50 protein-coding genes and 1 tRNA gene (2 of these 51 only partly in view) are annotated in these 57,671 nt (G+C 63.4%); 11 read left to right on the forward strand and 40 right to left on the reverse strand.

What is annotated here, in order from left to right; all coding sequences use genetic code 11:
- On the reverse strand, positions 1–764 hold the 5' portion of the coding sequence (locus CEW83_RS20160) for a lytic transglycosylase domain-containing protein (protein ID WP_108950958.1). The gene continues 1,156 nt to the left of window position 1, outside the view; only the first 764 of its 1,920 coding nucleotides appear in the window; its start codon is at positions 762–764; the stop codon falls past the left edge of the window.
- A 40-nt stretch (positions 765–804) separates the two neighbouring features.
- On the opposite strand from CEW83_RS20160, the gene CEW83_RS20165 reads away from it, so the two are divergent.
- Positions 805–1,404: a 5-formyltetrahydrofolate cyclo-ligase gene (locus CEW83_RS20165; protein ID WP_234418928.1), complete on the forward strand. Its 600-nt coding sequence runs from the start codon at positions 805–807 to the stop codon at positions 1,402–1,404.
- 27 nt (positions 1,405–1,431) lie between these two features.
- Here CEW83_RS20165 and CEW83_RS20170 read toward each other — a convergent pair whose 3' ends face one another.
- From CEW83_RS20170 to thiL, 13 genes are all read right to left on the reverse strand, one after another.
- A complete protein-coding gene (locus tag CEW83_RS20170) occupies positions 1,432–3,696 on the reverse strand; it encodes a diguanylate cyclase (RefSeq protein ID WP_159099517.1) in 2,265 nt (754 codons plus the stop codon).
- Positions 3,697–3,709: 13 nt separating this feature from the next.
- Positions 3,710–4,531 (reverse strand): substrate-binding periplasmic protein, encoded by an 822-nt coding sequence (locus CEW83_RS20175; protein WP_234418929.1) that lies wholly within the window; start codon positions 4,529–4,531, stop codon positions 3,710–3,712.
- A 208-nt stretch (positions 4,532–4,739) separates the two neighbouring features.
- Entirely contained in the window at positions 4,740–6,260 is a 1,521-nt protein-coding gene (gene ilvA, locus CEW83_RS20180) for a threonine ammonia-lyase, biosynthetic (protein WP_108950961.1), read from the reverse strand.
- A 113-nt stretch (positions 6,261–6,373) separates the two neighbouring features.
- Positions 6,374–7,336, reverse strand: coding sequence for an HPr(Ser) kinase/phosphatase (gene hprK, locus CEW83_RS20185; RefSeq protein WP_108950962.1), 963 nt, complete (start codon positions 7,334–7,336; stop codon positions 6,374–6,376).
- Positions 7,305–7,790 (reverse strand): PTS IIA-like nitrogen regulatory protein PtsN, encoded by a 486-nt coding sequence (ptsN, locus tag CEW83_RS20190; protein ID WP_108950963.1) that lies wholly within the window; start codon positions 7,788–7,790, stop codon positions 7,305–7,307. Before ptsN ends, hprK begins: the two co-directional genes overlap by 32 nt.
- A 133-nt stretch (positions 7,791–7,923) precedes the next feature.
- Positions 7,924–8,247 carry a ribosome hibernation-promoting factor, HPF/YfiA family gene (gene hpf, locus CEW83_RS20195; protein WP_108950964.1) on the reverse strand — a complete coding sequence of 108 codons (324 nt, stop codon included), beginning with the start codon at positions 8,245–8,247 and terminating at the stop codon, positions 7,924–7,926.
- 17 nt (positions 8,248–8,264) lie between these two features.
- Entirely contained in the window at positions 8,265–9,719 is a 1,455-nt protein-coding gene (locus CEW83_RS20200) for an RNA polymerase factor sigma-54 (protein ID WP_108950965.1), read from the reverse strand.
- 24 nt (positions 9,720–9,743) lie between these two features.
- The gene (gene lptB / locus CEW83_RS20205) at positions 9,744–10,466 is read right to left on the reverse strand and encodes an LPS export ABC transporter ATP-binding protein (protein WP_108950966.1); all 723 of its coding nucleotides are present in this window, start codon (positions 10,464–10,466) and stop codon (positions 9,744–9,746) included.
- Positions 10,453–10,902 carry a recombination regulator RecX gene (gene recX / locus CEW83_RS20210; RefSeq protein ID WP_108950967.1) on the reverse strand — a complete coding sequence of 150 codons (450 nt, stop codon included), beginning with the start codon at positions 10,900–10,902 and terminating at the stop codon, positions 10,453–10,455. The genes lptB and recX overlap by 14 nt, the downstream gene beginning before the upstream one ends.
- Positions 10,903–10,931: 29 nt before the next feature.
- Complete coding sequence (recA, locus tag CEW83_RS20215) at positions 10,932–11,969, reverse strand: recombinase RecA (protein ID WP_108950968.1); 1,038 nt, start codon at positions 11,967–11,969, stop codon at positions 10,932–10,934.
- A 28-nt stretch (positions 11,970–11,997) separates the two neighbouring features.
- Entirely contained in the window at positions 11,998–12,516 is a 519-nt protein-coding gene (locus CEW83_RS20220) for a CinA family protein (RefSeq protein ID WP_108950969.1), read from the reverse strand.
- A gap of 4 nt (positions 12,517–12,520) precedes the next feature.
- Entirely contained in the window at positions 12,521–13,012 is a 492-nt protein-coding gene (locus tag CEW83_RS20225) for a phosphatidylglycerophosphatase A (protein ID WP_234418930.1), read from the reverse strand.
- Positions 13,005–13,964, reverse strand: a complete 960-nt coding sequence (gene thiL, locus CEW83_RS20230) for a thiamine-phosphate kinase (protein ID WP_108950970.1) — start codon at positions 13,962–13,964, stop codon at positions 13,005–13,007. Before thiL ends, CEW83_RS20225 begins: the two co-directional genes overlap by 8 nt.
- Positions 13,965–14,126: 162 nt before the next feature.
- Between thiL and CEW83_RS20235 the strand changes: the two genes are divergently transcribed.
- The gene (locus CEW83_RS20235; protein WP_108950971.1) at positions 14,127–17,372 is read left to right on the forward strand and encodes an EAL domain-containing protein; all 3,246 of its coding nucleotides are present in this window, start codon (positions 14,127–14,129) and stop codon (positions 17,370–17,372) included.
- Positions 17,373–17,503: 131 nt separating this feature from the next.
- Here the strand turns inward: CEW83_RS20235 and CEW83_RS20240 are convergent, their stop codons facing one another.
- From CEW83_RS20240 to rpsU, 5 genes are all read right to left on the reverse strand, one after another.
- Positions 17,504–17,818, reverse strand: a complete 315-nt coding sequence (locus CEW83_RS20240) for a DUF5710 domain-containing protein (protein ID WP_108950972.1) — start codon at positions 17,816–17,818, stop codon at positions 17,504–17,506.
- 232 nt (positions 17,819–18,050) lie between these two features.
- Positions 18,051–18,129: transfer RNA gene (locus tag CEW83_RS20245), tRNA-Ile, on the reverse strand.
- Between the two features lie 37 nt (positions 18,130–18,166).
- On the reverse strand, positions 18,167–20,176 hold the full coding sequence (gene rpoD, locus CEW83_RS20250) for an RNA polymerase sigma factor RpoD (RefSeq protein ID WP_108950973.1): 2,010 nt from the start codon (positions 20,174–20,176) through the stop codon (positions 18,167–18,169).
- 48 nt (positions 20,177–20,224) lie between these two features.
- Entirely contained in the window at positions 20,225–22,036 is a 1,812-nt protein-coding gene (gene dnaG / locus CEW83_RS20255; RefSeq protein ID WP_108950974.1) for a DNA primase, read from the reverse strand.
- Positions 22,037–22,120: 84 nt separating this feature from the next.
- On the reverse strand, positions 22,121–22,333 hold the full coding sequence (gene rpsU, locus CEW83_RS20260; RefSeq protein WP_002924646.1) for a 30S ribosomal protein S21: 213 nt from the start codon (positions 22,331–22,333) through the stop codon (positions 22,121–22,123).
- 147 nt (positions 22,334–22,480) lie between these two features.
- Between rpsU and tsaD the strand changes: the two genes are divergently transcribed.
- Positions 22,481–23,509 carry a tRNA (adenosine(37)-N6)-threonylcarbamoyltransferase complex transferase subunit TsaD gene (gene tsaD / locus CEW83_RS20265; protein WP_108950975.1) on the forward strand — a complete coding sequence of 343 codons (1,029 nt, stop codon included), beginning with the start codon at positions 22,481–22,483 and terminating at the stop codon, positions 23,507–23,509.
- A 27-nt stretch (positions 23,510–23,536) separates the two neighbouring features.
- Here tsaD and plsY read toward each other — a convergent pair whose 3' ends face one another.
- Positions 23,537–24,133 carry a glycerol-3-phosphate 1-O-acyltransferase PlsY gene (gene plsY / locus CEW83_RS20270; protein ID WP_199915171.1) on the reverse strand — a complete coding sequence of 199 codons (597 nt, stop codon included), beginning with the start codon at positions 24,131–24,133 and terminating at the stop codon, positions 23,537–23,539.
- A gap of 111 nt (positions 24,134–24,244) precedes the next feature.
- Between plsY and CEW83_RS20275 the strand changes: the two genes are divergently transcribed.
- On the forward strand, positions 24,245–24,622 hold the full coding sequence (locus CEW83_RS20275) for a dihydroneopterin aldolase (RefSeq protein WP_108950977.1): 378 nt from the start codon (positions 24,245–24,247) through the stop codon (positions 24,620–24,622).
- Positions 24,623–24,676: 54 nt separating this feature from the next.
- Here CEW83_RS20275 and CEW83_RS20280 read toward each other — a convergent pair whose 3' ends face one another.
- From CEW83_RS20280 to CEW83_RS20320, 9 genes are all read right to left on the reverse strand, one after another.
- Positions 24,677–25,036: an H-NS family nucleoid-associated regulatory protein gene (locus CEW83_RS20280; protein ID WP_108950978.1), complete on the reverse strand. Its 360-nt coding sequence runs from the start codon at positions 25,034–25,036 to the stop codon at positions 24,677–24,679.
- 181 nt (positions 25,037–25,217) lie between these two features.
- On the reverse strand, positions 25,218–25,706 hold the full coding sequence (gene ybaK, locus CEW83_RS20285) for a Cys-tRNA(Pro) deacylase (RefSeq protein ID WP_108950979.1): 489 nt from the start codon (positions 25,704–25,706) through the stop codon (positions 25,218–25,220).
- 82 nt (positions 25,707–25,788) lie between these two features.
- On the reverse strand, positions 25,789–26,709 hold the full coding sequence (xerD, locus tag CEW83_RS20290; protein WP_108950980.1) for a site-specific tyrosine recombinase XerD: 921 nt from the start codon (positions 26,707–26,709) through the stop codon (positions 25,789–25,791).
- Complete coding sequence (locus CEW83_RS20295; protein WP_108950981.1) at positions 26,706–27,191, reverse strand: methylated-DNA--[protein]-cysteine S-methyltransferase; 486 nt, start codon at positions 27,189–27,191, stop codon at positions 26,706–26,708. The genes xerD and CEW83_RS20295 overlap by 4 nt, the downstream gene beginning before the upstream one ends.
- 143 nt (positions 27,192–27,334) lie before the next feature.
- Positions 27,335–28,612 (reverse strand): glutamate-5-semialdehyde dehydrogenase, encoded by a 1,278-nt coding sequence (locus CEW83_RS20300; RefSeq protein WP_108950982.1) that lies wholly within the window; start codon positions 28,610–28,612, stop codon positions 27,335–27,337.
- A gap of 87 nt (positions 28,613–28,699) precedes the next feature.
- Positions 28,700–29,707: a DNA polymerase III subunit delta gene (gene holA / locus CEW83_RS20305; protein WP_108950983.1), complete on the reverse strand. Its 1,008-nt coding sequence runs from the start codon at positions 29,705–29,707 to the stop codon at positions 28,700–28,702.
- On the reverse strand, positions 29,704–30,219 hold the full coding sequence (lptE, locus tag CEW83_RS20310) for an LPS assembly lipoprotein LptE (protein WP_108950984.1): 516 nt from the start codon (positions 30,217–30,219) through the stop codon (positions 29,704–29,706). The genes holA and lptE overlap by 4 nt, the downstream gene beginning before the upstream one ends.
- Positions 30,220–30,229: 10 nt before the next feature.
- Positions 30,230–32,851: a leucine--tRNA ligase gene (leuS, locus tag CEW83_RS20315; protein ID WP_108950985.1), complete on the reverse strand. Its 2,622-nt coding sequence runs from the start codon at positions 32,849–32,851 to the stop codon at positions 30,230–30,232.
- Positions 32,852–33,099: 248 nt separating this feature from the next.
- Complete coding sequence (locus CEW83_RS20320; RefSeq protein ID WP_108950986.1) at positions 33,100–33,429, reverse strand: hypothetical protein; 330 nt, start codon at positions 33,427–33,429, stop codon at positions 33,100–33,102.
- A gap of 333 nt (positions 33,430–33,762) precedes the next feature.
- Here CEW83_RS20320 and CEW83_RS20325 point away from each other — a divergent pair, with 333 nt between their 5' ends.
- Complete coding sequence (locus tag CEW83_RS20325; protein WP_108950987.1) at positions 33,763–35,991, forward strand: UvrD-helicase domain-containing protein; 2,229 nt, start codon at positions 33,763–33,765, stop codon at positions 35,989–35,991.
- A 39-nt stretch (positions 35,992–36,030) separates the two neighbouring features.
- Here CEW83_RS20325 and CEW83_RS20330 read toward each other — a convergent pair whose 3' ends face one another.
- On the reverse strand, positions 36,031–36,810 hold the full coding sequence (locus CEW83_RS20330) for a ParA family protein (RefSeq protein ID WP_108950988.1): 780 nt from the start codon (positions 36,808–36,810) through the stop codon (positions 36,031–36,033).
- Positions 36,811–37,129: 319 nt separating this feature from the next.
- Between CEW83_RS20330 and CEW83_RS20335 the strand changes: the two genes are divergently transcribed.
- From CEW83_RS20335 to dnaE, 5 genes are all read left to right on the forward strand, one after another.
- Complete coding sequence (locus CEW83_RS20335; protein WP_108950989.1) at positions 37,130–39,427, forward strand: NADP-dependent malic enzyme; 2,298 nt, start codon at positions 37,130–37,132, stop codon at positions 39,425–39,427.
- The gene (locus tag CEW83_RS20340) at positions 39,420–40,595 is read left to right on the forward strand and encodes a phospholipase A (RefSeq protein ID WP_234418931.1); all 1,176 of its coding nucleotides are present in this window, start codon (positions 39,420–39,422) and stop codon (positions 40,593–40,595) included. The genes CEW83_RS20335 and CEW83_RS20340 overlap by 8 nt, the downstream gene beginning before the upstream one ends.
- Before the next feature lie 49 nt (positions 40,596–40,644).
- A complete protein-coding gene (locus tag CEW83_RS20345; RefSeq protein ID WP_108950990.1) occupies positions 40,645–41,619 on the forward strand; it encodes a quinone oxidoreductase family protein in 975 nt (324 codons plus the stop codon).
- A gap of 161 nt (positions 41,620–41,780) precedes the next feature.
- Positions 41,781–43,256 carry a mechanosensitive ion channel gene (locus CEW83_RS20350; RefSeq protein ID WP_108950991.1) on the forward strand — a complete coding sequence of 492 codons (1,476 nt, stop codon included), beginning with the start codon at positions 41,781–41,783 and terminating at the stop codon, positions 43,254–43,256.
- A gap of 92 nt (positions 43,257–43,348) precedes the next feature.
- Positions 43,349–46,843: a DNA polymerase III subunit alpha gene (gene dnaE / locus CEW83_RS20355; RefSeq protein ID WP_108950992.1), complete on the forward strand. Its 3,495-nt coding sequence runs from the start codon at positions 43,349–43,351 to the stop codon at positions 46,841–46,843.
- Between the two features lie 25 nt (positions 46,844–46,868).
- Here the strand turns inward: dnaE and hemF are convergent, their stop codons facing one another.
- The 10 genes from hemF to CEW83_RS20405 form a co-directional block, all read right to left on the reverse strand.
- Entirely contained in the window at positions 46,869–47,777 is a 909-nt protein-coding gene (hemF, locus tag CEW83_RS20360) for an oxygen-dependent coproporphyrinogen oxidase (protein WP_108950993.1), read from the reverse strand.
- 6 nt (positions 47,778–47,783) lie between these two features.
- On the reverse strand, positions 47,784–48,116 hold the full coding sequence (locus CEW83_RS20365) for a YegP family protein (protein ID WP_108950994.1): 333 nt from the start codon (positions 48,114–48,116) through the stop codon (positions 47,784–47,786).
- A gap of 121 nt (positions 48,117–48,237) precedes the next feature.
- Positions 48,238–49,515, reverse strand: a complete 1,278-nt coding sequence (purD, locus tag CEW83_RS20370) for a phosphoribosylamine--glycine ligase (RefSeq protein WP_108950995.1) — start codon at positions 49,513–49,515, stop codon at positions 48,238–48,240.
- 18 nt (positions 49,516–49,533) lie between these two features.
- A complete protein-coding gene (gene purH, locus CEW83_RS20375; protein WP_108950996.1) occupies positions 49,534–51,117 on the reverse strand; it encodes a bifunctional phosphoribosylaminoimidazolecarboxamide formyltransferase/IMP cyclohydrolase in 1,584 nt (527 codons plus the stop codon).
- Positions 51,118–51,213: 96 nt separating this feature from the next.
- Positions 51,214–51,450, reverse strand: a complete 237-nt coding sequence (locus CEW83_RS20380; protein WP_108950997.1) for a helix-turn-helix domain-containing protein — start codon at positions 51,448–51,450, stop codon at positions 51,214–51,216.
- Entirely contained in the window at positions 51,447–52,469 is a 1,023-nt protein-coding gene (dusB, locus tag CEW83_RS20385) for a tRNA dihydrouridine synthase DusB (protein ID WP_108950998.1), read from the reverse strand. Before dusB ends, CEW83_RS20380 begins: the two co-directional genes overlap by 4 nt.
- Before the next feature lie 116 nt (positions 52,470–52,585).
- The gene (locus CEW83_RS20390; protein WP_108950999.1) at positions 52,586–53,731 is read right to left on the reverse strand and encodes an FAD-dependent monooxygenase; all 1,146 of its coding nucleotides are present in this window, start codon (positions 53,729–53,731) and stop codon (positions 52,586–52,588) included.
- Positions 53,718–55,070 carry a Xaa-Pro aminopeptidase gene (gene pepP / locus CEW83_RS20395; protein WP_108951000.1) on the reverse strand — a complete coding sequence of 451 codons (1,353 nt, stop codon included), beginning with the start codon at positions 55,068–55,070 and terminating at the stop codon, positions 53,718–53,720. The genes CEW83_RS20390 and pepP overlap by 14 nt, the downstream gene beginning before the upstream one ends.
- A 68-nt stretch (positions 55,071–55,138) precedes the next feature.
- A complete protein-coding gene (gene murU / locus CEW83_RS20400) occupies positions 55,139–55,819 on the reverse strand; it encodes an N-acetylmuramate alpha-1-phosphate uridylyltransferase MurU (protein ID WP_108951552.1) in 681 nt (226 codons plus the stop codon).
- 8 nt (positions 55,820–55,827) lie between these two features.
- Complete coding sequence (locus CEW83_RS20405) at positions 55,828–56,847, reverse strand: aminoglycoside phosphotransferase family protein (protein WP_108951001.1); 1,020 nt, start codon at positions 56,845–56,847, stop codon at positions 55,828–55,830.
- A gap of 123 nt (positions 56,848–56,970) precedes the next feature.
- Here CEW83_RS20405 and CEW83_RS20410 point away from each other — a divergent pair, with 123 nt between their 5' ends.
- Positions 56,971–57,671, forward strand: partial view of an LPS-assembly protein LptD gene (locus CEW83_RS20410; protein WP_234418934.1) — the 5' end (the start) only. 1,843 nt of this gene lie beyond the right edge of the window; the window shows 701 of its 2,544 coding nt (coding positions 1–701); it begins with the start codon at positions 56,971–56,973; its stop codon lies beyond the right edge, outside the window.

The following is a 57,671-nucleotide window of genomic DNA, read 5'->3' on the forward strand; positions in this document are numbered from 1 at the left end:
ACGTGCGCAGCGGGCATGTCTTCGCGGACGAGGCGAACCAGTGCGGCCAGCGCCAGCTCACGACTGGCGCGATTGGTGGCGAAATTGCCGGGCAGGCGGTCGAGGTATTGCGCAGGGCTCTTCATCGCCTGTTCGAGTGCGCCGCTGTCGCCATCGTCGAGCCACGCAAGCGTGCTGCGTGCATTGCCGGTATTCCGGTTTTCGACCTGTCGCCTGAAGCGCCACCATGCGTCGTCGGCGCTCACGTCTCCGCTGCTGATCGCAGCCCGCAACACGGTGTCGCAGGCGCTGTGTGCGTCGGTGAGGTCGTGCCATTGTGCGGCGACGTCGGCCAGCACGCCGCGATCCCCGTTCATCAGCCTGGCGGTCCAGTGGTGGCAGCGCATCTCGCGGTCGGGGCTTTGCAGATCGGGATAGAGCCGCAGAAAACCGGCCCAGTCGCTGTCCTTGGCGAGTCTTCGCAGCCAGTCGGCGCGCAGACGTTCGGCAAGCACAGAGCCGGCCTCCTGCATCAGGAAATCTGCCAGTTCGGTTGCGGGGGGGGCGTCGGGGCGGGCAAGCTTGTTGAGCAGCAGCCAGTACCGGACATAGGGGTCGAGCAGATGGGTGTCGGGTTGCTGCGCCAGTCGTTCCAGTGTGTTGCGATCACCGGTGCGGATGGCCTCCCGGGCGGCGAGAATTCGCGCCTCTCCCTGTTGTCCGAAAGCGCCCGTTGCAAATACCAAGCATGCTGCGAACAGCATTCCCCATGAAGCCTTGTGCATCCCGTAACATCCCCGTTTAAGATCGAATCACCATATCACAGTGACTGCCAGTTTCCCCGCCCTTTCCGACGATATCCAGACCCGGCGACGCGCGCTGCGCGATCATGCGCTGGCGGCCCGCGAAGCGCTTTCGCCGGCGTCCCGTGCCGGGCTCGTCCGCCAGCTCGAAACTCACCTCGATGAGCTCGTCGCCGTGCTGCAGCCCCGCGTACTGGCCTTTTGCTGGCCGTATCGCGCAGAGCCCGACCTGCGCGAATGGGTGGCGCGGTGGCTGACAGGCGACGCGGACCGTCGCGCCGCCCTGCCGGTCGTTCTGGAGAAGGACGCACCCCTGATATTTCGCTGCTGGCAACCCGGCATGCCGCTTAAGACCGATCGTCATGGCATTCCGTTTCCTGCCGAGGGGGCGGCTGTCGTGCCCGACGTGGTGCTGGTGCCGCTCAACGCTTTCGATGTGCAGGGTTTTCGCCTTGGCTATGGCGGCGGGTATTTCGACCGCACGCTGGCGGTCATGCGAACCGTCACTGTCGGGGTCGGTTTCGAGCTGGGGCGGGTTGATTCCGTGCTGCCCCAGGCCCATGACCAGGCGATGGACTGGCTGCTGACTGAGGCTGGCGCGTTTCGGGCCGGCGAAGCCTGAGCAGGGACTGCCCGCGGGGCCTGGGCTTCAGGCCTGCTCCACCCGGTTGCGGCCATTGTGCTTGGCGGCGTAGAGCGCGCTGTCGGCGCGGGCAAGAATCATCTCCGCACTGCTGTCGCCAGCCTGCAGCAGGCTGACGCCGATGCTGGTCGTCGCGCCGATGTCGCGGTTCTGGTAGACCAGTGGGGTGTGCTCAAGCGTGCTGCGAAGGCGTTCGGCCAGTTCGAGCGCACCCTGCAGACCGGTAGCCGGCAGCAGGATCGCGAACTCCTCACCGCCGAGGCGGCCGATGAGGTCGGATGCTCGCAGCAGCGAGTGTGCAAGCCTTACAACGTGGCACAGCATGGCATCGCCCGCAGCATGGCCGTGCAGGTCATTGACGCGCTTGAAGTGATCGAGGTCCAGCATCATCAGCGTTGCGTCGTTGCGGTAGCGGCGCACCCGAACCAGCTCCGCATCCACCTTGTCCAGAAACGCGCGTCGGTTGCGAACACCCGTCAGCGGGTCGGTGGTGGCAAGCAGCCACAGGGCCTTCTCCTGCTGCTTGCGCGCGCTCACATCGCGATAGACGCGCAGGAAGCCCAGCAGCGCATCAGTGCTGCCCGTGCTCCGGATCGGAATGAAGTCACGCTCAATCCAGCGCCCGTCGCGGTGTGCCAGCTCTTCGCCATAGACGGTCTGTGCGCGCTCGCGGAGCATGTCGAGCCGTTGTGCAAACGTCGTCGGATCCAGGCTGAGCTTGCTGGCGGCGAGGGTGAGGTCATGGATCGAGGTGCCCGCAAGATTGCCTGGCGGGCGCGGAATATTCATGAGGTCGAAGACCCTGTCGTTGAGCAGCGTGATCTGTCCCTGCATGTCTTCCATGATCACTGCGCCGGGGAAGTGGTCGACCACGGTCTGCAGCCGGGCGTAGGCGGCCTGCAGATCCTTGCGCGCGGCGCGGGCGGCGGTGATGTCTTCCTTGATGGCAATGAAATGCGACAGCTCGCCAAGTTCATTGCGCACGGGGGTGATCGTGAGCGCCTCGTCATACAGGCTGCCGTCCTTGCGCCGGTTTACGAGTTCCCCGCGCCAGACCGCGCCCGAGAGAATGGTGTTCCACATCCTTTCGTAGAACTCGCGGCTTTGCTGGCCGGAGCGCACCAGTTCCTTGGGCATGCGTCCGATCGCCTCGCTCAGTTCAAAGCCGGTGAGGGCGGTGAAGGCCGGATTGGCCCACTCGATGCGCGCGTCGGTACCGGTGATGACAACGGCGGTGGCGCTCGCGTTGAGCGCACTTTCGAGAAGGTGGCGGCGTGCTTCCGCTCGACGGCGCAGGCTTCGTTCATGTTGTCCTGCGCGGCGGAAGTACAGATAGGCTGCCAGCGCGCCGCCGAGTCCGAGCAAGCTCAGCGGCAGGAAAACGAGTGCGCTGCTGCGGCTCTCGGCATACGCGCCTGCGAGCGCCTCGTCGAGCACACTGTTGATGACGACTGCGAGTGGAAGACCCTCGTTGAGCTGGTAGCTTACAAGCTGTTGCCCCTGTTCGCCGTCCAGTGTCTGCATTCCGGCGGTTTCGCCACCCTGCCAGCGGAGGGCGAGCGCTTGTTCGACCTGCTGCAGCGCTGTATCCGCGACAGAGGTATCGAGCAGCCGCATGCCATCGAGCCGGAAGAGGCTGATGCGATCGCCAGGCGTGGTCCTGAAATCGGCGAGAATGCGTCTGAAGTAGTCGAGCTCCAGGGTGGCGAGCAGCGTAAGCGGGCGCGCGTCTCCCGATCCGAACGAGCGTGCGATCGGGATGAAGCCCTGGTCGGGTGTCGGCGTCTGTGGGTCGCCTGTCGGTCGAGCGTCGGCAAGGTCGCGTCCGGCGTGCGGCGGGCCGATCTGGAGGACGTCTCCGGGAACACGATTGGTGGGGTGGTAGCTGTCGAGACTGAGCACGGTTCCCAGATTCTCGGGGGTGGTGCTCGCAATGACCCTGCCGTCTGCGTCGACCACCGAGAGCGAGCGCAGGTAGGGGATGTGCCGGATCACGGAGTCGAGCTGCTTCGTCCATTCAGGTAATCGCTCACCGTCGACAATGGCGCTTCCCAGCGAGCTCAGGTTGAGATCGACGTTCCGTATCAGATGTCCGATGTGCGCGTTCAGGTGGCGGGTGTCGCGCTGCGAAATCTGTTCGTGCGCAGTGCGTACGTCTTCCAGAACACGCGAAAAGTGGTACTCGAAACCGGCCCAGGCCAAAAGTGCGCAGACGCTCAACAGGCCAAAGAAACCGAAGTCAGCGAGGCGCCTGCGGCGTCGTGCGTTCATCTGGCGGCCGCGCTCAGCGGGTGATGACGATGGGCTCGAGCCCGTGCCGCCGCGCGGCGCGTACCAGGCGGCCATCGTGCTTTATCGCACGGAGGTAGGTTTCGAGCCGGTTGAACCACGGGGCGTCACCCGGTGCGACAGCCCATGCGTAAGGGGTGATGTGGTAGGGCGTGCCGGGCGAAATCAGGCGCGCCCAGTCTGACCTGTCGACCATGCGATGGCCGAACGGGTAGTCGGTGATGAACACGTCGGCACGCCCGGATTCGACGGCCTCCTCACGCGCGTGCGGCGATCCCAGTACCGCAAGCCTGGCGTGGCGAAGCTTGTCGATCATGACCCGTTCATGGATCGTGCCTTTGGCGACGGCCACGACAACCCCTGGCTGATCAATGTCGTCCCACTGATTGATTCGCCGGCTGCTGCGCGGGGCAACCGCATAGATGTCGCTCGCAAGGTAAGGGGCGGTGAACCGAAGCTCTTCCGCACGCTCGGCCGTGATCCCGACACCAAACATCGCGACGTCGCAGTTATCGTTGAGCAAGTCCTTCGTCAGGCGCGGAAAGCTGCTGTCGACGAACTCGACGCTGACGTTCAGTTCCCGGCCAAGCTCAAGCGCGAGATCGATGTCGATCCCCCGTAGCTCGTGGGTCGCCGGATCCCGGTATGTCATCCCGAAATACTCTGGCCAGATGCAGACCCGGACGCGCTTCTCGTCGATGATGCGATCAAGACGGCTTTGATGCGCGTGCGCGTCGGAGGCGAGGCCCTGAGCGAGGGTGGCGCCGAGGAGCACGAGAAGCCAGCGAGCAAGTTGGAGAGGGAGCGGGGAAGTCACGGGTATCCTCATTGCAGCCGCGCGCCTCGATGGCACTGCGCTGCAGGGGCGCGCCTTCGCCACGCCGGCGGGGTGCGCATGTCGCCGGATCGGCTCCGGCAAGCTCATTTCTATTACAAAAGAACTAAGTTATCAAGCACCGGAATGTGACAGCAGCCGGCCTGGTGCAGGGCGTGCGGGCAGGATGGCGCCTGCCATCCTGCCATGCTCATGACAGGAACATGCGGTAGGCCGGATTCGCCGTTTCGTCGACATACTCGTAACCGAGACGCTCGAGAAATGCATCGAAGGCGCCGTTGTCTTCCGGCGGAACCTGCATGCCGACAAGAACCCGGCCAAAGTCGGCGCCGTGGTTGCGATAGTGAAAAAGGCTGATGTTCCAGTCCGAACGCAGATTGGAAAGGAAGTTGATCAGGGCGCCCGGGCGCTCGGGGAAGGTGAAGCGGTAGATCACTTCGTTCGTTGCCTGCGGCGCGCGCCCGCCCACCATGTAGCGAACGTGGGTCTTGGCCAGTTCGTCGTCGGTCAGGTCGACTGCCGGCAGATCGTGACGGGCCAGCATTTCCACCAGTCGCGTGGCTTCGTTGCGGTTATGTACGGTCACGCCGACAAAGATGTGAGCCTTCTCGGTGTCCGCATAACGGTAGTTGAACTCGGTGATGTTGCGATTGCCGAGCAGGCTGCAGAACTTGCGGAAGGAGCCTGCGTGTTCGGGAATGGTGACCGCGAGCACTGCTTCGCGCTGTTCGCCAAGCTCTGCACGTTCGGCCACGAAGCGCAGACGGTCGAAGTTCATGTTGGCGCCGGAGGCGATCGCGACCAGGTGCTTGTCGCGCAGCTTGTTGCGGCGCGCGTATTCCTTGGCGCCCGCAACCGCAAGCGCGCCGGCGGGCTCGAGAATCGAGCGGGTGTCCTCGAACACGTCCTTGATCGCGGCACAGATCGCGTCGTTATCGACCAGGATCATCTCGTCGACGTACTGCTGACACAGGCGGAAGGTTTCGCGGCCCACTTCCTTGACGGCAGCGCCATCGGCAAAGATGCCCACCTGATCGAGCGCGACCCGTCTGCCTGCGGCCAGCGAGCGCGTCATTGCGTCGGCGTCGACCGCTTCGACACCAATGATCCGGGTCTCCGGGCGCAAACGCTTGATGTAGGCTGCGACACCGGAAATCAGGCCGCCGCCGCCCACGCAGCAGAACACTGCATGGATGGGCTGCGGGTGGGCTCGCAGGATTTCCATGCCGATGGTGCCCTGGCCCGCGATTACATCCGGATCGTCGAAAGGATGGACGAAGGTAAGCTTCTCGGCCTTCTCCAGTTCAAGCGCGTGGGCGTAGGCGTCGGAGTAGGACTCGCCCACCAGCACGACTTCACCGCCCCTGGCCTTGACCGCGTCGATCTTGATCTGCGGCGTGGTGCTGGGCATGACGATGACCGCACGGACCCCGAGCTTGTTCGCCGACAGCGCCACACCCTGGGCATGATTGCCCGCCGAGGCACAGATGACCCCACGCTGCAGGGCCTGCGGCGACAGCTTGACCATCTTGTTGTACGCACCGCGCAGCTTGAAGCTGAACACCGGCTGCATGTCTTCGCGCTTGAAATACACTTGATTGTGAATTCGGGCGGAGAGATTGCTGGCGAAATCCAGCGGTGTCTCGATGGCGACGTCGTACACCTGGGCGTTGAGGATACGTTCCAGATAATCCGGGCTTGCGGCGGTCATGGCTTTGGCTTTGTGCGAGGGCACTGCGGTAAAGGGGCTGAGGGTAGCAGTCGATGCGGCACTGCGGCAAGCGCAGTGCCCGAAAAAACATCGCGGCGCAAGAGGGGTTGCCCTTAGCCGGGGCGGTCGGAGGCGGTGCCGTCCGGCTGGTCGGCTTCGAGCAGTTTGATCTGGCGCTCGATGAACTCCTGGGTGGAGTCCACTCCTCGCAGCTGCAGAATGGTCGAGCGCACCGCGGCCTCGAGCAGGACCGCAAGGTTGCGACCGGCGGCAACCGGCAGGGTGACACGGGGAATCGCGTCGCCGAGGATGTTCTGATGCTCGCGCTGCATGGGCAGCCGGCTTGGGTCGTCCTGGCCGGGCTGGCGACGTTCGAGGTGACAGATCAGCCGCAGGCGCATCTTGCGGCGGCAGGCGGTTTCGCCAAAGATGGTGCGGATGTTGAGAATGCCGAGTCCGCGCACCTCGATGAAGTCCTGCAGCAGTTCGGGGCAACGGCCCTCGAGCACGCTGGGTGCGATCCGCGAGAATTCGACGATATCGTCGGCAACCAGGCCGTGACCGCGCGAGATCAGCTCCAGCGCAAGCTCGGATTTGCCCGCGCCGGAGTTGCCGGTAATGAACACGCCGAGTCCGAGCACGTCCATGAACACGCCGTGCAGCGACACCTTTTCAGCGAGCTGCCGCGACAGGTATAGGCGCAACTGGTCGATGACCCCGGCAGCCGGCTGCGGTGTGGTGAACAGCCCGACGTTGTGCGCCGCACAGACGCCATGGACGATGTTGGGCACTTCGCAGCCGTCGGCCAGGATGAAGGCGGGCGGATGTGCAGACAGGATGTCGTTGAGGTGGTGCGCGACCTTGTCACGTGACTGCCGCTGCGCCCAGGCCAGCTCGGCTGCGCCGAGGATCTGCAGGCGGGTAGGGTGAATCAGGTTGAGGTGGCCAATCAGGTCGGCTGGCCAGATGCGCTCTTCGGCAACAGAGAGAACCGCGTCGATACTGCCGCTGACATGGGTCAGCTGCAGACGTTCGCGGTTGTCCTCATACAGCTGCGAGAGGCTCGTTTGTCGCATCGGTACCCCAGTCGTTGAACAGGGTGTGTAGCGCCTGTGCGTCGGGTGCGGCCTGCAGCTGTTCGCGGAAGCTGCGATCGCTGAACATCTGCGCCAGCTCCGACAACAGCTGAAGGTGGGTTTCGTTGGCCTGTTCGGGTACCAGCAGGACAAACAGCATGTTCACCGGACGACCATCGGGCGCATCGAACTGCACCGGGGCTTCGAGACGTAGAAACGCGCCGGCTGCGTCCTTCAGGCCCTTGATGCGGCCGTGGGGAATGGCAATGCCCTGGCCGAGGCCGGTCGATCCAAGGCGTTCGCGCGCAAACAGGCTGTCGAACACCATGCTGCGGGCGATGCCCTGATTGTTTTCGAACAACAGGCCGGCCTGTTCGAAGACGCGCTTCTTGCTGCTGGCGTCGAGGTCGGCAACCACGTTCGAAAGTGGCAGGAGTTGGGAGATGAGGCTCATGCGCTTTGGGGCTCACGCAACGCCGCCGGAGCGGACGCCACGCTGAAAGGTCTCTCAGGCCCGGGCAAAGCCGGACCGCCAAATTGAGCGGCGGATTATAACTTCACCCGGGTCCGAAAGGCCTGGTGAAAAATCACGCCTCGGGAGTCTGGTGCTTGTGCGAGTCGTGGTGGTGATCGGTGCTCTTCTGCTTGTACTTGAGCACCTGGCGATCGAGCTTGTCGGTCATCGCATCGATGGCAGCGTAGAGGTCGGCGTCGGCGCTTTCGACGTGAATGTCCTTGCCGCGCACGTGCACGGTGACTTCAGCCTTCTGGTCGAGTTTCTCAACGGAAAGGATCACGTTCACGCTGGTAACGTTGTCGAAGTGACGGATCACGCGGTCAAGCTTGCCGGAGACGTACTCGCGGATGGCCGGTGTCACTTCAACGTGGTGTCCGGTGATGTTGAGATTCATGTTAACTCCTCTTGGTATCAAAGCGTTTTACGCAGACTGACCGGCGGGATATTGAGTGATTCGCGGTATTTGGCGATTGTGCGCCGCGCGACCACGATACCCTGCTGGCCCAACAGATCGGCAATCTTTGCGTCGGACAGGGGTTTCTTTCTGTCTTCGGCGTCCACCAGCTGGCGAATCAAGGCACGAATCGCTGTGGAAGAAGCCGCACCACCGGTGTCGGTGGCAACGTGACTGCCAAAAAAATACTTGAGTTCGAATACGCCGCGCGGCGTCGCCATGTACTTCTGAGTGGTGACGCGCGATACGGTTGATTCATGCAGCTCGAGCTGGTCCGCGATCTCCCTGAGGGTCAATGGACGCATTGCCACCTCGCCATGATCGAAGAACTGTCGCTGCTGGTCAACGATGGCCTGAGATACACGCAAAATGGTATCAAAGCGCTGTTGTACGTTCTTGATCAGCCAGCGTGCTTCCTGCAGCTGGCCGGTCAGACCGCCGCCCTGGCCCCGGTTCTGCTGCAGCAGGCTGGCGTAGAGCTGGTTGATGCGCAGGCGCGGCATGGCTTCGGCGTTGAGCGACACCGTCCACCGGTTGCGGATCTTGCGCACCACGACATCGGGCAGGACGTAGCGGGTTTCTTCGTTGGAATGCTGCGACCCCGGATGCGGGTCGAGCCGGCACACCAGCGCCTGGGCATCGCGCAGGGCGTCGTCGTCGCACCCGGTGAGGCGCTTGAGCTTCGCAAAGTTGCGTTCGGCCAGCAGCTCGAGGTGCTGTTCGACGATGACCAGCGCCAGGTCGCGGCAGCTGCCTGCCGGCATGGCGCGCAGCTGCAGGCCGAGGCACTCCTGGGGGGTGCGTGCGCCAATGCCCGCCGGTTCGAGCTGCTGCACGTGCCGCAGGGCAATCGCGAGGTCGTCGAGGTCGTAGTCGAGTTCGGGCGGGAGCAGTTCGAGCAGGTCCTCGAGCTCCTGGTGCAGGTAGCCGTCGCTATCGAGCGCTTCGATGATGAAGCGCACCAGCATGCGGTCACGGTCCGTCAGCGGGGACAGGGCAACCTGCTGATCGAGATAGTCGCGCAGCGAGGTGCCTGCGGCCTGGAATTCCTGGAAGTCGCTGTCCTCGTCGTCGTCGCTCTTGCTGCTGGCGCCGCTGCCGGTGCCCGACCAGTCCATGCCTTCGTCAAAGTCGGCCGATTCGTTCTCGTTGCGGGGCTCGGCTTCCTGGTTGGTCTCGGCGCTGGTCTCGCGCGGGGTCTCGGTTGCGGGCTGCGCATCGTTGCCGACCGCGGACGGTGCGAAGTCGCTGCCGTCGCCGTCCTCACGCTCGAGCATCGGGTTTTCCAGCAGAAAGCGTTCGATTTCCTGGTTGAGCTCGAGCGTAGAGAGCTGCAGCAGTTTGATGGACTGCTGCAGCTGCGGGGTGAGCGTCAGGTGCTGCGAGAGCTTGAGCTGAAGGGTTGGTTTCATGATGCCAGTCGGGGCGTGCCGGAATCAGAGACGGAAGTGCTCGCCGAGGTAGACCTGGCGCACTTGTTCGTTGGCGATGATTTCGGGCGGCTTGCCGCTGGCAAGCACGCGGCCGTCGGTAATGATGGTTGCGCGGTCACAGATGCCGAGCGTTTCGCGCACGTTGTGGTCGGTGATCAGCACGCCTATGTTGCGCTCCTTCAGGAAGCGGATGATCTTCTGGATGTCGAGTACGGCGATCGGGTCGACCCCTGCGAAAGGCTCGTCCAGGAGGATGAGGCGCGGGTCGGTGGCAAGCGCACGTGCAATCTCGCACCGTCTGCGTTCTCCGCCTGACAGCGAGATGGCGGTGTTGTCGCGCAGGTGCGCAATGCCAAGTTCTTCGAGCAACTCTTCCAGGCGTTCGTCGATCTGCGCCACCGGCAGTCCGCGGAGCTCGAGTACTGCACGAATGTTCTCGGCGACCGTGAGCTTGCGGAACACGCTCATTTCCTGCGGCAGATACGACAGCCCCAGGCGTGCGCGAGCGTGGATCGGCAGATCGGTCAGGCGTGCGTCGTCGAGCGTGATCTCGCCGCCGTCGGCGCGCACCAAGCCCACGATCATGTAGAAGCAGGTTGTCTTGCCTGCGCCATTGGGGCCCAGCAAGCCGACCACTTCGCCCGAGCCAACCTCGAACGAGACGTCATGGACGACTGTGCGCGCCTTGTAGCGCTTTTGCAGGCCGGTGACCTTAAGCAGACTCATCGGGGGCTTCTTTCAACAGTTTGCAGATCACGTCAGTGGAAAAACCACGGGTTTGCAGGAAACGCGCCTGGCGCGCCCATTCGCGGCGATCGTCAGGTGCGAGGCCAAATCTAGACTGCCACACTGCACGAGCCCGGTCGAGTTCGGATTCCACACATTCGCTCTCGATGGCCTCGTCGATCAAGTCCTTCGATACGCCACGTCTCGCGAGCTCGTGGCGCAGCCGCTGGCTGCCAAACCGGGCAGCCTTGCTGCGAACCCACGCTTCGGCAAAACGGGTGTCGGAGAGCAGTTCGAGTTCGCTCATGCGAACCAGTACGGCTTCGATCTCCTCGGCGCTGCCATATGGAGACAGCTTGCGCGCAAGCTCCACCCGCGAGTGATCCCGACGGGCGAGATGGCGCAGCGCGCGTTCGCGCAGACTCGGCTCGCCCATCAGGGGTCAGCGTCCGGACGGGGCGGAGATCAGGCTTCGGAAGCGACGGGTGCCGCGCCACCGAGCGCGGCCATTTCGCCGAGTCCGACCGCTGCGCGAACCTTGTTCTCGATTTCACGAGCCAGCGCCGGGTTTGCGCGCAGAAACTCGCGTGAGTTGTCCTTGCCTTGGCCGATTTTGTCGCCGTTGTACGAATACCAGGCGCCGGACTTGTCGACGATCTTGTAAGTCACGCCGAGGTCGATGATCTCGCCTTCGCGGGAGATGCCTTCTCCGTAGAGAATGTCGAAGTGCGCTTCCTTGAACGGCGGCGCGACCTTGTTCTTGACGACCTTGACACGCGTTTCCGAGCCAACGACTTCGTCGCCCTTCTTGATCGCACCGGTACGCCGGATATCCATGCGGACCGAAGCGTAGAACTTGAGCGCGTTACCACCGGTGGTGGTTTCGGGGCTGCCGAACATGACGCCGATCTTCATCCGGATCTGGTTGATGAAGATCACGAGCGTGTTCGTGCGCTTGATGTTGGCGGTCAGTTTGCGCAGAGCCTGCGACATCAGTCGTGCCTGGAGGCCCGGCAGCTGGTCGCCCATCTCGCCTTCGATTTCGGCTTTCGGGGTCAGTGCGGCAACGGAGTCGATGACGACGATATCCACGCCGCCCGAACGCACCAGCATGTCGGCGATTTCGAGCGCCTGCTCACCGGTGTCGGGCTGGGAAATCAGCAGGTCGTCAATGTTGACGCCGAGTTTCTCGGCGTAGCCCACGTCGAGCGCATGCTCGGCGTCGATAAAGGATGCGGTGCCGCCGAGCTTCTGCATTTCGGCGATGACCTGGAGGGTCAGCGTGGTCTTGCCGGACGATTCCGGACCGTAGATCTCGACTACACGGCCACGCGGCAGGCCGCCCAGGCCGAGGGCAATGTCCAGCCCGAGCGAGCCGGTGGAGACGGTCTGGATGTCGCGCTCGATACTGCCGTCGCCCATCCGCATGATCGAGCCCTTGCCGAATTGCTTCTCGATTTGAGAGAGCGCGGCGGCAAGCGCCTTGGCCTTGTTGTCGTCCATGAGTGGTCCTTCCTGAGTGAGACGCGAATTATGGCACAGAGCTTGCTGAGATGCTGCTGTCCGAATCGGTAAGGCGAAGGACCTCTTCAAGTGCGGCGATGACGGTCTGCCGTCGCACGGCTTCGCGGTCGCCGTCGAAGTGGCGGGTGGTGGGGAAGACATCGCCCCAGCGCAGCGCAGTGGCGATGCAAACCGTGCCCACCGGCTTCGCCGCACTGCCGCCACCGGGCCCGGCAATGCCTGAGACCGCGACGGTAATACTGGCAAGGCTGTGCTTCAGGGCGCCCGCAGCCATCTCCGCAACCGTGGCCTCACTCACTGCGCCATGCGCGGCGAGCGTCCCGGTGCCGACGTCGAGCATGTCGATCTTTGCCGCGTTCGAGTAGGTGATGAAGCCGCGGTCGAACCAGGTCGAGCTGCCCGCCGTGGCGGTGACGACCTCGGCAATCCAGCCGCCAGTGCAGGATTCTGCGGTGCCAAGCATCCAGCCCTTGCGGGTCAGGGCCTCGCCGACGCGGGCCGAGAGGTGTTCTAGCGTGTTGTCCATGGGTTCAGGCGCCGAAAATGGCAACGAGTACGGCAAGCGAGAGCAGGGTGTAGCCCGCGGCAAGAAGGTCGTCGAGCATGACCCCGAAACCGCCCTTGACCCGGCTGTCGGCCCAGCGGATGGGCGGTGGCTTGGTGATGTCGAACAGGCGGAACAGCGCCACTGCAACGGCCTGCCAGATCAGGCTTGCGGGTGTGAAGGCGAGGACGAGCCACATCGCGACCATTTCGTCCCAGACGATGGCGCCGTGATCGGAGGCGCCGAGCGCGCGTCCGGTGCGCTCGGCTGCGAGAATGCCGGCAACGAAGAGCGCGCACACCAGCGCGAGGAAGGTCGCTTCCGACAGCGGCGTGCGCAGCAAGGGATAGAGCAGCCATGCCAGCAGTGTGCCGGCCGTGCCCGGGGCCTTGGGCGAGAGCCCCGAGCCGAATCCGAGTGAAATGAAATGGGCCGGGTGGCTCAGCAGCAAGCGCGTGGTGGGGCGTGTTTCAGGCAAAGTGGTCGTATCCGGAAAGCATGGGATAAAGCAGGCGGCCGTCGGTCTCGCGCAGCATCAACTGGCGGGGGTGGCCGGTGAGGCGGCCAATGCGGTGCAAGGCAATGCCCTGCTCATGCGCGATCTTGAGTACGGTGTCACGGCGATCGGCGGGGGCGCAGAACAGCAGTTCGTAATCGTCGCCACCGGCGAGCAGCGCACGCCGCGCCTGAGCCTCGTCGGCCCCCGTCGCACGCAGTTCGGCCAGGGGGAGCAGGGCAATGTCGATTTCGGCGCCACAGTCCGAACGCTCGAGGATATGGCCGAGATCGCCCAGCAGGCCATCCGAGACATCGAGCATGGCGTTGGCGATGCCGCGCAGCGCCAGGCCGAGTTCGACCCGGGGGGTGGGGTGCTGCAGGGCGCGAATGCAGTGCTCACGTCCCGTCGGGCCAAGGTCTATCCTGTGTTGCAGGGCTGCGAGGCCGAGTGCGGCCAGTCCGGGCTGCCCGGAGACCCAGATATCGTCACCGGTGTGACCGCCAGCCCGCGTGATGGCCTTGCCCGCAGGGAGTTCGCCAAGGATGGTGATGCTCAGTGTGAGCGGGCCGCGTGTGGTATCGCCGCCGGCAAGATCAACGCCGTAGCGCGATGCGCAGGCGAACAGACCCGCCGAAAACGCCGCGAGCCAGGCTTCGTCGGCGCCCGGCAGGGTCAGGCCAAGAAAGGCCCAACGCGGCTCAGCACCCATGGCGGCGAGGTCGGACAGGTTCACCGCAAGCGTCTTCCAGCCAAGATCGTGCGGATCGGTGTCGGGAAAGAAATGCGTGCCGGCCACCAGCATGTCGGTCGATACCGCCAGTTGCATGCCCGGGCGCGGGCGCATCAGTGCCGCATCATCGCCGACGGCAAGGTCGGTATGCGCCGTGGGGCGGGTGAAGTGGCGGTGAATCAGCTCGAACTCGGAAGACATGGATCTGAACGGGAAAATTCGGGTTGGCGCCCGAGCTTACCGCACTCGCTGGTCGTGTGGCGCGCCCGGCACTGTTGCAATCATGGTCTTTGAGGAGGAATAAGCCTTTCTTGCGTCGCTGCCGACGCCCCAAAATGGGTAAGATGCGGTGCAAAGCGGTAAATGAGTGGATACTTAATGGTTCAGACCTCGCATCAAGGACTCCGTGGCAAGTTGCTGGCGATCGTCATCGTGATCGTCGGTATCGTCATGCTGCCGGTTCTCGTCATGGGAGACCGCTATCTGGTGCGGCAGTCCGGCGCCGAGGCCGAGCGGCAGCTCAAGGCTCTGAGCCGCCTGGCGCACGATCTCGTCGAGACGCAGTTCGCCACGCTCGGGAATGGCCTTACCCAGCTTGCCGATGCGATGGCCTTGCGCTTTGGGGGCGCCTACTCGGGGGCGCCGCAGGCAGGCAGTGCGCCGGAGTTCTTCATCGACGGTGTGCCGGTGAGTGAGCGGTCTGCCGAGCTGGCGCGCTATGGCGGTGATCTGCGCGGCACGCTCGCGGCCGTGCTCTCTCGCGAACGCGACGGGTTTCGCGTCATCGCCTCGACGCAGTGGGGGGATGACGTGGTTGCGCCGGTTCTCCAACTTGAGCCCGCATCCGTCAGTTTGCTCGAAGCCGGGCAGCGCTGGCGTGGTCGGGTCATGATCCGGGATCGACACTATCTGCTTGAGGTGCTTCCTGCGCGTGATGGGGGGGGGCGGCTGGTTGGCGCGATGGCGGTCGGGGTGGATCTCAACCGCGCCCTGAAACCCTTGCGTGAGCGGCTGCGGACGTTTGTCATCGGAGATAGCGGTTATCTCTACGTCGTCGATGCCAATCCGGGGCCCAGTTACGGCCGCTTCATCTCCCACCCGCTTCAGAAGGACGATGACCCACGGTCTCCGCTCAATGAAGTCGGCGAGCAACTTGTCTCGAACATGCTGGCAAGTCAGCAGGGTGTGATCGCCTACGACTGGCAGAACCTGGAGCGTGGCGAAACCGAACCCCGCAGCAAACTGGTGGCGTTCGAGCACAGCGAGTCGCTGGACTGGGTCGTGGGCGCCAGTGGCTACGTCGAGGAGTTTGGCCGCAGCGCGGTGCGGCTGCGCTACGCCGTTGGCGTGGTCATGGTGCTGATGGCCATCTTTCTGATGGTCGGCCTGAAAGGCACCATAGAACGCATGGTGATGCGGCCGATGCTGCGTTTGCAGCGCACGCTCCGTACCCTGAGCAGAGGGAACGAGGCGCTCGTTCATTCCGAGGATGAGTCGGCCCTGGTCTCTGCTATCTGTCGCATTCTGGTGCATACAGGTGGGTTCCGGCTGGCCATGATCGACTGTGTGGAGGCCGACGGCAGACTCAGGCGTGTTGCGTCGGAAGGCGAAGCGCGGCGTCTGTGCGCGGTGCTGGATGCGGGCGAGGGCCAGATACAGGCGCCAGCGTTGAGTGCGTTGCAGGCGGGCGAGCCGGTGCATCTGACCTCCGGCGAGGACTTCGATCCGGTGTTGAGGGATGCCGCGGTGCAGGATGGATGCGAGGCCATGATTGCCTTTCCGCTGCACGGAGGAGAGCGCCTGCTGGGCGTGCTGTCCATCGGCGCAAGCAGCGTTCGCGACCTCGATCGCGGTGGTGTCGCACTGCTCAAGGAGCTGGCGGAGGATCTTGGCTACGGTCTGATGAGCCTGCGCAGCGAGGTGGCGCGCAAGACCGCAGAACGTGCGCTGATCCTGCGCGAGCGTGCGATCGAGACGACACGTGACGGCGTGCTCATCCTGCATGCCGAAGACGGTGCTTTCGTGATTCGCGATGTCAATCCGGCCGCCGAGAAGATCCTGGCGATGTCGCGGGAGCAACTCATCGGGTGCACGTCGGACGTGCTTGGCGTTCTCGATCGGGGTGGCGTCGCGGCGCTGGAGGGCGCGCTCGGTTCCCTGCGCGAGTCGGTGCTCGAACTCGAAGGGGTCGGGGCCGACGGGGCGAGTTTCTGGTCCGAATGCGCGGTTGAACCGGTTCGAGGGGAGGATAGCGACTGCGTGGTGCTGGTGATCAAGGATGTCACTGAGCGCATACGCTATCTGCAGCAACTCGAGCATCAGGCGCATTTCGATCCCTTGACCGGCCTGCCCAACCGCTCACTGCTCGATGACCGGCTCGAGCAGGCGATCATCACCGCAAAGCGGCATCAGCGCGTGCTGGCGGTGGCCTATCTCGATCTCGATCATTTCAAACGCATCAATGACGATCTCGGTCATCGCACTGGCGATCGGCTGCTGTGCGAAGTCGCGCAACGTTTGCGGAGCGTGCTTCGTGATGGCGATACTGCCGCCCGTCAGGGCGGAGACGAGTTCGTTGTGCTGCTTCCTGATCTTGATGGCGAGGAGCAGGCCTATGCCGTGCTGTGCCGGCTGCAGCAGATTCTGACCGCGCCGGTCGAAATCGAAGGTCGGCAGTTCTTTGTCACGACCAGCATCGGAGTCAGTCTCTTTCCGCGCGATGGCGATGAGGACGAGACGCTGCTAAAGCGTGCTGACATCGCGATGTATCAGGCCAAGGCGGCCGGGCGCGATGCCATACGTTTCTTTACCTCGGAGATGAATGAGCAGGTGCAGGACCGGCTGATGCTCGAGCAGGCGCTGCGCCACGCGCTGGGGAACGGCGAGCTGTCAGTGGCCTACCAGCCGCAGGTAAGTGCTACCACGGGCCAGGTCATTGCCGCGGAGGCCTTGTTGCGCTGGACGCACCCCGAGCTTGGCGCAATTTCGCCCGCACGCTTCATTCCGCTGGCGGAGGACCTCGGTCTGATCGAGCGGATCGGCGAATGGGTGTTGCGGACGGCCTGCGAGCAGGCGCTGGCCTGGAAGGTTGAGGGCAGGCCATTGCGCGTGGCGGTCAACGTCTCGGCACGGCAGTTTCGTTCTGCAAACCTGCCAGAGAGGGTGGCGGCCATTCTCGAAGAGACGCGCCTCGATCCTGCGCTGCTGGAGTTGGAACTCACTGAAAGCATGCTGATGGGCAAGGTGGATCAGGCGGAAGAAATGCTCAGGCGTCTGAAGGGGCTCGGGGTCACGATTGCGCTGGACGACTTCGGTACCGGTTATTCGAGTTTTGCGTACATACAGCACTTCCCTATCGACACGCTGAAGGTCGATCAGACCTTCGTGCGCGCCATGCTGACAGGCAAGAGCGCGGTTGCGATTGTGTCCGCCATCATCGCGGTTGCGCACAGCCTGGGGATGCGGGTGATTGCCGAAGGCGTTGAAATGGAGGCGCAGCGCAATCAGCTCGTGGAACTCGGGTGTGACGAGTTGCAAGGCTATCTGCTGGGTCGTCCGGTGCCGGGTGCCGGTTTTTTCGCTGTCGGAGAAAGCGGGGCCGCGCCCTGAAAGCCGGACATCCCGTGTGCCCTTGAACGACAGATGGCTGTGGCCTGGCGCATGCGCTGGCGGTTGATGCCGGTTGCGCCACGCTCCGCCACTGGCGCGCTTCGTTCCTCAAGGCTGCGGTGAGGCTGGCGTCACGCGCCCCAGCCGTGGTTCTTCACCACTTCCTGGCACTTCGCGCACCCTTCCCATGGAAGGCAGTCGCACGCCAGCACGAAAAAACCGGCGCCGGTGTTGTGTTCAGGGAAGGACTGCGTGTGGCCACGGGCAGCTGGCTTCGCGCCAGAGGCAGGCTTCGACTGTTGTGCGGAGGTCGTGAGCCATCGCGCAAAAGGCGTCAGGTCGGCTGCGTCCTTGACGTACCACACGCGACCTTTCGGATCCCAGCGCGCGCCGAGTTGTTTGGCCTCGTCCTTCTCAGCAAAGGGCACTTGCAGGTTGGTCCTCATGCCGACATCTCCAGATCTCCTGTGCGAGTGAAAGTAAGCCAGAGCCAGGGAAGCGCGATTCAGCCGGCGTTGAAGGCCTGATTGCGATGACTCGTGCGGTCCGACCCGTGATCCTGCCATCTTCCGCCTTGTTCGTGCGAGGGCAGGTATCGCCAGCAACGGTTCTATTGCAGCAAGAATGCTGCAAAAAAGAAAAGGGGTTAGAGAAATGATCTCTAACCCCTTGATTCTATGGTGGGCCCCCTGGGAGTCGAACCCAGCACCAACGGATTATGAGTCCGCTGCTCTAACCAGGCATGAGCTAGAGGCCCTTTTACCTGTCAGGGGTGCCTGACAGGCGATAGCGTGTTACGCGTCGCTGTCGAGGAAGCTGCGCAGCTTCTCCGAACGGCTCGGGTGACGCAGCTTGCGAAGGGCCTTCGCTTCTATCTGACGGATACGCTCGCGGGTGACGTCGAACTGCTTGCCGACTTCTTCCAGCGTGTGGTCGGTGTTCATCTCGATGCCGAAACGCATGCGCAGCACTTTGGCTTCGCGCTGGGTCAGGGAGTCGAGCACTTCACCGGTGGCATCACGCAGACCCGAGTACATCGCAGCTTCGGCAGGCGCCAGGGTTGCGGTGTCCTCGATGAAGTCGCCAAGGTGCGAGTCGTCGTCGTCGCCGATCGGCGTCTCCATGGAGATCGGCTCCTTGGAGATCTTCATGATCTTGCGGATCTTGTCTTCCGGCATCTCCATCTTTTCGGCCAGCGTTGCCGGATCAGGCTCGGCACCGGTTTCCTGAAGGATCTGACGGCTGATGCGGTTCATCTTGTTGATCGTTTCGATCATGTGCACCGGGATACGGATGGTGCGTGCCTGGTCGGCGATCGAACGCGTGATGGCCTGACGAATCCACCAGGTGGCGTAGGTCGAGAACTTGTAACCGCGACGGTATTCGAACTTGTCGACCGCCTTCATCAGGCCGATGTTGCCTTCCTGAATGAGGTCGAGGAACTGCAGGCCGCGGTTGGTGTACTTCTTGGCGATCGAGATCACGAGGCGCAGGTTGGCTTCGGTCATCTCGCGCTTGGCGCGGCGCATCTTCGCTTCGCCGGTGGACATCTGACGGTTGATGTCCTTCAGCTCCTTCAGCGGGATGCCGATCTTGTCCTGCAGGTCGAGCAGCTTCGCCTGTTCTTCGGTGATCGCCGGATGTACGCGCGACAGGGCGTCGACATAGTTCTTGTTCGAGGCGAGCTCGCTGTCGATCCAGTCGGAGTCGGTTTCGTGACCAGGGAAGATCTTGATGAAGTGCTGACGCGGCATGCCTGCGCGATTGACGCACAGCTGCAGAATGTGACGCTCGTGGCCACGCACCTGCTCAACCATGCGGCGAACGGAGTCACACAGACGCTCGATCGACTTCGCGGTAAAGCGGATGTTGATCAGTTCCTCAGAGATCAGCTGCTGGTACTCAAGGTAAGCCTTGTCCTGCGAGCCTTTGTCCGCGAGCACCTTCATCATCTGCTCGTAGTGGCCGCGGATGGCTTCGAAGCGGGCCAGCGCATCGGTCTTCAGCTGCAGCAGCGACGCTGCATTGGCTGCGCCTTCGCTGTCGCCGTCGCTGTCGTCGTCGCTGTCGTCGTCGTTGTCGTTGTCGTCCGAATCGTCGCTGTCGCTGTCGGCGCTTTCTTCAGCTGCCTCGGCTGCCGCTGCGGCGGTTTCTTCGGCGGTCGGCGCGTTCGGGTCGATCACGGCATCGACGATTTCATCGATACGCATCTCCTCGCGGATCACCTTGTCGGCAATGTCGATCATTTCGGCGATGGTGGTCGGGCACGCAGCAATGGCCAGAACCATGTGCTTGAGGCCGTCCTCGATACGCTTGGCGATCTCGATTTCGCCCTCACGCGTCAGCAGCTCGACGGTGCCCATTTCACGCATGTACATGCGCACAGGGTCGGTCGTGCGGCCGAATTCGGAGTCGACGGTCGACAGTGCCTGCTCGGCTTCTTCCTCGGCGACGTCCTCGTCCACCGTGGAGGCGACGTTGTCCGACATGAGCAGGTCTTCGGCAGCGGGGGCTGCGTCGTAGACCTGAATGCCCATGTTGTTGAACGTTGCAATGATGCCTTCGATCTGCTCGGCATCGGCTACATCGTCAGGAAGGTGGTCGCTGATCTCGGCGTAGGTGAGATAGCCACGCTCTTTGCCGAGGGTAATCAGTGTCTTCAGTCGCGTGCGACGGACCTCGGCATCAAGCGGCGCAATTTCCGGGCTTTCGATGATCAGCGCGAGCTTGTCCTTGGCCTTGGCCTTGGCAGTGCGACCTTTCGGGCTGTCCTTGCGCGTATCCTTGGCTTTCTCGCGTGCCATGGCACTCCTCGAATCAGGGCGAAATAAATGGGTAAACCGAAAATTATACTATAGATCTGAGACTTTGCCTGCGCTGGCAAGGTTCCGTTTTTCCAGCAGAAGTTCAGACAGGCGGTGTCGATCACCCGCTGAGAGCGCTCCCTGCTTCGACAGTTCCAGCAGTTCGGTGATCTCGCGGGCAATTGCGTCGCCTTGCAGCTTGCGCAAGGTGTCCTCGAACAGGGTTTCGACAACGGACTCTTCGAACTCCGATTCGTCCTGTTCCGTTCCCAGTCTGGCCAGCGTGTCGCCGTGCGGTGTGTCGCGAAACCGTTCGATCAGAGCGCCAAGTCCGCCGGCCGGGATGGGTTCGCCGAGGCTGACAAGGTCAATGATGGCGATCATTGCGCGTCCCTCGGCGGAGTCGTCCGGGATGAGGTCGATCGGCAGTCGTGCCGCGCGCTCGGGGTGTTGCAGGATGAGGCGCAGCAGGGTGCCGATGGTCGACGGCGGCTTGCGTCGGCCTTGTGGGCGAAGCGGCTCGGTCCGGCGCGGTCCGCGCTTGAAGTCCTGCTTCTGGAAGCTCTGTCGCGGTGGTGCAGCCGGCTTGAATCCGAACGCAAGCTCAACCTCGGTCTGCGTCATCTCGGCGGCTTCGGCAATCGACTTGATGACCTGAAGGCGCAGCATCGGTGCGCCAATGCGGGTAACGAGCGGGCGCGATTCATGGATCAGGCGCGCGCGTCCCTCTGCGGTGTCCAGTTCGCAGCGCTCCTTGAGTTCCTGCAGCAGTACGCTGGCCAGTGGCGATGCGCCCGCGGCGGCCTTGCGGAAGGCATCTGCGCCCTCCTTGCGCACGAAGGAGTCGGGGTCGTGTTCGGCAGGCAGAAACAGGAAAGCGAGCGTGGTGTCGTCGCGCAGCACTTCGAGTGCGTTCTCGAGCGCGCGCCATGCGGCCCGGCGGCCTGCGGCGTCGCCGTCGAAGCAGAATACGATGCGGTCGGTGTGACGCAGCAGGGTGGTGATGTGGTGGGGCGTGGTTGCGGTGCCAAGGGTGGCGACCGCGTTGTCTACGCCGAACTGGGCAAGCGCAACAACGTCCATGTAGCCTTCGACGACAAGGGCGAAGCTGGCGTCCCGGATGGCCTTCTGCGCCAGGTACAGGCCGTAGAGTTCGCGTCCTTTCTCGAACAGCGGCGTTTCCGGCGAGTTGAGGTACTTGGGTTCGCCGCTGTCGAGCACGCGGCCGCCAAAGGCGATGATGCGGCCCCGCCGGTCGTGGATCGGAAACATGATCCGGTGGCGGAAGCGGTCGTAGCGCCGGCCCTGGTCGTTGTCGATGACCAGTCCGGCTTCAGCCAGGTGCTTGCTCTGATAGTCGGGAAACACGCGCTGGAGTGCCTGCCACTCATCGGGAGAGAAGCCGATGCCGAAGCGGGCGGCAACCTCGCCGGAGAGGCCGCGGCGCTTGAGGTAGTCGATTGCTTCGGGGGCGTGCTTGAGCTGATCCCGGTAGAAGCGCGCAGCTTCTGCCATGGCATCGACGAGCTTGGCATTGCCGTCGTCAAGTGCGTTCTGGCCCGGCTTGCCGTCGTCCGGCACCTGCACCCCGGCCTGGTTTGCAAGTTCCTTGACGGCGTCAACGAAGCCGAGGCCGCTGTACTCCATCAGGAAGCCAATTGCGCTCCCGTGCACGCCGCAACCGAAGCAGTGATAGAACTGCTTGCTTGGACTGACGGAGAAGGAGGCTGATTTTTCGCCGTGAAACGGACAGCAGGCGAAATAATTCGCGCCACTCTTTTTGAGAGGCAGGTAGCGCTCGATGACGTCGACAATGTCGACGCGGGCAAGCAGATCCTGAACGAAAGACTGAGGAATCATCGAACAGAAAAAATATCACGCCGGGCGAAGATCATGAAGATCTTCGCCCGGCGTGCAGGCAACCGGTAAAAAACCGGTGCGGGATCAGTAGAGCTTCGGCGGCAGCGTCTGGCTGCGAAGGCGCTTGTGATTGCGCTTCACCGCGGCGGCCAGCTTGCGCTTGCGCTCGGCGGTGGGCTTTTCGTAAAACTCACGCGAGCGCAGCTCAGTCAGCACACCGGTCTTCTCGATCGTGCGCTTGAAGCGACGAATAGCGACTTCAAACGGCTCGTTTTCCTTGACGCGGATACCCGGCATTGCTTACTTCCTTGAGTGTCTGGAGGGCAGAAAGATCGCAAATATAGCGGGTTAGTCAGGCTCTGGCAAGCATCTTGGTATGTTTCATTGCCGAAAAAGCCCTCGCCGGAAGGTAAAATGGCGCATTGACGACCGGGAATGCAGGGAATGAAGGTACTGGGTATCGAGACATCGTGCGACGAAACAGGCGTTGCTGTGTATGACACCGAGGCGGGTTTGCTTGGGCAGAGCCTGCATTCGCAGATTGATCTGCACGCGGTGTACGGCGGGGTCGTGCCCGAGCTCGCCTCGCGCGATCACATCCGGCGTCTGCCCATCCTGGTGCGGCAGGCCCTGGCCGAGGCCGGCCTCGATATCGGAGCGATGGACGCCATCGCGTACACGGCAGGGCCCGGCCTTGCAGGCGCCTTGCTGGTGGGTGCGAGCGTGGCCGAGTCGATGGCGATGGCGGCCGGCATTCCGGCGCTCCCCGTGCATCACCTTGAGGGACACCTGCTGTCGCCACTGCTTGCTGCGGACCCACCGGATTTTCCCTTTGTCGCCTTGCTGGTGTCGGGCGGGCACACGCAGTTGATGGCGGTGACCGGCGTCGGTGCCTACACGCTGCTTGGCGAATCGCTCGACGATGCCGCAGGCGAGGCCTTCGACAAGACGGCGAAGTTGATCGGGCTCGGATATCCGGGCGGCCCCCAACTGGCGGCGCTGGCGCTGCAGGGGACCACCGGGCGCTTCAAGCTGCCGCGGCCGATGTTGCATTCGGGAGACCTGGACTTCAGCTTCAGCGGCCTGAAGACTGCCGTCCTCAATGTGGTCTCGGGGCCCGGATGGCAAGCCGAGTGGGCGGCGGATCTGGCCGCGGATTTTCAGCAGGCGGTAGTGGAAGTGCTGACCGCGAAGTCGCTGGCGGCATTGAAGCAGACGGGGCTGAAGTCGCTGGTCGTGGCAGGTGGCGTGGGTGCCAACGTGCAGTTGCGTGCGGGGCTCGATAGCGCGACGCGCCGCCGCGGGGCCCGGGTGTACTACCCCGAACCTGCGCTGTGCACCGACAACGGCGCGATGATTGCCTTTGCGGGCGCGTTGCGTCTCGCTGGCGGTGCTCGTCCGGAGCAGGCGCCTGGCGTGCGGATCAGGCCGCGATGGCCGCTCGCAGAACTGCTGACGCCAGCCGGAGGGTAGTTCTTGAGGTTGGCAAGTGGGGGTAACTCAGCCTTTCTTGCTGCTGCCCAGCTGGCCTTCGGTGCCGGCCAGCAGGCGCTGGATATTGGCGGTGTGACGCCAGATCAGTACCGCGCTCATGGCAAGCAGCACGGCGATGACCGGATTTGCGCCCAGCAGCAGGTAGCCGGCAATCGGCGAGACGATGGCTGCCCCAAGCGATCCAGCCGACGAGTATCGACTCGCGGCGGCGATCAGCAGCCAGGCTGCAAGGCAGGCAAGCGCAATCCGCCAGTCGATCCCGGCCAGCACGCCAAGTGCGGTGGCGACCCCCTTGCCACCGTTGAAGCGCAGGAAAACCGTGAATACGTGGCCAAGGAAGGCGGCAAAGCCGGCAAGCGCCGCTTCAGGGGCGGTGAAGCCCAGCTTGAGTGCAATCGACACCGCAACCCAGCCCTTGACGCAGTCGCCAATCAGGGTGACGGCTGCCGCGGCCTTGTTGCCGCTGCGCAGTACGTTGGTCGCGCCGGGGTTGCCCGAACCGTAGCTGCGCGGATCCTGCAGGCCGAACAGACGGCTGGAAACCAGCGCAAAAGGAATGGAGCCGAGCAGGTAGGCAGCAACAAGCAAAAGCAGGACAGACATCATTTCTCCGTGACCCCTGAGTTCAGGTGGTCTTGTGATTCGCGCCACACATCGTGCGCAAGCAGCCTGAGCATCCGGCTAGAATTGCGGCGATTCTAATCGGGAAACGACATGGATTTCATCTTCATCGAAGAGTTGCGGGTGCAGGCCTGGGTGGGCATCTATCCGCGAGAGAAGATCGCGCCGCAGACAGTCGAGTTGCATCTGACCTTCGGGGTGCCCGATGCCGCTGCGGAGCAGGACGACATTGCGGATACGATCAATTATGCGGAAGTGATCGAACGTATCCGCGGGGAATTGGCCGAGCGCCACTTCAATCTGATCGAGACACTTGGCGAATTCGTCGTGAACCTGCTGTTCGAGGAGTTCGGTGCGCCGTGGGTAAAAATTCGCATCGCGAAAATCGGTGTGATGAAAGGTGTGCGTCGGGTCGGCGTGTTCATTCAGCGCGGAAGGGAAGGCGTTACCCTGCCGCCGGGAATGAGCTGAAATAGAGGGACGTAAAAAAACCCGGCGCAGCCGGGTTTGAATTTGCGTGAATTCTCAGACCGCGAGTTCTTCGATCGACTTGCCTTGCGCGAGCCAGTCGAGCGCCCACTGCGGCTTGCGGCCGCGACCGCTCCAGCCCTGATCCGGGTTGGCCGGGTTGCGATACTTGATGACGCTGACCTTGGCGGGCTTTTTCGCCTTCGGTGCTTTGGCTGCCTTAGCCGGCTTTGCCGCACCCTTCTCCGGGCTCGAGGTGCCGAGCACGTCATCGAGCGACAGACCTTGCTCGGCTGCCATCTTCTGCATGCGCTTGATCAGGTCGCGTCGCGCAGTGTCGCTGCGGCGCCGAATTTCGGTTTCAACTTTCGATTGCAGGCGGCGCAATTCGGTCAGCGACAGATTGCCAAGTTCCATGATTTCTCTCCGGCTTATGTCCACACCTTGAATGTGGGGATGTTGATCCTGCTGTTTGATGCAATTGCACGGGCGTATTCTGACAGCAAACCACACTGAAAATAAAACGTTTTTTCTGAAATCCGGATAACTTGCGTTTTGCAGTTGTCAATTCGTCCGCGCCAGGACCGGTGCAAAGCGCTCAGTTTGCAACCTGAACAAGCTGGGCCTGCAATACGCGAATCAGATCGTGCGGGTGGATGCCGACCAGATAGCCGCGCTTGCCGCCATTGATATAGATCAGCGGCAGGTCGAGAATCGATTTTTCCATGTAAACGGGCATTTTCTTGCGGGTGCCAAATGGCGACGTTCCGCCGATCAGAAAACCCGAGTGCCGGTTGGCGACCTCCGGCTTGCAAGGTTCGATGCGCTTGTGGCCGGTCTGTCGCGCCAGTTCCTTGGTTGAAACCTTGTGGTCCCCGTGCATGAGCATGACAAGCGGTTGACCGTTTTCGTCTTCCATGATCAGGGTTTTGATTACGGCGTGTTCGGACACATTCAATTCACGTGAGGAAACCTCCGTCCCGCCGTGCTCTTCATATTCGTAGAGGTGATCGGAGTGGGCGATCCCGTGCTGTCGCAAGAAGCGGGTTGCGGGTGTTTCCGGTGCGTGCTTTTCAATTTTGCTCATGATCGGATTTCCTGATGACGGCAATATCGCGTGACGGTCATTAATGGCTGCGAGTTGGCAAAAGATCCGCCAGTCTCGTAGTTCAGGCACGCGGGTGATGAAGTTGGTGAAGTTGTTTCAAGCGTTCGCGGGCGACATGCGTATAAACCTGTGTGGTCGAAATGTCCGCGTGCCCGAGCAGCATTTGCACTACCCGCAGATCGGCGCCGTGATTGAGCAGGTGGGTGGCAAATGCATGTCGAACCGTGTGCGGTGATATACGCTGTGCCGGAATGCCGACCTGCACGGCGTATTGCTTGATGATCCGCCAGAACATCTGTCTTGTCATGCCGCTGCCGCGCCGGGTGACAAAAATGGCATCGCAATTGCGTCCGGCGAGCAAGGTGTTGCGGGCGCCGCCAACGTAGCGGGCAATCCATTCGGAAGCAATTTCACCGAGCGGAACGAGTCGTTCCTTGCTGCCTTTACCCATGATGCGGATCACCCCCTCGTTCAAGCTGATTGCGAACAGCTTGAGCTCGGTCAATTCGGAAACGCGCAGGCCGCATGCATACAAAACTTCCAGCATGCAGCGATCCCGGATGCCGAGTTCGGTGTCGGTGTCGGGGGCGGCAAGCAGGGCTTCGACCTGCGCTTCCGAAAGCGTTTTTGGAAAACGGTCGGAGGGTAAGGGTGAATCCAGTTGCAGGGTAGGGTCTTCGCTGATGCGGCCCTGCGTCAGCAGATGGCGATAATAGCGCCGCCAGGCCGATAGCAGCCGACGCTGGCTGGTGGACTTGGCGCGCAGACTGAACTCGGCCAGATAGGCGCTCAGTTCGGCTGCCGGTGCCGATTGAAGGGGAATGCCGCGCGCAGCGAGCCACTTGCCGAACAAGGCGAGGTCGCTGCGGTAGCCGGACAGGGTGTTGCGCGCCAGTCCGTGTTCCAGCCACAGGGTGTCGACGAAGGCGTCAAGCTCATCACGCAAGGTGTCGGGCAGGGGGGGCGCAGGTGTCCGGCTCATTGCATCTCGTTGTTCAGCAACCAGCGCTTGGCCGCAATCAGATAGCCGTCGCGGGCATTGGCAAAGCCGCCGATGCTGTTCGCTGCGACAACGCGGTGGCAGGGGACAGCAAGCGGAAACGGGTTGGCGCCACAGGCCTGCCCGACGGCGCGTGGGGCGCTGCCGAGCATGCGGGCAATGTCGCCGTAGGTGCGCACCTCGCCCGGCGGGATGGCCTGCAGTGCCGCTCGCACCTGGCACTGAAAGCTCGTGCCGCACGCAGCGAGGGGGAGCACCAGCGCCTGTTGTGGCGCTGCGATCCAGTCGCGGATGCGGTCGGCGATGGCTGCAGCAAGCGGTGAACACGGTGCTTGCTCCGGCGTGTCTGGCGGCAGAAATACCATCTCGGTGACGCTATCGCCGGCGATACGGATGCCGAACTTGCCGAAGGGCAGGTTCAGCACGGCGGCGAATGCTTGCTGTCGGGCTTGCCGTGTGGGCATCGTGTTACCTGGGTGCTGGCGCCGTCCCCGCAGCGAGTGCGGATGCGCCGTCGATCACGGGGCTGAAAGCGGAACGCCCGTGCAATGACGGGCGTTCCAATGCTATCCGTTCGATAAACGGTGCGATAGTGCTTCGAGCGCAATCAGCGGCGGATTTCTCCGTTGCCGAAAACGATCCACTTCTGGCTGGTCAGGCCTTCAAGTCCGACGGGGCCGCGGGCGTGAATCTTGTCGGTCGAAATTCCGATCTCCGCGCCGAGTCCGTATTCGAAACCATCTGCGAAACGCGTAGACGCATTCACCATGACGGAGGCCGAATCAACCTCGCGCAGAAAGCGCATGGCGTTCGTGTAGTTCTCGGTCAGGATCGACTCGGTGTGCCCCGAACTGTAGGTGTTGATGTGCTCGATGGCTTCATCCAGGCCGGCAACGATCTTCACCGCGATGATTGGTCCGAGGTACTCCTCGCTCCAGTCCTGCTCTGTCGCGGCCACGAGCTTGTCGGCGGCAATGCCGGCCTCTGTCAGCAGCGCGAGCGATTCCGGGCAGGCGCGCATCTCGACGCCTTTGCCGGCGAGCATGGTGCCGATGGCGGGCAGGCACAGGTCGGCCACGGTGCGCGAAACGAGCAGCGACTCGGCGGTGTTGCAGGTGCCGTAGCGCTGGGTCTTTGAGTTCTCGACGATCGGTACGATACGCGCCGGATCGGCTTCGTCATCAACGTACACATGGCAGTTGCCATCGAGGTGCTTGATCACGGGAACCCTGGATTCGCGCGAGATGCGTTCGATCAGGCCCTTGCCACCACGCGGCACGATCACGTCCACGAACTCGGGCATGGTGATGAGGGCGCCGACGGCAGCGCGGTCGGTGGTGTCGACAACCTGTACCGCATGTTCGGGCAGGCCGGCTGCGGCGAGTCCGTTGCGCACGCATTCGGCAATCGCCTGGTTGCAGTGCAGGGCCTCGCTGCCGCCGCGCAGGATGGCAGCATTGCCAGACTTGAGGCACAGCGCGGCAGCGTCCGCCGTCACGTTTGGACGGGCTTCGTAGATGATGCCGATGACACCGAGCGGTACCCGCATCTTGCCAACCTGGATGCCAGAGGGGCGGCGCTTGACGTCGGTGATCTCGCCGACCGGGTCGGGCAGGGCAGCGACCTGTTCGAGGCCGATGGCGATGGCTTCGACCCCCTTCTCAGTGAGCGTCAGGCGGTCGATCATGGACGGCTCAAGACCGGAACGACGCGCAGCTTCAAGGTCCTGCGCGTTGGCCGCAAGCAGGGTGGCGGCGCGTGCGCGAATGTCGGCTGCCATGGCCAGCAGGGCAGTGTTCTTGGCCTCGGACGAAGCCGCAGCCAGCAGACGGGATGCCGCACGGGCCTGCCGTCCAAGAGTTTGCATGTAGTTCTGGATGTCCATCTGTATCTTCGCAGCGCTAGAGCCAAACAGGAATTAAAGCATTGAAAGCGCTTCGTGTGGTTCGCTTGTGCAATCCGCTCATTGAACTTATCGGCGGGCGAGCCGGAGCGCCAGTTGCAGAAACTCGTCCCAGACATCGCCAGCAACCAGCCCCTTGATCATGCGATCGATGCGCGCGGCGTGCATCAGCGCGGCGCGCAGCCCCGACTGGCTCAGGCGCTCCAGCGCCCGACCGAGTGCCTGCTGACGCTTGTTGTCGAAGATGCGCTCGCTCTTGAACAGCGCGGCGAGCGGCTGTCCTGCATCGCGCCCGGCGCGCAGACTGGCGAGACTGCGGGTTTCGTTGGCGAGTGCCCACAGGATCAGCGGCGGTGCGGCGCCTTCTCCCTTCAGCCCTTCCAGAAGTCGCGCACAGCGTGCGGGGGCGCCTTCGAGTACCGCCTGCCGCAGCTTGTCGATGTCGTAACGTGCAACGTTGAGGACGGCGTCCTGAATCTGTTCGAGGCTGAGCTTGCCTTCCGGATGCAGCAGGCCAAGCTTGCGGATCTCCTGGTGGGCCGCAAGCAGGTTGCCTTCGACGTGGTCCGCGATGAAGCTCAGTGCTTCGGGGTCGGCAGACTGCTGCTGGGCGGCAAGGCGATGCGCGATCCAGGCAGGGAGGCGTTCGCGCTCGGGCGCATTGAGCTCGATGATGATGCCGTGCTCGCCGAGCGCCTTGAACCAGGCCGTCTTGCGCGTCTGCCAGTCGAGTTCGGGGAGCGTGATCAGGGTGAGCACGCCCGCAGGCAAGTGGGCGAGGTAGCGTTGCAGTGCGTCTCCGCCTTCGCGGCCCGGCTTGCCTGTGGGAATGCGCAGGTCGACCAGCTTTTCGCCGCCGAACAGCGACATGTTGCCGGCCGCCATGGTCAGGCTTTCCCAGCGGAAACCCTGGCCGACGACCAGCGTTTCACGTTCGGAGAAGCCCTGCCGCCTGGCGCTTGCCCGGATTGCATCGCCGGCCTCAAGCACGAGCAGGGGCTCGTTGCCGAAAAGCACCCAGAGCGGCGCAAGCGGCTTGTCGAGCTGGCTTGCGAGCTGGTCTGGCCTGAGGTTCACTGGGGCCGGCGATAGGCCGCCAGGCGGCGCATGATCTGCTGCACGAGATCGGCCTGCATGTCGCGATAGAGCAGCGTTTCTTCCTGCTCCTTGCCGAGCACCTCTTCATCGTCGAAGGTGTACTCGCGCTGTCCCGAGATGTTCGTGGGCGGAATCAGCTCGGTGTTCTTGCTGTCGATGAGGCGGAAACGGATACGCTGCGTAAGCTGGTACTCGCGTACCGTCCCGGAACTCGTCAGGCTGAGAATTTCCCGGCCACGCTCGTTTGCAAGAATCTGAAGCCTGGCTTCGGCCTTGCTCGCATCCTCGGTAATCGTCGTTGTACCGCTGAGTTCCACCTTGCGGCGGATCGCGGAGCCAAGGTCGGAGAACTGGCTGGCACTGACATGCAGGGTGGAGAAGGCAAGGGGCTGAGGCCCGCGCAGGTGGAAGCCACAGCCGGCAAGCATGGCTGAGGCTGCGAGTGCCGCGCCTGCTTTGAGCAGGCGGCGGCGGGCAGAGTTGGAGTGCATGAGTGCGTCCTCAGACCACGATATTGATCAGGCGGCCGGGAACGACGACGACTTTCTTCGGCGGCTTCCCTTCCATGAACTTCTGTGCGGCTTCGGAGGCCAGTCCGAGCGCTTCGATCTCGGCCTTGCTGGCGGCTGCGGCAACCTTGATGCTGCCGCGCAGCTTGCCGTTGACCTGCACCATCAGTTCGAGCTCGTCCTGCTTGAGTGCTGCTTCGAGTGGCTCGGGCCAGCTTGCGACGAGGATGTCCTCACCGTAGCCACAGTCCTTCCACAGCGCGTGCGCGATATGGGGCGTGATCGGTGACAGCAGGCGCAGCAGGATGGAAAGGCCCTCTTCGGTCAGCTCTGCGTGGGCCGCAGCGTTGTCGCGCGGCGCTTTTTCGAGCGCGTTGAGGATCTTCATCGCCGCCGACACCACGGTGTTGAACTGGTGCTTGCCGAAGTCGTAGTTGGCCTGCTTCAGGTGGGTGTGGATCTCGCGGCGAACGTCGGCCAGCGCCGCCGGCAGCGTGCCCGCTGCCATCTGGCGCTGGGCCGGCAGTGCAGCACGCATTTCGCTGCTGAAAACGTGGCCTAGGTTCCATACCCGGCGCAGGAAGCGCGACGCGCCCTCGACACCGGAGTCGGACCATTCGAGCTGCTGGTCGGGTGGGGCGGCGAACATGGTGAACAGGCGCGCGGTATCCGCGCCGTACTGGTCCACCAGGGCCTGCGGGTCGACGCCGTTGTTCTTCGACTTCGCCATCTTCTCGACGCCGCCGATCACGACCGGCAGGCCGTCGCTGGTGAGCTTGGCAGCCACGATGCGACCGCGTTCGTCGCGTTCGACGGTGACGTCGGCCGGGTTGATCCACTGCTTCTTGCCACCGTCGAGGTCGCGGTAATAGGTTTCGGCGACCACCATGCCCTGGGTGAGCAGGTTGGCGAAGGGCTCGGACACGTTCACCAGGCCGCAATCGCGCATGGCGCGGGTGAAAAAGCGGGAGTAGAGCAGGTGCAGAATGGCGTGTTCGATGCCGCCGATGTACTGGTCTACCGGCGCCCAGTAATTGACGCGCTCATCGACCATCGCGGTGGTGCTGTCGGCACAGGCATAGCGCAGGAAGTACCAGGACGATTCGACGAAGGTGTCCATGGTGTCGGTCTCGCGCTTGGCCGGCTTGCCGCACTTGGGGCAGCTGCAGTCGTAGAACGAGGCCATCTTGGCCAGCGGCGAGCCGCGGCCGGTCACTTCGACGTTCTCGGGCAGGACTACCGGCAGCTGCTCGTCAGGTACGGGCACGTCACCGCAGTCGTCGCAGTGGATCATCGGGATCGGGCAGCCCCAGTAGCGCTGGCGCGAAATGCCCCAGTCGCGCAGGCGGTACTGCACGCGCTTGTTGCCCAGGCCCTTGGCTTCGAGGTCGGCAGCGATGGCATCAACCGCATCCTGGAAATGCAGGCCGTCGTACTTGCCGGAATTGACCAGTCGGCCCGGTTCGGCATAGGCGTCGATCCACGGCGATACGGTCTGTTCGTAGGCGTCGCGGGTGGAGCGCACGACCATCGTGATCGGCAGCTTGTAGCGGGTGGCAAACGCAAAGTCACGTTCGTCGTGGGCGGGAACCGCCATCACTGCGCCTTCGCCGTAGCCCATCAGCACGTAGTTGGCGACCCACACCGGCAGGTATTCGCCGGTAATCGGGTGCACCACACGCAGGCCGGTGGGCATGCCCTTCTTTTCCATGGTGGCGAGGTCGGCTTCGGCGACACCGCCACGCTTGCATTCTTCGATGAAGGCAGCGAGTTCAGCGTTGCCTGCTGCCGCCTGGGTGGCGAGCGGGTGTTCGGCTGCGACCGCAACGTAGGTTGCGCCCATCAGCGTGTCGGCGCGGGTGGTGAACACCTTCAGTACGCCGGATGCGCCAATGGTCGAGAGGTCGTAGGGGAAATGCACCTCGACCCCTTCCGAGCGCCCGATCCAGTTCTTCTGCATCAGCTTGACCTGCTCCGGCCAGCCGGACAGGCCATCCAGCGCCTCAAGCAGTTCGTCGGCGTAAGCGGTGATCTTCATGTAATACATGGGGATCTCGCGCTTTTCCACCAGCGCGCCGGAACGCCAGCCGCGCCCGTCGATGACCTGCTCGTTGGCAAGCACGGTGTCGTCGACCGGGTCCCAGTTCACCGTACCGAGGCGCTTGTAGATCAGGCCCTTCTCGTACAGACGAGTAAACAGCCACTGCTCCCAGCGGTAGTACTCGGGCGTGCAGGTGGCAATTTCACGCGACCAGTCGATGGCGAAGCCCAGGCGCTTGAGCTGGGTCTTCATGTAATCGATGTTGGCGTAGGTCCATTTGGCGGGCGGCACGTTGTTCTGGATGGCCGCATTCTCGGCGGGCATGCCGAAAGCGTCCCAGCCCATGGGCTGCAGCACGTTGTAGCCGCGCATGCGGTGGAAGCGCGCCAGTACGTCGCCGATGGTGTAGTTGCGCACGTGTCCCATGTGCAGCTTGCCCGACGGGTAAGGGAACATCGACAGGCAGTAGTACTTGGGACGGCTGGCATCTTCGGATACACGGAAGGCCGAGGTGGCATCCCAGTGCTGCTGGGCGGCCGTTTCGACGGCGGCGGGCTGGTATTTGTCCTGCATGGGCGGGGTGCGTGCGCTCAAAGCGTTGAAAACGCGAAAGTATATCGCGAAGCCCGGTGCTGGCGCTCGGGCAGTCGGGTCTGAGTGCCAAATCCTTTGCCTGTGCGGCGCAGGAAAGCCTGCCTTTTACGCGCTTCAGCAAAAAAAATGGCACCCGGCGAAGGGGCCGGATGCCAAATCTCCGATGAAGGAGAGGGAGGGAGGGGGTGGGCGTCGCCGCTGGGGCGCTGCGCTTGAATTCGTACCGATCAGGCCGCCTTCTGGGGTTTGATCTCGGTCTGGCGCTGCCAGTTGGCCGACATGGCCTTGAACATGTCTTCCATCGCTGTCAGTGGCATGTTCCACATGCGCTGCTGGCTGCGAAGAATGGGCGTAACACAGGGCGTGCACAGGGTTTCCTTCTCGGCGTCGAGGAGGTTGAGGAATATGTCGATGGCTGCACCCCAGTACTCTGCGTTGCCAACCCAGCCGGTCTCGGTGGTGGCTTCGCGGACTGCCTTGCGCCAAAGGGAATTGGCGCGCTCGATGGGGACGCCGGCCTTGCGAGCGTACCAGGGAAGTAGTTTGGGTGCTTTCATCTGTGTTCTCCGTATGGCCGGGGTAGGCCTGCGTGCGCTTTAGGGGCCTTGTGGGCCTGTGCTTTGCGCTCCGTATGCTGTGCTGCGTCAAGTAACGATGGCTTCTTATGAACCATTCTATAAGGTATCTGGCAAAAAGAACGTGAAAAAGTTCATCAATTTGTTGCTGTGCACAATTTAAGCCTATCGCAGCAGCTACAGGGGATCAAGCGCCTGTCTCAAAATCACAGCATTAGTCCATTAGTTATAGTAATGAGTGCTCGCACACTCCTGACCCGCGCTAGCGGGCTGTGCAAGGTCAGCGGTTAGAATGGCGGCAGTAAAGGAAAACTCATGTCCCAACTGCTTGCCAATCTGAATCCCGAACAACTTCAGGCCGTTACCCTGCCGCCGCAGCATGCCCTCATCCTCGCGGGCGCCGGCTCTGGAAAAACCCGCGTCCTGACCACCCGCATTGCCTGGCTCATCCAGTCCGGCCAGGTCGACCCGTCCGGCATCCTGGCGGTCACCTTCACCAACAAGGCGGCAAAGGAGATGCTCGCCCGTCTCGGTGCGATGCTGCCGATCAGTCCGCGTGGCATGTGGGTCGGCACCTTCCATGGTCTGTGCAACCGGTTGTTGCGCGCCCATCACCGTGATGCCGGGCTGCCGCAGCTGTTCCAGATCCTTGACTCTGCCGATCAGCTGGCCGCAATCAAGCGTTTGCTGAAGACGCTGAATGTCGACGACGAAAAATTTCCGCCGCGTGAGCTCCAGCACTTCATCAATGGCCAGAAAGAGGCGGGAAACCGCCCCCATGCCGTCGAAGCCTGGGACGACTTTACAAAGCAGCGCGTTCAGCTCTATCAGGAGTATGAAGCCCAGTGCCAGCGCGAGTCTGTTGTGGATTTTGCGGAGTTGCTGCTGCGCACTTACGAGTTGCTCGAACGCAATGAACCGATTCGTCGCCATTATCAGCGGCGCTTCCGGCACATCCTGGTCGACGAGTTTCAGGACACCAACCGCTTGCAGTACCGGTGGTTGAAGCTGCTGGCAGCAGACGGTGCCGAGGGCGGCGCAGCCTTGCTGTGCGTGGGGGACGACGACCAGAGTATCTACCGGTTTCGTGGCGCTGAAGTGGGCAACATGCGCGACTTCGAGCGCGAATTTCAGGTGAAAAACGTCATTCGGCTCGAGCAGAACTATCGCTCGTACAGCAATATCCTGGATGCGGCGAATGCGATCATCCGCTTCAATACGCACCGCCTGGGCAAGAATCTGTGGACCGACCAGGGGGCGGGTGAGCCGATCCGTATCTTCGAAGCCTATGCCGACTCTGATGAGGCGCGCTGGATCGTGGAGGAGATACAGGGGCTGGTGCGCGATGGTCGTTCCCGCGCCGAGATTGCGCTGCTTTACCGTTCAAATGCGCAGTCGCGCGTGCTGGAGCATCGCCTTTTCTCGGCCGGTATTCCGTACCGGGTCTATGGCGGCCTGCGCTTTTTCGAGCGCCAGGAGATCAAGCACGCCCTTGCCTATCTGCGCCTGATCGCCAATCCGGACGATGACACCGCGTTTGCGCGGGTGGTGAATTTTCCCACGCGCGGGATTGGAGCGCGCTCGATCGAGGTGTTGCAGGACGCCGCGCGCACCTATAACACCAGCCTGTATGCCACCGTGCCGCACCTGACCGGCAAGGCGGGAACCGCGCTGGGTCAGTTCCTGAGGATGATCGAGGATCTGCGGCGTGATACCGGGCCGCTGACCCTTCCCGAGCTCATCGATCACGTGCTGGACCGCTCCGGTCTTCGAGATCACTACAAAAGCGAGAAAGAGGGCAGCGAGCGCCTGGAGAACCTGGACGAACTGCTGAACGCGGCCGCCAACTTCGTTGCGGAGCAGCAGGCGGGTGCGCCCGGAGCCGATCCCGCCGATCCCGGCGAGCACCGTCAGCTTGCGGACTTTCTTGCCCATGCGTCGCTCGAGGCCGGTGATCATCAGGCGGATCAGGGTGCGGATGCCGTGCAGTTGATGACCGTGCATTCGTCCAAGGGCCTGGAATTCGATGTGGTCTTCCTGTCCGGGCTGGAAGAGGGGCTGTTTCCGCACGAGAACAGCATTCTCGAAGCCGAGGGGCTGGAGGAGGAGCGGCGGCTGATGTATGTGGCGGTGACTCGCGCCAGGGAGCGGCTGTACCTGTCATTCGCGCAGAGCCGGATGCTTCATGGCCAGACCCGCTACAACCTGCGCTCACGGTTTCTTGAGGAGATTCCGGCCGGGCTCACCAAGTGGCTCAGTCCGCCGAGTCCGCGTGCTGCGCTTGGTGGTGCGACCGGTGGCGCAGGCGGGGCCTACTTCACGTCGTCCGCAAAACCGGCCGCAACGCAGCGTGAACCGCGGCCGGCGTTTGCCAGTTTGCCCGGCGGTCTGCGCATCGGCCAGAACGTGAGTCACGCCAAGTTCGGGCAGGGCGTGATCGTCGCCGCCGAGGGCGGTGGCAGTGACGCCCGGGTGCAGGTCAATTTCGGCTCGGCCGGGATGAAGTGGCTGCTGCTCGCAGTGGCCAAGCTCGACCCGGCCTGAGGGTCTTCTCGAGGCGGCGGGCCCGCGGGCCCGTGCCGCTCAGGCGCCGTACTTGCGTGCCAGATTGTCGTGCAGGGAGACGAATTCCTGCGCGAGTTTGTGCTTGGGTTCGAGGTGGATCATTGGCTTGGCCTGTTCGTGTGACTCCTTGATCTTCACCGAGGCCGACAGGTAGGGCTCAAGCACGGGCAAGCCTTCATCGATCAGTTCCTGCACCACTTTCTGTGGGAGGCTGGCGCGGGCCTGGAACTGGTTCACCACGATGCCTTCAACTCTGAGGTCGCGGTTGTGGTCGGCCTTGATCTCCTCCACGTTCTCAAGCAGGGAGTAGAGCGCGCGGCGTGAGAAGTCGTCGCAATCGAACGGGATCAGGCACGCGTTGGCGGCAATCAGGGCCGAGCGGGTGTAGAAGTTGAGCGCCGGCGGGGTGTCGATGTAGACGCAGTCGTAGTCCCCGGCAAGTTCATCGAGTGCATCACGCAATTTGTAGATCTTGTAGCGCGATTCCAGCTTGCTTTGCAGCTCTTCCAGCTGTGGGTGGGAGGGCATGACGTGCAGGCCGTCGAAAGGGCTGGCGACGATGAAGTCGCCGGTTGCTTTCGGATTGAGCTTGAAGTTGAGCGTCTGGTCGAAGAAGTCTGCGAGCGTGCTGTCGAGCGAGTCGCCCGATACGCCGAGAAGGTATTGCGTGGAGTTGCCCTGCGGATCGAGGTCGATGACCAGCGTACGCTTGCCCTGTTGGGCGCTGATTGCTGCCAGATTGCAGGTAATGGTGGATTTGCCGACCCCACCTTTCTGATTGAACACCACGCGTCGCATCGTCGATTCCCCTCCGGTTGTTGCGGCATTGTGCCAAAAATCGGCAAACCTATCCCGGATAGCTGTTTTGCGCAGGGCACACCTGCCCAAGCCGCGAGCGCTGCGCTAAACTTCCGACTCGTTATTCATGACCGTTGCAGCCTACTCCCCGGGGCGCTCGGCATGCGGGCCCGGTCGGGTCCGGTCCGTGGCAAGGCAGCTCGTGCCAGAGCAAAAAGAAAACGCTGCGGATGATCGCAATTGGCAGGACAAGGGCAAGCGCCTATTGTCCTGTCCGGATGTTCACGAGAACACCATACTGTACCGAGAGGGAGAACTCATGGATCAGGATTTCATCGCAGCGGCACTGGACTATCACCGTGCGCCGACACGCGGCAAGATTTCGGTCGTGCCCACCAAGGGCCTGACCAACCAGCGCGATCTCGCGCTTGCCTATTCGCCCGGTGTGGCAGCCGCCTGCGATGCCATCGTCGCGGACCCCGCACAGGCACGTGAACTCACCAGCCGTGGCAACCTGGTTGCCGTGGTCACCAACGGCACTGCAGTGCTCGGACTGGGCAATATCGGCCCGCTGGCGTCGAAGCCGGTCATGGAAGGCAAGGGCTGCCTGTTCAAGAAGTTTGCCAATATCGACGTGTTCGATATCGAGCTCAACGAAAATGACCCCGACAAGCTGATCGACATCATCGCTTCGCTTGAGCCGACGCTGGGCGGTATCAACCTCGAGGACATCAAGGCGCCCGAGTGCTTCTACATCGAGAAGAAGCTGCGCGAGCGCATGAAGATTCCGGTCTTCCACGACGATCAGCATGGCACGGCCATCATCTCGTCGGCGGGCCTGATCAACGGTCTCAAGGTTGTCGGCAAGGACATCGCCACCGTGAAGCTGGTGTGTTCCGGCGCCGGCGCGGCCGCCATTGCCTGCCTGGACCTCATGGTCAGCCTTGGTCTGAAGCGTGAGAACGTCTACGTTTGCGACTCCAAGGGCGTGATCTATCAGGGGCGTGACGAGAAGATGGAGCCGACGAAGGCTCGTTATGCTCAGGTCACCGATGCTCGCACCCTGGGTGATGCCATCGTTGGTGCCGACGTCTTCCTCGGTCTGTCCACCGCGGGCGTGCTCAAGCCCGAGATGGTCGCCAATATGGCTGACCAGCCGCTGATCTTCGCGCTGGCAAACCCGAATCCGGAGATTCTGCCCGCCGATGCGAAGGCGGTGCGCCCGGACTGCATCGTGGCGACCGGGCGTTCGGACTTCCCGAACCAGGTCAACAACGTGCTGTGCTTCCCCTTCATCTTCCGTGGCGCGCTCGACGTGGGCGCCAGCACGATCAACGAGGAAATGAAGCTTGCCTGCGTGAAGGCGATCGCCGAGCTGGCTCAGGCGGAGCAGAGCGACATCGTGGCTTCGGCCTATGGCGGCGCGGAACTGACCTTCGGTCCCGACTACATCATCCCCAAGCCATTCGATCCGCGCCTGATCGTGAAGATCGCGCCGGCCGTGGCCCAGGCTGCGATGGATTCCGGTGTTGCGAGCCATCCGATTGAGGACATGCAGGCGTACGCGGCGACGCTGAGCGACTTCGTGTACACGACCGGCATTGTCATGAAGCCGGTGTTCTCGGCAGCCAAGCGCGTGCCGATGGAGCAGAAGCGCGTACTCTACGCCGAGGGCGAGGACGAGCGCGTTCTGCATGCGGCGCGCGTGGCCATCGACGAAGGCCTGGCCCGTCCGATCCTGATCGGTCGCCCCAGTGTGATCGAGATGCGGATCAAGAAGATCGGTCTCAACCTCGTGCCCGAGCGCGACTTCGATATCGTCAATCCGGAATCCGACCCCCGCTATCGCGAGCTGTGCAACGACTACTACCGCATGATGGCCCGTGACGGTGTGACGCCGGATCTGGCCAAGGCCAAGATGCGTCGCGACACGACACTGATCGGCGTGATGCTGCTGCGTCGTGGCGATGCGGATGCGCTGGTGTGCGGCACGTTCGGAACCTATGACTATCACCTGCGTCAGGTGCAGGACGTGATCGGCCTCAAGCCGGGCGCCAAGCAGTTTGCGGCGATGAACCTGCTGTTGCTGCCCAAGCGCATGCTTGCGGTGACCGACACCTACGTCAACGAGAACCCGAATGCGGATGAAGTGGCCGAGATCGCGCTGATGGCGGCTGCCGAGTTGCGCAGTTTCGGTATCGAGCCGCGCGTGGCCCTGCTGTCGCACTCCAATTTCGGCAGCTCGACTTCGGCGTCGGCGCGCAAGATGCGTGCAGCCAGTGAGATCCTGCGTACCACGGCACCCGAACTCGAATGCGATGGCGAGATGCACGGCGATGCAGCACTGTCGCCCGAGATCCGCGCCAAACTGCATCCGGATTCGGCGCTGACGGCAGATGCCAACCTGCTGGTGATGCCAAACCTCGACGCAGCCAACATCTCCTTCAACCTGATGAAGATGGCGAACGGCGACGGCGTGTCGGTTGGTCCAATTCTGCTTGGTGCTGCACAGCCTGTGCATATCCTGACGCCATCGGCCACGGTTCGTCGACTGGTCAACATCACCGCGCTGGCAGTGGTCGATGCCGCCGAACTGAGGCGCTCCAAGGGTGGCTGAGTCCGGTCTGGTGGCCCGCCTCGTGCGGGCCGGCCTGCTTCCCCTTGCGCTGGCCGCGGTTGCGCCTGCGCAGGCGGGGGGCTGGTTGCTTGCGTCGCCCGAGCCCCGAGTGGTGCCCGGGCAGTCGTTTGAACTGATTGTCATCGGTGCGCCCGTGGATGGCGTGTGGCCGGAGCGGCTGCCGGCTCAGGTCGAGCTGCCGGACGGCGGGCCGAGGATTGCGGTCGAACTCGTGCGGGCGAGCTCGCTCGGGGAAACGCAGCGGCGCTACATCGGCCAATGGCCTGGCGAAGTGGTCGGCATGGCAACGCTTTCCCTGCTCGAGTCGCCTTCTGCAAGGCTGATTTTCGATTCGGGAGCCGCGTTGCGGTCACCTGCAGCGTCCGCGCAGGCGGGCAACGTCGCCAAGGCCGGGGCGGTGACCCAGCAGCAACGTTCGGATGAGCCGGTGGCCCCTGCCGCGCTCAGTTTTCACGAACCGATGTATTTCGTCATCGGCGGCACCGACCCGAAGTCGGCGCGCTACCAGATCAGCTTCCGCTACCGTCTGTTCGATGACCAGGGCGTCGTGGCCGAGGGCTTCCCGCTGGTGCGCGGTCTGTATTTCGGCTTTACGCAGACCTCGTTGTGGGACCTGTCATCGGATTCCAAGCCGTTTCGCGATACGAGCTTCCGGCCTTCGCTGTTCTATCAGTGGAAGCTGTCCGATCCCAGCGAGGGGAATTCGGTCGCCCTGGCTGCCGGTTACGAGCACGAGTCCAATGGGCGCGATGAAGAGGATTCGCGCAGTATCGACACCTTGTTTGCGCGTATCGATGCCCGTTACTACTTTCCGAACGGTCGCACCTATCTGGGCGTTGAGCCCAAGGTATGGGGCTACATCGACAAGGACGACAATCCCGATATCACCGACTACCGAGGCTACGCCCAGCTCGGTTTGCGCTTGGGAAGCGACGACGGTCTGATGCTCTCAGCATTGTTGCGCAAGGGCAAGGCGGGCGTGGGCAGCACGCAGCTCGACCTGTCCTATCCGCTGCGCCAGAGCGTGTTTTCCGGGGTCGGCGCGTTCGCGCATCTGCAGTATTTCAACGGGTACGGCGAGACGCTGCTCGATTACAACGTGGGCCGTGGTCCTCAGTTTAGAATCGGGGTTTCGATCGTAAGATAAGGCGTCACCCGGCGGTTTCCGCAGCGGGTGCGCCCGCCAGGAGACCGCCATGCCGCACGCCATCCGCTTTCATCAGACTGGTAAGCCCGAAGTCCTTCAATGGGAGTCGTTCGACCCCGTCGCGCCTGCTGCCGGTGAGGCACGCGTGCGCCATTACGCCGTCGGCCTGAACTACATTGATACCTATCACCGCAGTGGCCTGTATCCGGTCCCCTTGCCTTCGGGCATTGGTCTCGAGGGGGCTGGCGTCGTCGAAGCACTCGGTGACGGGGTCGATGGACTCAAGGTGGGTGACCGCGTCGCGTATGCGGGCGGCCCGCTCGGTGCCTATGCTGAAGTGCGCAATATTCCGGCACACCGTCTGGTCGCGCTTCCCGAGTCGATTTCGTTCGAGCAGGGCGCGGCAATGATGTTGCAGGGCCTGACCGCCGAGTATTTGCTGCGCCGCACGTATCGCGTGCAGCCGGGTGACACCATCCTCATCCACGCCGCTGCGGGCGGGGTGGGACTGATGGTGTGCCAGTGGGCGAAGGCGCTCGGGGCGACGGTGATCGGTACGGTCGGTTCGGACGAAAAGGCCGAGATCGCACGCGCCCACGGTTGCGATCATCCGATTGTCTATACCCGCGAACGCTTTGCCGAACAGGTTCGCTCCATCACCGGTGGACGCGGTGTGCCGGTGGTCTACGACTCGATCGGTGCGGATACCTTCATGGATTCACTGGCCTGCCTGCGGCCCATGGGCATGATGGTGCTGTTCGGCGCAGCATCCGGACCGGTCCCACCTTTCGATTGTGGGCTGCTGGCGAAGATGGGGTCGCTGTTCCTGACCCGTCCGACACTGTTTACCTACACCGCGGAGCGGGACGATCTGGTTGCAATGGCGGCTGATCTGTTCGATGTCGTGAGTGCCGGAAAGCTGAAGATCGAGATCAACCAGCGTTATCCGCTGAGCGAAGCTGCCCGTGCGCATACCGAGCTTGAGGCGCGCCTGACGACGGGTTCCAGCATTCTGTTGCCCTGACCAGTCTGCGGCGGCCCGGGTCGTTTGGTGAGTTTGTGTTTGTTGCAAAGTTGTCGGGTCTGGCATATGTTCCCGGTATGACGCGGTGCAGCATTTTGCGCAATGGAATGGCGTCACGTGTGCTACCGCTCATCTCATGACGACCAGGGAGATCGACAACAATGGAACAGAACACGCTGATTTCGAGCTTGCAATCGACCTTGGGCGGCAGCCTGCCGGGCATACTCGGTGCGCTTGCCATCCTGGCGCTGGGCTGGTTTGCCGCAGTCCTTGTTCGCGCGGGCAGCCGCCGCGTATTGCGGGTCGCGGGCATCAACCAGAAGCTTCAGAGCGGCACCGGGCAGGCGTTCGACCTTGAGTCGATGCTCAGCCTCGGCTTGTTCGGGCTGGTATTGCTGATTACCGTCGTCGCGGTACTCAACATCCTCGATCTGGAGAGTCTGTCGTCTCCGTTCGCGGCCTTGCTGGCCCAGATCACCACCTACCTGCCACATCTGCTGGCGGGCGCCATTCTTTCGGTGGTCGCCTGGGTACTCGCGACCGTCCTTCGGGCGCTCACGAGCAAGATGCTGGCAACAACCACGCTGGATGAACGCCTCGCAACCGAGGCCGGCATGGAGCCGATGAGCGCCAACATGGGCAATGTCGCGTTCTGGCTGGTGATCCTGCTGTTCCTGCCGGCCATTCTCGGGGCCTTTCAGCTCCAGGGCCTGCTTGAGCCGGTGCAGGGCATGGTCGATCGCGCCTTGTCGATGGTGCCCGACATCTTTGCCGCGCTGGTCATCGGATTCGTGGGCTGGCTGGTGGCCAGGGTCTTGCGCGGGCTGGTCAGCAATCTCCTTGCGGCTGCCGGCGCAGACAGGCTCGGCACATGCATCGGACTGGATGAGACCGTGAAACTGTCGCGCCTTGCCGGCATGCTGGTGTTCATCCTGGTCTTCGTGCCAAGCCTGATCGCAGCACTCGACGCCTTGAAGATCGAGGCCGTGTCCGCCCCGGCGATCAGCATGCTCGACCAGTTCTTTGGTGCCGTGCCCAATATCCTGGCGGCGGCGGTGATTCTGGGCGTGACCTGGTTCGTTGCCCGCTTCGCGTCCGGTCTGGTTGCGCGACTGCTCGCAGGCGTCGGGTTCGACCTGCTGCCGGCGAAGCTGGGCCTTGGGCACGCGATTGGCGAAGGACAGACCGCATCGGCGCTGGTGGGGCGCCTGGTGCTGTTCTTTGCGATGCTGTTTGCCGTGGTGGAAGCGGCGAATCGCCTGGGGTTCGGTCAGATCAGCGAACTGGTGACGATGTTTGTTCAGTTCGGTGGCGACATCCTGCTCGGTGCGGTGATCCTTGTTGCCGGTTTCTGGCTCGCCAACCTCGCTGCCGAGGCCATCAACCGGGCCAGCGGCGAGCATGCGAGCGGGCTGGCACGCATTGCCCGCGTCGCCATTCTCGGACTGGTGATTGCAATGGGCTTGCGTGCCATGGGCATTGCCGACGATATCGTCAATCTGGCTTTTGGCCTGGGTTTTGGTGCGGTTGCAGTGGCGGTGGCCCTGTCCTTCGGACTGGGTGGTCGCGAAGCGGCGGGTCGCCAGATGGAGTACTGGCTGGCCAGGTTGCGCAAGGACGAGCCCGGCAAGGGCTGAAGCTGGACTTGGGTCCGGTGGCGGCATGACGGCACCGGACTTTTTCTTCCCGAGTACGGGGGGGATGGCGTCGCTCGGGTAAAATTGCGCCCATGAGTTCCGCACATTCCCCCCGTTTCGTTCACCTCCGTCTTCACACCGAATACTCGATCACGGACGGCATCGTCCAGATCGATCAGGCCATTTCGTCTGCGGCTGCAGACGGCATGCCTGCGCTCGGCATCTCCGATCTCGCCAACCTGTTCGGGATGGTCAAGTTTTACAAGGGCTGCCGCGGCAAGGGCATCAAGCCGATCGTTGGAGCGGATGTCTGGATCGAGAACGAGGTCGAGCGCGACAAGCCTTATCGCGTGCTGCTGATCTGCAAGAACCGCAACGGTTATGGGCAGTTGTCCGAACTGCTGACGCGAGCCTATCTGGAGAACAAGCACCGCGGGCGGGCAGAATTGCGCCGCGCGTGGTTTGAAGACGGTGCCGCGAGCGATCTGCTCTGCCTTTCCGGCGCCATGATGGGCGATATCGGGCAAAACCTGGTCAACGGCAATCCCGAGATCGCCGAACTGCTGGCGGCCGACTGGAAACGCATGTTTCCGGGCGGCTTCTATATCGAGCTGCAGCGTGCCGGACATCCCGGCACCGAGGCTTATATTCGCCAGGCGCTGGTGCTGGCGAACAAGCTCGGCCTGCCGGTGGTGGCGACGCATCCGGTGCAGTTCCTCACCCGTGAGGATTTCAAGGCGCATGAGGCCCGCGTGTGTATCGCACAGGGCTACGTGCTGGCCGACAAGCGTCGTCCGCGTGACTTTACCGAAGAGCAGTACCTCAAGAGCCAGGACGAGATGTGCGAACTGTTCGCCGATCTCCCCGAGGCGCTCGAGAACGCCGTCGAGATTGCACGCCGGTGCTCGCTGACGGTGCAGCTGGGCAAGAACTTCCTGCCGCAGTTCCCGACGCCGGAAGGCATGACGCTGGACGACTTCCTGGTGCAGGAGGCCAAGGACGGCCTCGAGCGCCGGCTTGTCCAGCTCTATCCGAACCCGGAGGAGCGCGAGCGCCAGCGTCAGCGTTACGAGGACCGGCTGAAGTTCGAAACCGACACCATCATCCAGATGGGTTTTCCAGGCTACTTCCTGATCGTTGCCGACTTCATCCGCTGGGGCAAGGCGAATGGCGTGCCGGTGGGGCCGGGGCGAGGTTCCGGTGCCGGTTCGCTGGTAGCCTATTCGCTTGATATTACCGACATCGATCCGCTTGAGTACGCGCTGCTGTTCGAGCGCTTCCTCAACCCGGAGCGGGTGTCGATGCCCGACTTCGATATCGACTTCTGCCAGGACAACCGCTATCGCGTGATCGAGTACGTGCGCGAGCGCTATGGCAAGGACGCGGTGAGCCAGATCGCCACCTTCGGCACGATGGCCTCGAAGGCTGTGGTGCGCGACGTGGGGCGTGTGCTGGATCTGCCCTATGGTCTGTGCGACAGGCTGTCCAAGCTGGTGCCGGTCGAAGGTGCGAAGCCGGTTTCACTGACCCGTGCCTACGAGATGGAGCCGCAGATCGGCGACATGATGAAGGACGGCAATGACGGCGAATCGGTGCAGGAGTTGTGGAGTCTGGCGCTGCCGCTCGAGGGCCTGTCGCGTAACGTCGGCATGCACGCCGGCGGCGTGCTGATCGCGCCGGGCAAGCTGACCGATTTCTGTCCGCTCTACATCGCCGATGGCGACGATGCGACCCCGGTGTCGCAGTTCGACAAGGACGACGTCGAAGCCGTGGGCCTGGTGAAGTTCGACTTTCTCGGCCTGCGCAACCTGACGATTATCGAGCTTGCGCTGCAGTACGTGGAGCGCGAGACCGGCAAGCGGCCCGACCTGATGAGCCTTGGCTTCAAGGACCCCGCCGCCTACCAGATCCTGAAGGATGCCAATACCACGGCGATCTTCCAGGTCGAATCGGACGGCATGAAGAAGCTGCTCAAGAAGCTTGCGCCCGACCGCTTCGAAGACATCATCGCCGTGCTCGCGCTCTATCGCCCCGGCCCGCTCGGTTCGGGCATGGTGGATGACTTCATCCTGCGAAAGAAGGGCCAGCAGGAGATCGACTACTTCCATCCCGACCTCAAGGCCTGCCTGGAGCCGACCTATGGCGTGATCGTGTACCAGGAACAGGTGATGCAGATCAGCCAGATCATCGGCGGCTACACCCTGGGCGGGGCGGACATGCTGCGCCGGGCGATGGGCAAGAAGAAAGCCGAGGAGATGGCCAAGCACCGCGCCACGATTGCCGACGGTGCGAAGCAGAAGGGCTACGATCCGGCACTGGCCGAGCAGCTGTTCGACCTCATGACCAAGTTCGCGGAGTACGGCTTCAACAAGTCGCACACCGCGGCCTATGCGGTGGTCACCTACCACACGGCGTGGTTGAAGGCCCACTACTGCGCGGCCTTCATGGCGGCGACGATGTCGTCCGACCTCGACAACACCGACACGGTGAAGATCTTCTATGAAGACACCGTTGCCAACAAGATCGAGGTGTTGCCGCCCGACGTCAATGCATCCGATTACCGTTTCGTGCCCGTCGATCGCAAGGTGATCCGTTACGGTCTCGGCGCGGTCAAAGGGGTGGGCGAACCGGCGGTGCGCGCGATCATCGCGGCGCGCGAGAAAGGCGCACCCTTCCGCGACCTGTTTGATTTCTGCGAGCGTGTGGACCGTCGTCTGGCCAATCGCCGGGTCATCGAGGCCCTGATCCGCTCGGGCGCGATGGATACGCTGGAGGGTCACAAGGGCCTCGATCGCGCGCAACTGATGGCGACCGTATCGCTGGCGATGGAGGCCGCCGAGCAGGTGGCCGCCAATGCGATGCAGGGTGGCCTGTTCGACATGATGCCCGAGGCGGCAGGGGCGGGGGTCGAGTTCGTCAAGGTGCGGCCGTGGACCGAGCGCGAGCGCCTCAAGGAAGAGAAGACCGCGATCGGCTTCTTCCTCTCCGGTCACCCCTTCAATGCCTTCAAGGGCGAGGTGCGCCGCTTCGTGCGCCGCACGCTGGCCCAGATCGAGCCGTCGCGCGACCTGACCATGATGGCGGGTGTGGTGATGGAGGTGCGGACCAAGGTGGGCAACCGCGGCAAGATGGCCTTCGTGCTGCTCGACGACGGCACGCAGCCACGCGAGGTGGCGGTCTATTCCGAGGTGCTCGATGCCAACCGCGGCAAGATCGTCACCGACGAGGTGCTGGTGATCGAGGGCAAGGTCAGCAATGACGAGTTCTCGGGCGGTTTCCGCATCATCGCCGACAAGCTGCTGACACTGGGCGAGGCGCGCAGCCGTTTCGCGCGTGCGCTGCAACTGAAGCTCAACGGCGAAGTGGGTGAGAGTGGCGGCGCGGCGGCAACGGCCGACCGTCTGCAGACCTTGCTGACGCCGTTCCGCGATGGCGGCTGCCCGGTCAAGGTGCGTTATCGCAACGCCGTGGCCGAGGCGGAACTGCCTTTTGGCGACGGCTGGCGCGTGCGGCTGGAGGAAAGCCTGCTCGAGAGCCTGCGCGAGTGGCTGCCGCCCGAGGCGGTGGAAGTGGTGTATCCGAACTGACGAGGGCGAGCGCCCTGCGGAGTGCTTAAACCCAGTCTTTGGGCTGCAGGAAGACGTCGTAGAGGCGGGCTTCCGGCGAACCGGCTTCGGGGTGCCAGTCGTAGCGCCATTTGACGATGGGCGGCATCGACATCAGGATGGATTCGGTGCGTCCGCCCGATTGCAGGCCGAACAGGGTGCCGCGGTCGAAAACCAGATTGAATTCGACGTAGCGACCGCGGCGATATGCCTGGAAGTCGCGTTCGCGCTCGCCATAGGGCGCGTCGCGATGACGTTCGATGATGGGCAGATAGGCGTCGATAAAGGCGTCGCCAACCGATCGCGTCAGGCCGAATGCGGTGTCGAAATCGGTCTTGCCGTCAGCGCCAAGATCGTCGAAGAAGAGTCCGCCGACGCCGCGGGGTTCGTTGCGATGCTTGAGGAAGAAATAGCGGTCGCACCATTCCTTCAGACGCGCATGCTCGGCCTCGCCGCCAAACGGCAGGACCGCCGCTTTGCAGGTCGCGTGAAAGTGGCGGACGTCATCCTCGTAGCCATAATAAGGCGTCAGGTCCATGCCGCCGCCAAACCACCACACGGGATCCTTGCCTTCGGCCAGGGCGATGAAGCAGCGCACGTTCATGTGCACCGTGGGGCAGTAGGGGTTGTGCGGATGCAGGACCAGCGACACGCCCATTGCCTCGAAGCGCCTGCCGGCCAGTTCTGGCCGGTGAGCGGTGGCCGAAGCCGGCATGCCGTCGCCCATGACATGCGAAAAATTGACCCCGCCGCGCTCGAAGAAGTTGCCTTCCTCGATGACACGGCTCAGACCGCCACCGCCGCCCGGTCGCGCCCATCCGTCTGCCTTGAACGCCTGCCCGTCGAACTGTTCGAGACGGGTGACGATCCGGGTTTGAAGATCGGTGAAATAGGGCCTGACGGTGCTCGGGGTCATTGATTCTCAGCTTTGATCGTCTACGGCCGCAGCAGCAGCGCCGGTCTTCATTGCAGCGATGGCAGCCTCACAGGCGGCTGCGTCTGCAAACATCGGGCTGGTGCCGATGACCTGGCCGTTGGTGGCGGTCAGGTTGAAGTAGGGACGTCCGTCGGATGCGGTCTTCTGTGCATAGCGCTTGTCTTCGGCCGAATTCTTGCGGACCGACTCGACGCCATTGGTACAGCTTGCCTTGGCGTTGTAGCCCTCGCTGCGAACCAGGGTCTTGCCGTTTTCGCCAACGAGTTTGAAAAAGAACTCGCCACCGGCGGACTTGGTGATCTCGAACTTAAGGGTCATTGGTTTCTCCTTCCTGCGCTTGACGGGGATCTCGCGGTCAGCTGTATCCAGACCGCACCTTCATAAGCATAACCCGTGTAAAGATCATACCGCCGTGGCATATGTCCTTGATTGACCCGATTCAGCTCTTGCGCGCGACTGCGCGATAGCCGATGTCGCGGCGGTACTGGCAGCCATCGAACTGAATCGTTGCCGCGAGATCGTATGCCGCCTTCTGCGCCGCCTTCACGTTGTCTCCGAGCGCGGTCACACACAGCACTCTGCCGCCGGAGGTGACGACTTCACCGTCGCGTTCGGCGGTGCCGGCGTGAAAGACGTGTGTGCTGTCCTCGCCAGCGGGTGTCAGGCCGGTGATCGGGTCGCCCTTGCGCGGACTGTCAGGGTAGCCTGCAGCGGCGAGCACCACGCCGAGCGCGACCCGACGGTCCCATTCGGCCTCGATCTGATCGAGTTTGCCGGCAATGGCTGCTTCGATGAGATCGGCAAGATCCGTCTTGAGGCGCATCATGATCGGCTGGGTTTCGGGGTCGCCCATGCGGCAGTTGAACTCGACCACCCTTGGCTTGCCTTCGCCATCGATCATCAGACCAGCATAGAGGAAGCCGGTGTAGGGCAGGCCGTCGGCGGTCATGCCGGCCAGCGTCGGCAGGATGACTTCGCGCATGACGCGAGCGTGGACGTCAGGCGTCACCACCGGGGCGGGCGAGTACGCGCCCATGCCGCCCGTGTTGGGGCCCTGATCACCGTCGAGCAGACGCTTGTGGTCCTGGCTGGTGGCCAGTGGCAGTGCGTTCTTGCCGTCAGCCAGCACGATGAAGCTGGCTTCCTCGCCCTGCATGAACTCTTCGATGACGACACGTGCACCGGCGTCGCCCATCTTGTTGTCGAGCAGCATCATGTCGATGGCAGCGTGGGCTTCCTCGGCCGTCATTGCCACCACCACGCCCTTGCCTGCGGCAAGGCCGTCGGCCTTGATCACGATCGGTGCGCCTTCGGCGTCGATGTAGGCATGGGCTTCGGCGGCGTCCGAGAAGGTCTGATACTTCGCGGTCGGAATGCCGTGGCGCAGCAGGAAGCGCTTGGCGAAGTCCTTCGAACTCTCGAGCTGGGCGGCATTCTTCGTCGGCCCGAAGATCGGCAGGCCGGCGGCGCGGAAGGCGTCGACCACGCCGGCTGCAAGCGGTGCCTCGGGGCCGACCACGGTGAAGCCGACCTGCTCGCTGCGGGCAAGCGCCACGAGGTCGGCGACTTCGGTTGCTGCCACGTTCTGCAGCTTGGGCTCGCGCGCGGTGCCCGGGTTGCCGGGGGCGGCCAGAACGCGCGTGACCTTGGGCGACTGGGCAAGCTTCCAGGCCAGCGCGTGTTCGCGCCCGCCCGAGCCGATGACGAGGACTTTCATGTGCTGCTCCTGGGGCGATCAGTGACGGAAGTGGCGGAAGCCGGTGAGCACCATCGCGATGTTCTGCTCGTCGGCAGCGGTGATCACCTCGGCGTCACGCATCGAGCCACCGGGCTGGATCACCGCAGTGGCGCCAGCCTGCGCAAGGACGTCGAGACCGTCGCGGAATGGGAAGAAGGCATCCGATGCCACCACGCAACCGGCGATCTGCAGGCCGGCGTTCTCCGCCTTGATCTTGGCGATACGGGCAGAATCCACGCGGCTCATCTGGCCGGCGCCGACGCCAATGGTCATGCCGTCACGGCAATAGACGATGGCGTTCGACTTGACGTACTTGGCGACGCGCCAGGCGAACAGCATGTCGCGCATCTCTGCTTCGGTCGGCGCACGCTTGGTCACCACCTTGAGGTCGGCGATCTGGATGCGGGCTTCGTCCGCACTCTGCACCAGCAGGCCACCGCCCACGCGCTTGTAGTCGAAGGCGCCGGCAGGCTTGCCCAGCGGGCAGGTGAGCACGCGCACGTTCTGCTTGGCACGCAGCAGTTCGAGTGCTTCAGCCGTGTAGGACGGCGCGATCAGCACTTCGAGGAACTGGGCGGAAACGGCTTCGGCCGCGGCACGATCGACTTCGCTGTTGAAGGCGATGATGCCGCCGAAGGCCGAGGTCGGGTCGGTGGAGAAGGCTTTCTTGTAGGCCTCGAGCGGCGTAGCGCCGATCGCCACGCCACAGGGGTTGGCGTGCTTGACGATGACGCAGGCGCCGGTGTCGAAGGCCTTGACGCATTCCCACGCTGCATCGGCGTCGGCAATGTTGTTGTAGGACAGTTCCTTGCCCTGCAGCTGTGCGTAGCTGGAGATCGAGCCCTCGGGCGCATTCGGCTCCTTGTAGAAGGCCGCGCTCTGGTGCGGGTTCTCGCCGTAGCGCAGGTTCTGGACCTTGTCGAAGGCGAGCTGGAAGCGCTCGGGGTAGGTCTGCTTCGACACGTCACCGACTTCGTTGGTGACCAGTGCGGTGAGGTGATTGGAGATCGCGGAGTCGTAACGTGCGGTGTGGGTGAAGGCCTTCACCGCGAGGGCGAAGCGGGTCTTGTAGCTCAGCTTGCCCTCGCCGGCCTTGAGTTCGGCCACGATGTCGGCGTAATCCGCAGGGTCGGTCACGATGCCGACGCCGCCGGCTTCGTTGCCGTGGTTCTTTGCTGCAGCGCGGACCATGGTGGGACCGCCGATGTCGATGTTCTCGATCGCATCCTCGAGCGTGCAGTCGGGGCGGGCAACGGTCTGCTGGAAGGGGTAGAGGTTCACCACCACCAGGTCGATGCGGCCGATGTCGTGCTCGGCGATGGTCGCCATGTGCTCCGGCAGGTCGCGGCGGGCGAGAATGCCGCCGTGCACCTTGGGGTGCAGGGTCTTGACCCGGCCGTCCAGCATTTCCGGAAAGCCGGTGTGATCGGCTACGTCGGTGACGTCGAGGCCGGCTTCACGCAGCAGGCTGGCGGTGCCGCCGGTGGACAGGAGCTTGACGCCGAGTCCGGCGAGTTCGCGGGCGAATTCGAGCACGCCGCTTTTGTCGGAAACGCTGATCAGGGCTTGGGTGACTTTCATCGTGGGGCCTGGCTTGGAGAGTTGAATCGGAAATCGGTGTTGCGGCGCGGCGCCGTTACGGCGTGCTGCTTCGCAGCCGCAGGTGCGGCCTGTGCATCAGAGCAGGTCGTAGTCGGTCAGCTTGCGACGCAGCGTGTTGCGGTTGATGCCGAGCATGTCGGCGGCCACGGTCTGGTTGCCCTTGGCCTGCTGCAACACGAATTCGAGCATCGGGCGCTCGACGTTGCGGATCACCATGTCGTAGATCGCAGCCGGACGTTCGCCGTCGAGGTCGCGGAAGTACTGGTCGAGTGTGCGGAAAACGGAATCGGCAATCTCGTTGCTGCGGCTCATGCGGCAAGTTCCTGAGGCAGTTCTTCTTCGTAGCGCAGGCGGGTGTCGGCTTCCGCGAGACGACCGAAGAACTCGTCTACTGCAGCAAGCTGTGCCGACACGTCCGGCAGTTGATTCATGGTGTGGCGGAAAGCAGCCGATCCGACCAGGCCCTTGGTGTACCAGGAGATGTGCTTGCGCGCGATGCGCACACCGGTCTCTTCGCCATAGAAGGCGTAGAGGTCGGCGAGGTGTTCGCGGCAGACCTGAAGGATCTCGGTGACCAGCGGGGGCGGAAGTTCTTCGCCCGTGCGCAGGAAGTGCTCGATCTCGCGGAAGATCCACGGCCGGCCCTGTGCGGCACGCCCGATCATGACGCCATCGGCGCCCGTGTAGTCGAGCACGAACTTGGCTTTCTGCGGGGTGGTGATGTCGCCGTTGGCGATCACCGGAATGTTCACCAGTGACTTGACCAGTGCAATGGTGTCGTACTCGGCCTGACCCATGTACTGGTCGGCGCGGGTGCGGCCATGGATGGCGATCGCACGGATGCCAGACTCCTGGGCAATGCGGGCGATGGTCGGTGCGTTCTTGTTCTCGCGGTTCCAGCCGGTACGGAACTTGAGCGTGATCGGGGTGTTCGGCACTGCATTCACGACGGCTTCGAGGATGCGGGCAACCAGGGGCTCGTCCTGCATCAGCGCGGAGCCAGCCATGACGTTGCACACTTTCTTTGCCGGGCAGCCCATGTTGATGTCGATGATCTGGGCGCCACGGTCGGCGTTGTGGCGCGCGGCCTCGGCCATCATTGCCGGGTCGGCGCCTGCGATCTGCACCGAGATCGGGTCGACCTCGCCGTCGTGGTTGGCGCGACGCTGGGTTTTCGCGCTGCCGTACAGCAGCGAGTTCGAGGTCACCATCTCGGATACGGCAACACCGGCCCCCAGTTTCTTGCACAACTGGCGGAACGGACGGTCGGTCACACCGGCCATCGGGGCGACAAAGAGGTTGTTGCGTAAGGTGAATCCGGCGAACTGCATGGGCTGAGGCGGGCGGGAAAAGAGCGGCATTTTACCCCATGCCGGGGGCGCTGGGGGGCAGCGTGGCGCGGGTGCAACCCTTCACGCCGGCTTTGGCTGCCTTGTCGTAGCCCCGTTTATGGCCAGGCGCGCGCACCAAACATCATGCGCTTGGCCACGAAGTGGCGCAGTGGCGGGCACAGATCGAGGGCGAACAGGCCCGCGCCACGGGCGTGGCGCAAGGGGGCGATGTCGTTGCTGAACAGTCGCACCAGACTGTCGGTGAAGCGGATCGTGCCGAGACGGTCGAGGCCACGGGTGCTGCCGTATTCGCCCAGCAGCGCTGTGTTGCCGGGGTCGTCGCCACGTTCGATCAGCAGGTCGGCAAATGCGCGAACGTCGCGCAGGGCAAGGTTGAAGCCCTGGCCTGCCACCGGATGCATGGTCTGTGCTGCGTTGCCGAGCCACACCGTGCGCTGCCCGACCGGGGTCTTGCGATAGCGCAGCAGCAGTGGGTAGCGCAGTCGGTCGGTGACGGCGGTCAGGCTTACGCGATGACCGAAAATGGCCTGCAGGCGGGCAAGGTAGGTATGGGCGTCGAGTTCGAGCAGGCTGTCGGCGGCGTCGGCGGCGACAACATGGACGACTGCGAAGCCCTGTGCGCAGGGCAGCAATGCCGCCGGTCCTGCGCTGGTGAAACGCTCGAAGGCGGTGTTGTGGTGGCCGCCGGTGACGGCGACCTGGGAGATCAGTGCATGTTGGTGGTAGTCATGCTCGACCATGTCATCGTCGCCAGCGTTCATGCCGCCCTCGGCACAGGCGGCCAGCCGCACGGAAAGCGTGCCGGCGTGCTGTCCCTTGAGGCTGGCGATGACGTCGTCCGCGCCTGGCGCGAGATGGCTGACCTCGGTGCCGTCGAGCACCGGAATGCCCGCTTCGTCCACCTTGCGCCGCAGCGCGCCAGCCAGCGCACCGGCCGGCATCACGTGCCCGAGCGCGGGAATGTCGTAGTCCGCAGCATGCAGCATGGCGCGGCCGAAGCTGCCCTGTTGCGAGATGTGGATGGTCTTGATCGGGGTGGCCGGCAGGCCCTGCCACACGCCGAGCTGTTCGAGGCTGAGGCGGGTTCCATGCGCCAGCGCGAGGATGCGGGGGTCCTCGGCGGCCGCATGTGCGGCCCGGGCGTCGGCCAGGATGATGTCCAGTCCGGCATCTTTCAGAAACAGTGCCAGCGCCAGGCCAACCGGGCCGGCGCCGACGATCAGGAGGTCATGCCGCTGCATCGGCCTGGTCCCGCATCAGGGCTTCGATCTGATCGATTTCGCGCGGCACGCCATCGGTAATGTATTCGCAACCCTCTGCGGTGACGACCGCGTCATCCTCGATGCGGATGCCGATGTTCCAGAATGCCTCGGGCACGTCGGCCGACGGGCGGATGTAGCAGCCGGGCTCGACCGTCAGCACCATGCCCGGCTCGAGTGGGCGCCACTCGCCGCCAAGCTTGTACTCGCCGGCGTCGTGCACGTCCATGCCCAGCCAGTGCCCGGTGCGGTGCATGTAGAAGCGGCGGTAATCGCCCTTTTCCATGACTTCGTCAAAACTGCCGCGGAGCAGGCCGAGGTCGATCATGCCGCGAGCGAGTACCTCGACAGCGGCTTCGTGGGGCTCGTTCCAGTGTGCGCCGGGCCGGATGGCTGCCCGTGCGGCATGCTGAGAGGCCAGCACCAGCTCGTAGACATCCCGTTGCGGGCCGCTGAAGCGACCGTTGACCGGGAAGGTCCGGCTGATGTCGGAAGCGTAGCCGTCCAGTTCGCAGCCGGCATCGATCAGCAGCAGTTCGCCGTCGCGCATGCGGCGCTCGTTCTCGACGTAATGCAGCACACAGGCGTTCGCGCCGCTGGCAACGATCGAGGTGTAGGCAGGGGCCTGGCTGCCGTTCGAGCGGAACGCATGCAGCAGTTCTGCCTCGATCTCGTATTCGAAGCGGCCCGGCCGTGTCTGCTGCATCGCGCGGCAGTGAGCCGCGGCGGAAATGCTCGCGGCGCGGCGCATGGTGTTCAGTTCGCTTGCGTCCTTGATCAGGCGCATCTCGTCGAGGTCGGCGCGCAGGTCGCGCACCGAGTGTGGTGGCGTGACGCCGGTGCGGGCATTGGCGCGCACGGCGTTGAGTGCGCTCATGATCCGCGCGTCCCACTCGTTGTCGTAACCGAGTCCGCACCACAGCACGGCCTGGTTGGCGAGCAGATCGGGCAGGCGCTTTTCGAGTTCGCCGATGGTCCATGCTTCGTCGAAGCCGAACAGCGCGCTGGCCGCGTCCGGTCCTTGGCGGTAGCCATCCCAGATCTCGCGCTCTTCATTCTTTTCGCGGCAGAACAGAATCTGCCTGGGCGTTTCACCCGCAACCAATACCAGCACCGCTTCCGGCTCACGAAAGCCGCTCAGATAGTAGAAATAGCTGTCGTGGCGATAGGGGTAGTGCGCATCGCGGTTGCGCGTGCGTTCCGGTGCGGTTGGCAGGATGGCAATGCCGCCGCCGGCTGCGTCCATTCGCGCCAGCAGGCGCTCGCGACGGGCACGGAAGGGAAGGGTGTCCAGGTGCAGGGGATCTGTCAGAGCATTCATGGCGAAATTATGGCACGGGTCGGCGACACAGGCTCCGACCGCCGATCCGGAAAAAGGTGCGGCATGCCTCAGGGCGCACCGCGGGAGAGTGCGGCGTCGAGCGCCTGCAGGCGTTCAGGGGTGCCGACATCGATCCATTGGCCGGGGTGCAGCTTGCCGCTGACCCGATCCGCATCCATTGCCGATCGCAGCAGCGGGGCGAGTTTTGCTGGAATGCCCGATGTGAGCCCATCGAAGAGTTGAGGGTGATAGGCGCCGATGCCGGAAAAGGTGAGACGCGGCGTGCCGTGGGTCCGCACGCGTCCCGCATTGAGCGCGAAATCGCCATCGACGTTGTGCTCGGGGTTGGCGACCAGGACAAGGTGGGCGAGGTCGGTGCTGGCGTTCAGTCTGGCTGCGGTCGTCTGCAGGGCAGTGAAGTCGACGTCGCAGAATACATCGCCATTGACCACGATGAAGGCGCCGTCACCGAGCCGGGGCAGGGCCTGGCGGATGCCGCCGGCGGTTTCGAGTGCGCGGGTTTCCGGTGACCACGAAATGCGAACGCCGAGTGCCTGTCCGTCGCCAAGTGTGTCTTCAAGCTGCTGCCCGAGGTGGGCATGGTTGATCACGAGTTCGGTGATGCCGGCGTCGCGCAGGCGTTCGATATGCCAGACGATCAGCGGCTTTCCGCCCACCGTCAGCAGCGGTTTCGGGCAGGTGTCGGTGAGCGGTCGCATGCGCTCGCCGCGACCGGCGGCGAGGATCATGGCTTTCATCAGAAGGTGTAGCCGAACTGGACCGGAACCGGGTCGAGCTTGTCGATGACCTTGAGCAACGGGCCCAGCGCGCGATAACGGTCGCAGGCCTTGCGCAGGTATTCCATTACCAGCGGCATGTCCTGGAGATAGGCCTCCTTGCCGTCGCGATGACACAGCCGGGCGAAGATGCCGAGCACCTTCAGGTGGCGCTGCACGCCCATCCATTCGTAATCGCGATGGAAGTCGCCGAAATCCTCTCGTACAGGGAGGCCGAGCTGGCGCGCCATTTCCCAGTAACGCGCCAGAATATCGAGTGCAAAGTCCTCGTCCCAACGGATATAGGCGTCCTTGAGCAGGGACACGAGGTCGTAGGTGATCGGCCCGTACACTGCATCCTGAAAGTCGATGATGCCCGGGTTGATGCCGTCGTCGATCTTCATCAGGTTGCGTGAATGGTAGTCCCGGTGGACGAATACCCGCGGCTGCGAAAGGTTGGCCGCGATGATCTGGTCAAAGGCAGACATCAGCGTGGCCTCGTCCCGGGCATCCAGCGTCATCTTCTTGTGATGGCCGATATACCACTCTGGAAACAGCATCAACTCGCGGCGGAGGAGCGCCTCGGAGTACTCTGGAAGTACGTCGGGGCGGCTGGCGGCCTGAATTGCAATCAGCGAGCCGATTGCATCTGCATACAGGTGGGCGGCCTGCATCTGGTCGCACCCGGGCGCCTGCAATGCAGACAGATAGGTCGTATTGCCGAGGTCCGAGAGCAGCAGGAAGCCCTGCTTCAGGTCCTCCGCGAGCACGTCGGGAACGTGCACGCCCGCAGTACGGAACAGCCCGGCGATGGTCAGCCACGGGCGGCAGTCTTCCTGAGCCGGCGGGGCATCCATCACGATCAGACTGGGGCTGCCGTCAGCGAAACGAATACGAAAATAGCGCCTGAAGCTGGCATCGGCCGAGGCCGGGCTGAGCTCGTAGCTGCGGCCGGAAAGCTGGCCGTCGAGCCAGTGCTGGAGTTGGGCGAGTCTGGGCAAGCGGGTTCTCCGCGATCGTTCGTGTAGAATTCGCGAGTTTATCAATACGGCTGCCTGTGCGGGCAGTCGCTCACATTCTGCCGACTGGGGTTCGCTTTGCCAGACTTGGGTTTGAACACGCGGATGCGACTGATTCCGCTACTGTTGTGCTGGATGTCCGGCTCTGCCATGGCTGCCGACATGCCGGCACTGGTGGTGTCGCCGGACCTGATTCGTAACCCGGTTACTGCACGGGGCACGAAATCCGGTGCCGAGACGACGCCGAAAGCGGCTGCAGCGGCAAGCACAGGCGTCGAGGTGCGCGAGGTGAAGCCGCAGGCCGTGCAGCGGGTTGAGCCGGTTGCGCCGGCCGCTCGTGTGCCGGCAGCGCCGACTGGCGCTGGTGCAAAGGCCGCAAGTGCGACTGCCGCCACGACTGCGACGAAGGCTATGCCGGCTGCTGCACCCGTGCCGACCCGTCCGGAGCCGGCATCGTCGGGCACGATGCCGGCGTCCGGGGCAACGGAAATCAGCGCGGTTCGTATCAGCGGCACCCGCGCGGTCGAACTGGTTGCCGATGGTGACGCCGAATTGCAGCGCGGTGAGATGTTGCTGACCGCCGACAAACTGATCTACCGCGAGCCGACCGATGAGGCCGTGGCCGAAGGCAACGTGCGTCTGCGCCAGGGCAGGGACGAGATGTCCGGTCCGTCGGCGTCGATCGTGCTCGGAGAGCGTACCGGCTCCTTCGATGCCCCGCGCTATTCGATCGTTCGAACCCGCGAACCGCTGGAGCCGGGCGACCCGCCGCGAGAGGTCAACGGTGGCGGGCGCGCGAGCGTCCT

This window comes from Parazoarcus communis, assembly GCF_003111645.1.
Classification (GTDB): Bacteria; Pseudomonadota; Gammaproteobacteria; order Burkholderiales; family Rhodocyclaceae; genus Parazoarcus; species Parazoarcus communis_A.

Coding starts and splice junctions, on each gene's coding strand:
- CEW83_RS20280 (WP_108950978.1), bottom strand. CDS start 25,036: ATGGAACTTGGCAATCTGTCGCTGACCGAATTGCGCCGCCTGCAATCG.
- ybaK (WP_108950979.1), bottom strand. CDS start 25,706: ATGAGCAAAATTGAAAAGCACGCACCGGAAACACCCGCAACCCGCTTC.
- CEW83_RS20335 (WP_108950989.1), top strand. CDS start 37,130: ATGGATCAGGATTTCATCGCAGCGGCACTGGACTATCACCGTGCGCCG.
- hemF (WP_108950993.1), bottom strand. CDS start 47,777: ATGACCCCGAGCACCGTCAGGCCCTATTTCACCGATCTTCAAACCCGG.
- recX (WP_108950967.1), bottom strand. CDS start 10,902: ATGGGCGAGCCGAGTCTGCGCGAACGCGCGCTGCGCCATCTCGCCCGT.
- pepP (WP_108951000.1), bottom strand. CDS start 55,070: ATGAATGCTCTGACAGATCCCCTGCACCTGGACACCCTTCCCTTCCGT.
- CEW83_RS20390 (WP_108950999.1), bottom strand. CDS start 53,731: ATGCAGCGGCATGACCTCCTGATCGTCGGCGCCGGCCCGGTTGGCCTG.
- purH (WP_108950996.1), bottom strand. CDS start 51,117: ATGAAAGTCACCCAAGCCCTGATCAGCGTTTCCGACAAAAGCGGCGTG.
- rpsU (WP_002924646.1), bottom strand. CDS start 22,333: ATGCCGGGTATCCGCGTCAAGGAAAACGAGCCGTTTGAAGTCGCTATT.
- ilvA (WP_108950961.1), bottom strand. CDS start 6,260: ATGACCGCCGCAAGCCCGGATTATCTGGAACGTATCCTCAACGCCCAG.
- recA (WP_108950968.1), bottom strand. CDS start 11,969: ATGGACGACAACAAGGCCAAGGCGCTTGCCGCCGCGCTCTCTCAAATC.
- lptE (WP_108950984.1), bottom strand. CDS start 30,219: ATGCACTCCAACTCTGCCCGCCGCCGCCTGCTCAAAGCAGGCGCGGCA.
- CEW83_RS20350 (WP_108950991.1), top strand. CDS start 41,781: ATGGAACAGAACACGCTGATTTCGAGCTTGCAATCGACCTTGGGCGGC.
- CEW83_RS20345 (WP_108950990.1), top strand. CDS start 40,645: ATGCCGCACGCCATCCGCTTTCATCAGACTGGTAAGCCCGAAGTCCTT.
- purD (WP_108950995.1), bottom strand. CDS start 49,515: ATGAAAGTCCTCGTCATCGGCTCGGGCGGGCGCGAACACGCGCTGGCC.
- CEW83_RS20325 (WP_108950987.1), top strand. CDS start 33,763: ATGTCCCAACTGCTTGCCAATCTGAATCCCGAACAACTTCAGGCCGTT.
- leuS (WP_108950985.1), bottom strand. CDS start 32,851: ATGCAGGACAAATACCAGCCCGCCGCCGTCGAAACGGCCGCCCAGCAG.
- xerD (WP_108950980.1), bottom strand. CDS start 26,709: ATGAGCCGGACACCTGCGCCCCCCCTGCCCGACACCTTGCGTGATGAG.
- rpoD (WP_108950973.1), bottom strand. CDS start 20,176: ATGGCACGCGAGAAAGCCAAGGATACGCGCAAGGACAGCCCGAAAGGT.
- murU (WP_108951552.1), bottom strand. CDS start 55,819: ATGATCCTCGCCGCCGGTCGCGGCGAGCGCATGCGACCGCTCACCGAC.
- CEW83_RS20235 (WP_108950971.1), top strand. CDS start 14,127: ATGAGTGGATACTTAATGGTTCAGACCTCGCATCAAGGACTCCGTGGC.
- CEW83_RS20365 (WP_108950994.1), bottom strand. CDS start 48,116: ATGACCCTTAAGTTCGAGATCACCAAGTCCGCCGGTGGCGAGTTCTTT.
- CEW83_RS20330 (WP_108950988.1), bottom strand. CDS start 36,810: ATGCGACGCGTGGTGTTCAATCAGAAAGGTGGGGTCGGCAAATCCACC.
- CEW83_RS20200 (WP_108950965.1), bottom strand. CDS start 9,719: ATGAAACCAACCCTTCAGCTCAAGCTCTCGCAGCACCTGACGCTCACC.
- CEW83_RS20320 (WP_108950986.1), bottom strand. CDS start 33,429: ATGAAAGCACCCAAACTACTTCCCTGGTACGCTCGCAAGGCCGGCGTC.
- CEW83_RS20295 (WP_108950981.1), bottom strand. CDS start 27,191: ATGCCCACACGGCAAGCCCGACAGCAAGCATTCGCCGCCGTGCTGAAC.
- hprK (WP_108950962.1), bottom strand. CDS start 7,336: ATGCGACAAACGAGCCTCTCGCAGCTGTATGAGGACAACCGCGAACGT.
- plsY (WP_199915171.1), bottom strand. CDS start 24,133: ATGTCTGTCCTGCTTTTGCTTGTTGCTGCCTACCTGCTCGGCTCCATT.
- dnaG (WP_108950974.1), bottom strand. CDS start 22,036: ATGATTCCTCAGTCTTTCGTTCAGGATCTGCTTGCCCGCGTCGACATT.
- CEW83_RS20380 (WP_108950997.1), bottom strand. CDS start 51,450: ATGAGCCGCAGCAACGAGATTGCCGATTCCGTTTTCCGCACACTCGAC.
- ptsN (WP_108950963.1), bottom strand. CDS start 7,790: ATGAGCCTCATCTCCCAACTCCTGCCACTTTCGAACGTGGTTGCCGAC.
- dusB (WP_108950998.1), bottom strand. CDS start 52,469: ATGCAGTTCGCCGGATTCACCTTACGCAACAACCTCTTTGTCGCCCCG.
- thiL (WP_108950970.1), bottom strand. CDS start 13,964: ATGTCTTCCGAGTTCGAGCTGATTCACCGCCACTTCACCCGCCCCACG.
- tsaD (WP_108950975.1), top strand. CDS start 22,481: ATGAAGGTACTGGGTATCGAGACATCGTGCGACGAAACAGGCGTTGCT.
- hpf (WP_108950964.1), bottom strand. CDS start 8,247: ATGAATCTCAACATCACCGGACACCACGTTGAAGTGACACCGGCCATC.
- CEW83_RS20220 (WP_108950969.1), bottom strand. CDS start 12,516: ATGGACAACACGCTAGAACACCTCTCGGCCCGCGTCGGCGAGGCCCTG.
- dnaE (WP_108950992.1), top strand. CDS start 43,349: ATGAGTTCCGCACATTCCCCCCGTTTCGTTCACCTCCGTCTTCACACC.
- CEW83_RS20170 (WP_159099517.1), bottom strand. CDS start 3,696: ATGAACGCACGACGCCGCAGGCGCCTCGCTGACTTCGGTTTCTTTGGC.
- lptB (WP_108950966.1), bottom strand. CDS start 10,466: ATGAGTCTGCTTAAGGTCACCGGCCTGCAAAAGCGCTACAAGGCGCGC.
- CEW83_RS20240 (WP_108950972.1), bottom strand. CDS start 17,818: ATGAGGACCAACCTGCAAGTGCCCTTTGCTGAGAAGGACGAGGCCAAA.
- CEW83_RS20300 (WP_108950982.1), bottom strand. CDS start 28,612: ATGGACATCCAGAACTACATGCAAACTCTTGGACGGCAGGCCCGTGCG.
- CEW83_RS20275 (WP_108950977.1), top strand. CDS start 24,245: ATGGATTTCATCTTCATCGAAGAGTTGCGGGTGCAGGCCTGGGTGGGC.